The 57671-nt window shown below is 37.2% G+C and carries 59 protein-coding genes and 1 tRNA gene; 21 read left to right on the top strand and 39 right to left on the bottom strand.

Annotated elements, in window-relative coordinates:
* Nucleotides 1-7: 7 nt before the first annotated feature.
* Both HA632_RS00450 and rpsT read left to right on the top strand, forming a co-directional pair.
* A tRNA-Glu gene (locus HA632_RS00450) sits at nucleotides 8-79 on the top strand.
* Nucleotides 80-104: 25 nt separating this feature from the next.
* Nucleotides 105-356, top strand: coding sequence for a 30S ribosomal protein S20 (gene rpsT, locus HA632_RS00445; RefSeq protein ID WP_176305275.1), 252 nt, complete (start codon nucleotides 105-107; stop codon nucleotides 354-356).
* A gap of 65 nt (nucleotides 357-421) precedes the next feature.
* Here the strand turns inward: rpsT and HA632_RS00440 are convergent, their stop codons facing one another.
* Both HA632_RS00440 and HA632_RS00435 read right to left on the bottom strand, forming a co-directional pair.
* Entirely contained in the window at nucleotides 422-832 is a 411-nt protein-coding gene (locus tag HA632_RS00440) for a response regulator (protein ID WP_176305274.1), read from the bottom strand.
* Nucleotides 833-847: 15 nt separating this feature from the next.
* Complete coding sequence (locus HA632_RS00435) at nucleotides 848-2566, bottom strand: PAS domain S-box protein (protein WP_176305273.1); 1719 nt, start codon at nucleotides 2564-2566, stop codon at nucleotides 848-850.
* A 162-nt stretch (nucleotides 2567-2728) separates the two neighbouring features.
* Here HA632_RS00435 and typA point away from each other — a divergent pair, with 162 nt between their 5' ends.
* A complete protein-coding gene (gene typA / locus HA632_RS00430) occupies nucleotides 2729-4525 on the top strand; it encodes a translational GTPase TypA (RefSeq protein WP_176305272.1) in 1797 nt (598 codons plus the stop codon).
* A gap of 163 nt (nucleotides 4526-4688) precedes the next feature.
* Here the strand turns inward: typA and HA632_RS00425 are convergent, their stop codons facing one another.
* From HA632_RS00425 to HA632_RS00380, 10 genes are all read right to left on the bottom strand, one after another.
* Nucleotides 4689-5606 (bottom strand): alpha/beta hydrolase, encoded by a 918-nt coding sequence (locus tag HA632_RS00425; RefSeq protein WP_176305271.1) that lies wholly within the window; start codon nucleotides 5604-5606, stop codon nucleotides 4689-4691.
* A gap of 5 nt (nucleotides 5607-5611) precedes the next feature.
* Nucleotides 5612-10711: a T9SS type B sorting domain-containing protein gene (locus HA632_RS00420; RefSeq protein ID WP_176305270.1), complete on the bottom strand. Its 5100-nt coding sequence runs from the start codon at nucleotides 10709-10711 to the stop codon at nucleotides 5612-5614.
* Nucleotides 10712-10834: 123 nt separating this feature from the next.
* Nucleotides 10835-11671, bottom strand: a complete 837-nt coding sequence (locus tag HA632_RS00415) for an ABC transporter permease (RefSeq protein ID WP_176305269.1) — start codon at nucleotides 11669-11671, stop codon at nucleotides 10835-10837.
* Nucleotides 11672-11681: 10 nt separating this feature from the next.
* Entirely contained in the window at nucleotides 11682-12578 is an 897-nt protein-coding gene (locus HA632_RS00410; RefSeq protein ID WP_176305268.1) for an ABC transporter ATP-binding protein, read from the bottom strand.
* A 47-nt stretch (nucleotides 12579-12625) separates the two neighbouring features.
* Entirely contained in the window at nucleotides 12626-12892 is a 267-nt protein-coding gene (locus HA632_RS00405; protein WP_176305267.1) for a hypothetical protein, read from the bottom strand.
* A 165-nt stretch (nucleotides 12893-13057) separates the two neighbouring features.
* Nucleotides 13058-14905, bottom strand: coding sequence for a hypothetical protein (locus HA632_RS00400; RefSeq protein ID WP_194967088.1), 1848 nt, complete (start codon nucleotides 14903-14905; stop codon nucleotides 13058-13060).
* A 117-nt stretch (nucleotides 14906-15022) separates the two neighbouring features.
* Nucleotides 15023-16081, bottom strand: a complete 1059-nt coding sequence (locus HA632_RS00395) for a nucleoid-associated protein (protein ID WP_176305265.1) — start codon at nucleotides 16079-16081, stop codon at nucleotides 15023-15025.
* A gap of 48 nt (nucleotides 16082-16129) precedes the next feature.
* Complete coding sequence (locus HA632_RS00390) at nucleotides 16130-16489, bottom strand: four helix bundle protein (protein ID WP_176305264.1); 360 nt, start codon at nucleotides 16487-16489, stop codon at nucleotides 16130-16132.
* A 94-nt stretch (nucleotides 16490-16583) separates the two neighbouring features.
* Nucleotides 16584-17120 (bottom strand): hypothetical protein, encoded by a 537-nt coding sequence (locus tag HA632_RS00385; protein WP_176305263.1) that lies wholly within the window; start codon nucleotides 17118-17120, stop codon nucleotides 16584-16586.
* Nucleotides 17121-17240: 120 nt separating this feature from the next.
* The gene (locus HA632_RS00380; protein WP_176305262.1) at nucleotides 17241-17636 is read right to left on the bottom strand and encodes a hypothetical protein; all 396 of its coding nucleotides are present in this window, start codon (nucleotides 17634-17636) and stop codon (nucleotides 17241-17243) included.
* Nucleotides 17637-17811: 175 nt separating this feature from the next.
* On the opposite strand from HA632_RS00380, the gene HA632_RS00375 reads away from it, so the two are divergent.
* The 6 genes from HA632_RS00375 to HA632_RS00350 all read left to right on the top strand — a co-directional run bounded on the left by HA632_RS00375 (nucleotide 17812) and on the right by HA632_RS00350 (nucleotide 23668).
* On the top strand, nucleotides 17812-19965 hold the full coding sequence (locus HA632_RS00375; RefSeq protein ID WP_176305261.1) for a TonB-dependent receptor: 2154 nt from the start codon (nucleotides 17812-17814) through the stop codon (nucleotides 19963-19965).
* 144 nt (nucleotides 19966-20109) lie between these two features.
* Nucleotides 20110-20778: a hypothetical protein gene (locus HA632_RS00370; RefSeq protein ID WP_369597746.1), complete on the top strand. Its 669-nt coding sequence runs from the start codon at nucleotides 20110-20112 to the stop codon at nucleotides 20776-20778.
* An 86-nt stretch (nucleotides 20779-20864) separates the two neighbouring features.
* Nucleotides 20865-22202, top strand: a complete 1338-nt coding sequence (locus HA632_RS00365; RefSeq protein WP_176305259.1) for a 2TM domain-containing protein — start codon at nucleotides 20865-20867, stop codon at nucleotides 22200-22202.
* A gap of 2 nt (nucleotides 22203-22204) precedes the next feature.
* On the top strand, nucleotides 22205-22507 hold the full coding sequence (locus tag HA632_RS00360; protein ID WP_176305258.1) for a 2TM domain-containing protein: 303 nt from the start codon (nucleotides 22205-22207) through the stop codon (nucleotides 22505-22507).
* Nucleotides 22507-22815: a 2TM domain-containing protein gene (locus tag HA632_RS00355; RefSeq protein ID WP_176305257.1), complete on the top strand. Its 309-nt coding sequence runs from the start codon at nucleotides 22507-22509 to the stop codon at nucleotides 22813-22815. Before HA632_RS00360 ends, HA632_RS00355 begins: the two co-directional genes overlap by 1 nt.
* A gap of 97 nt (nucleotides 22816-22912) precedes the next feature.
* Nucleotides 22913-23668, top strand: coding sequence for a LytTR family DNA-binding domain-containing protein (locus tag HA632_RS00350; RefSeq protein WP_176305256.1), 756 nt, complete (start codon nucleotides 22913-22915; stop codon nucleotides 23666-23668).
* Between the two features lie 5 nt (nucleotides 23669-23673).
* Here HA632_RS00350 and HA632_RS00345 read toward each other — a convergent pair whose 3' ends face one another.
* The 3 genes from HA632_RS00345 to HA632_RS00335 form a co-directional block, all read right to left on the bottom strand.
* Nucleotides 23674-23967, bottom strand: a complete 294-nt coding sequence (locus tag HA632_RS00345) for a type II toxin-antitoxin system RelE/ParE family toxin (RefSeq protein ID WP_176305255.1) — start codon at nucleotides 23965-23967, stop codon at nucleotides 23674-23676.
* Entirely contained in the window at nucleotides 23960-24208 is a 249-nt protein-coding gene (locus tag HA632_RS00340; protein WP_176305254.1) for a type II toxin-antitoxin system ParD family antitoxin, read from the bottom strand. The genes HA632_RS00345 and HA632_RS00340 overlap by 8 nt, the downstream gene beginning before the upstream one ends.
* 81 nt (nucleotides 24209-24289) lie before the next feature.
* A complete protein-coding gene (locus tag HA632_RS00335; RefSeq protein ID WP_176305253.1) occupies nucleotides 24290-24766 on the bottom strand; it encodes a hypothetical protein in 477 nt (158 codons plus the stop codon).
* Between the two features lie 484 nt (nucleotides 24767-25250).
* Here HA632_RS00335 and HA632_RS00330 point away from each other — a divergent pair, with 484 nt between their 5' ends.
* Nucleotides 25251-25736, top strand: a complete 486-nt coding sequence (locus HA632_RS00330; RefSeq protein WP_176305252.1) for a TlpA disulfide reductase family protein — start codon at nucleotides 25251-25253, stop codon at nucleotides 25734-25736.
* Between the two features lie 7 nt (nucleotides 25737-25743).
* Nucleotides 25744-26349, top strand: coding sequence for a thioredoxin family protein (locus tag HA632_RS00325; protein WP_176305251.1), 606 nt, complete (start codon nucleotides 25744-25746; stop codon nucleotides 26347-26349).
* Nucleotides 26350-26436: 87 nt separating this feature from the next.
* Here HA632_RS00325 and HA632_RS00320 read toward each other — a convergent pair whose 3' ends face one another.
* The 7 genes from HA632_RS00320 to HA632_RS00290 form a co-directional block, all read right to left on the bottom strand.
* Entirely contained in the window at nucleotides 26437-26619 is a 183-nt protein-coding gene (locus HA632_RS00320; RefSeq protein ID WP_121313070.1) for a CsbD family protein, read from the bottom strand.
* Nucleotides 26620-26706: 87 nt separating this feature from the next.
* A complete protein-coding gene (locus HA632_RS00315; RefSeq protein WP_176305250.1) occupies nucleotides 26707-27477 on the bottom strand; it encodes a CDP-alcohol phosphatidyltransferase family protein in 771 nt (256 codons plus the stop codon).
* Between the two features lie 49 nt (nucleotides 27478-27526).
* Complete coding sequence (locus tag HA632_RS00310; protein WP_176305249.1) at nucleotides 27527-28546, bottom strand: COX15/CtaA family protein; 1020 nt, start codon at nucleotides 28544-28546, stop codon at nucleotides 27527-27529.
* Between the two features lie 27 nt (nucleotides 28547-28573).
* Complete coding sequence (locus HA632_RS00305; protein ID WP_176305248.1) at nucleotides 28574-28933, bottom strand: four helix bundle protein; 360 nt, start codon at nucleotides 28931-28933, stop codon at nucleotides 28574-28576.
* 97 nt (nucleotides 28934-29030) lie between these two features.
* Entirely contained in the window at nucleotides 29031-30452 is a 1422-nt protein-coding gene (locus HA632_RS00300; protein ID WP_176305247.1) for a CCA tRNA nucleotidyltransferase, read from the bottom strand.
* A gap of 22 nt (nucleotides 30453-30474) precedes the next feature.
* A complete protein-coding gene (locus HA632_RS00295; protein ID WP_176305246.1) occupies nucleotides 30475-30858 on the bottom strand; it encodes a GxxExxY protein in 384 nt (127 codons plus the stop codon).
* 37 nt (nucleotides 30859-30895) lie between these two features.
* Nucleotides 30896-31462: an L-threonylcarbamoyladenylate synthase gene (locus HA632_RS00290; RefSeq protein ID WP_176305245.1), complete on the bottom strand. Its 567-nt coding sequence runs from the start codon at nucleotides 31460-31462 to the stop codon at nucleotides 30896-30898.
* 78 nt (nucleotides 31463-31540) lie between these two features.
* Between HA632_RS00290 and HA632_RS00285 the strand changes: the two genes are divergently transcribed.
* Both HA632_RS00285 and HA632_RS00280 read left to right on the top strand, forming a co-directional pair.
* Entirely contained in the window at nucleotides 31541-32431 is an 891-nt protein-coding gene (locus HA632_RS00285; protein WP_176305244.1) for a lysophospholipid acyltransferase family protein, read from the top strand.
* Between the two features lie 34 nt (nucleotides 32432-32465).
* Nucleotides 32466-33281 (top strand): glycosyltransferase family 2 protein, encoded by an 816-nt coding sequence (locus tag HA632_RS00280; protein ID WP_176305243.1) that lies wholly within the window; start codon nucleotides 32466-32468, stop codon nucleotides 33279-33281.
* Here the strand turns inward: HA632_RS00280 and HA632_RS00275 are convergent.
* Genes HA632_RS00275 through HA632_RS00260 form a run of 4 tightly spaced genes read right to left on the bottom strand, consistent with a single transcriptional unit; the run spans nucleotide 33278 to nucleotide 36858 of the window.
* Nucleotides 33278-34324 carry a CDP-glycerol glycerophosphotransferase family protein gene (locus HA632_RS00275; protein WP_176305242.1) on the bottom strand — a complete coding sequence of 349 codons (1047 nt, stop codon included), beginning with the start codon at nucleotides 34322-34324 and terminating at the stop codon, nucleotides 33278-33280. The genes HA632_RS00280 and HA632_RS00275 overlap by 4 nt on opposite strands.
* 1 nt (nucleotide 34325) lies before the next feature.
* A complete protein-coding gene (locus HA632_RS00270) occupies nucleotides 34326-35006 on the bottom strand; it encodes an NTP transferase domain-containing protein (protein WP_176305241.1) in 681 nt (226 codons plus the stop codon).
* A 36-nt stretch (nucleotides 35007-35042) separates the two neighbouring features.
* Nucleotides 35043-36023: a Stealth CR1 domain-containing protein gene (locus HA632_RS00265; protein ID WP_176305240.1), complete on the bottom strand. Its 981-nt coding sequence runs from the start codon at nucleotides 36021-36023 to the stop codon at nucleotides 35043-35045.
* 19 nt (nucleotides 36024-36042) lie between these two features.
* Entirely contained in the window at nucleotides 36043-36858 is an 816-nt protein-coding gene (locus HA632_RS00260; RefSeq protein WP_176305239.1) for a 2,3,4,5-tetrahydropyridine-2,6-dicarboxylate N-succinyltransferase, read from the bottom strand.
* A 158-nt stretch (nucleotides 36859-37016) separates the two neighbouring features.
* Here HA632_RS00260 and HA632_RS00255 point away from each other — a divergent pair, with 158 nt between their 5' ends.
* The 6 genes from HA632_RS00255 to HA632_RS00230 all read left to right on the top strand — a co-directional run bounded on the left by HA632_RS00255 (nucleotide 37017) and on the right by HA632_RS00230 (nucleotide 42053).
* Entirely contained in the window at nucleotides 37017-37928 is a 912-nt protein-coding gene (locus HA632_RS00255) for a copper resistance protein NlpE N-terminal domain-containing protein (protein ID WP_176305238.1), read from the top strand.
* Nucleotides 37929-37935: 7 nt separating this feature from the next.
* The gene (gene ruvX, locus HA632_RS00250; protein WP_176305237.1) at nucleotides 37936-38352 is read left to right on the top strand and encodes a Holliday junction resolvase RuvX; all 417 of its coding nucleotides are present in this window, start codon (nucleotides 37936-37938) and stop codon (nucleotides 38350-38352) included.
* An 86-nt stretch (nucleotides 38353-38438) separates the two neighbouring features.
* Nucleotides 38439-39026: a peptide deformylase gene (gene def, locus HA632_RS00245; protein ID WP_176305236.1), complete on the top strand. Its 588-nt coding sequence runs from the start codon at nucleotides 38439-38441 to the stop codon at nucleotides 39024-39026.
* Nucleotides 39027-39083: 57 nt separating this feature from the next.
* On the top strand, nucleotides 39084-39566 hold the full coding sequence (locus HA632_RS00240) for a DUF5606 domain-containing protein (protein ID WP_176305235.1): 483 nt from the start codon (nucleotides 39084-39086) through the stop codon (nucleotides 39564-39566).
* Nucleotides 39567-39693: 127 nt separating this feature from the next.
* The gene (mazG, locus tag HA632_RS00235) at nucleotides 39694-40467 is read left to right on the top strand and encodes a nucleoside triphosphate pyrophosphohydrolase (protein ID WP_176305234.1); all 774 of its coding nucleotides are present in this window, start codon (nucleotides 39694-39696) and stop codon (nucleotides 40465-40467) included.
* 140 nt (nucleotides 40468-40607) lie between these two features.
* Nucleotides 40608-42053, top strand: coding sequence for an APC family permease (locus HA632_RS00230; protein ID WP_176305233.1), 1446 nt, complete (start codon nucleotides 40608-40610; stop codon nucleotides 42051-42053).
* Nucleotides 42054-42100: 47 nt separating this feature from the next.
* Here HA632_RS00230 and HA632_RS00225 read toward each other — a convergent pair whose 3' ends face one another.
* Genes HA632_RS00225 through rluF form a run of 6 tightly spaced genes read right to left on the bottom strand, consistent with a single transcriptional unit; the run spans nucleotide 42101 to nucleotide 47193 of the window.
* Nucleotides 42101-43306: a peptidylprolyl isomerase gene (locus tag HA632_RS00225; RefSeq protein WP_176305232.1), complete on the bottom strand. Its 1206-nt coding sequence runs from the start codon at nucleotides 43304-43306 to the stop codon at nucleotides 42101-42103.
* Between the two features lie 23 nt (nucleotides 43307-43329).
* Entirely contained in the window at nucleotides 43330-44376 is a 1047-nt protein-coding gene (locus HA632_RS00220; RefSeq protein ID WP_176305231.1) for a peptidylprolyl isomerase, read from the bottom strand.
* A 10-nt stretch (nucleotides 44377-44386) separates the two neighbouring features.
* Nucleotides 44387-44953, bottom strand: a complete 567-nt coding sequence (gene gldI, locus HA632_RS00215; protein ID WP_176305230.1) for a gliding motility-associated peptidyl-prolyl isomerase GldI — start codon at nucleotides 44951-44953, stop codon at nucleotides 44387-44389.
* A 3-nt stretch (nucleotides 44954-44956) separates the two neighbouring features.
* Nucleotides 44957-45961 (bottom strand): bifunctional oligoribonuclease/PAP phosphatase NrnA, encoded by a 1005-nt coding sequence (locus tag HA632_RS00210; protein ID WP_176305229.1) that lies wholly within the window; start codon nucleotides 45959-45961, stop codon nucleotides 44957-44959.
* Nucleotides 45962-45997: 36 nt separating this feature from the next.
* On the bottom strand, nucleotides 45998-46369 hold the full coding sequence (crcB, locus tag HA632_RS00205; protein ID WP_176305228.1) for a fluoride efflux transporter CrcB: 372 nt from the start codon (nucleotides 46367-46369) through the stop codon (nucleotides 45998-46000).
* 2 nt (nucleotides 46370-46371) lie between these two features.
* Entirely contained in the window at nucleotides 46372-47193 is an 822-nt protein-coding gene (rluF, locus tag HA632_RS00200) for a 23S rRNA pseudouridine(2604) synthase RluF (protein ID WP_176305227.1), read from the bottom strand.
* 115 nt (nucleotides 47194-47308) lie between these two features.
* Here rluF and HA632_RS00195 point away from each other — a divergent pair, with 115 nt between their 5' ends.
* Nucleotides 47309-48181 carry a cyanophycinase gene (locus HA632_RS00195; protein WP_176305226.1) on the top strand — a complete coding sequence of 291 codons (873 nt, stop codon included), beginning with the start codon at nucleotides 47309-47311 and terminating at the stop codon, nucleotides 48179-48181.
* Nucleotides 48182-48266: 85 nt separating this feature from the next.
* The gene (locus HA632_RS00190) at nucleotides 48267-49112 is read left to right on the top strand and encodes an isoaspartyl peptidase/L-asparaginase (RefSeq protein ID WP_176305225.1); all 846 of its coding nucleotides are present in this window, start codon (nucleotides 48267-48269) and stop codon (nucleotides 49110-49112) included.
* Nucleotides 49113-49179: 67 nt separating this feature from the next.
* Here HA632_RS00190 and HA632_RS00185 read toward each other — a convergent pair whose 3' ends face one another.
* From HA632_RS00185 to thrS, 7 genes are all read right to left on the bottom strand, one after another.
* Complete coding sequence (locus tag HA632_RS00185; protein WP_217902798.1) at nucleotides 49180-51789, bottom strand: zinc-dependent metalloprotease; 2610 nt, start codon at nucleotides 51787-51789, stop codon at nucleotides 49180-49182.
* 128 nt (nucleotides 51790-51917) lie between these two features.
* A complete protein-coding gene (locus HA632_RS00180; RefSeq protein ID WP_176305224.1) occupies nucleotides 51918-52325 on the bottom strand; it encodes a response regulator in 408 nt (135 codons plus the stop codon).
* 1 nt (nucleotide 52326) lies between these two features.
* Nucleotides 52327-53616 (bottom strand): PAS domain-containing sensor histidine kinase, encoded by a 1290-nt coding sequence (locus HA632_RS00175; RefSeq protein ID WP_176305223.1) that lies wholly within the window; start codon nucleotides 53614-53616, stop codon nucleotides 52327-52329.
* Nucleotides 53617-53863: 247 nt separating this feature from the next.
* Nucleotides 53864-54208: a 50S ribosomal protein L20 gene (rplT, locus tag HA632_RS00170; RefSeq protein ID WP_171222849.1), complete on the bottom strand. Its 345-nt coding sequence runs from the start codon at nucleotides 54206-54208 to the stop codon at nucleotides 53864-53866.
* 174 nt (nucleotides 54209-54382) lie between these two features.
* A complete protein-coding gene (gene rpmI / locus HA632_RS00165; protein ID WP_011921545.1) occupies nucleotides 54383-54580 on the bottom strand; it encodes a 50S ribosomal protein L35 in 198 nt (65 codons plus the stop codon).
* Between the two features lie 105 nt (nucleotides 54581-54685).
* Nucleotides 54686-55240 carry a translation initiation factor IF-3 gene (gene infC, locus HA632_RS00160; RefSeq protein WP_176305362.1) on the bottom strand — a complete coding sequence of 185 codons (555 nt, stop codon included), beginning with the start codon at nucleotides 55238-55240 and terminating at the stop codon, nucleotides 54686-54688.
* Between the two features lie 22 nt (nucleotides 55241-55262).
* On the bottom strand, nucleotides 55263-57209 hold the full coding sequence (gene thrS, locus HA632_RS00155) for a threonine--tRNA ligase (protein WP_176305222.1): 1947 nt from the start codon (nucleotides 57207-57209) through the stop codon (nucleotides 55263-55265).
* Between the last annotated feature and the right edge of the window lie 462 nt (nucleotides 57210-57671).

Raw genomic sequence — 57671 nt, 5'->3', positions numbered from 1 at the left:
GAAAGATGGCCCGTTCGTCTATCGGTTAGGACGCCAGGTTTTCATCCTGGTAAGAGGGGTTCGATTCCCCTACGGGCTACAATTTAAATAAAAGAAAAGAAAAAATGGCAAATCACAAGTCAGCTTTAAAAAGAATCAGAAGTAACGAAAAGAAAAGAGTGTTGAACAGATACCAACACAAAACGACTCGTAATGCTATCAAAGCATTAAGATTGGCTACAGATAAGTCTGAGGCTTCTGCTAAATTATCTGCTGTTATTTCTATGATTGACAAATTGGCTAAGAAAAATATCATTCACGATAATAAAGCTGCTAATTTAAAATCTAAATTAACTAAGCACGTTACTAAGTTATAATCTAACTTACAAAGTATAAAAAAAAAGCACTCAATTTTGAGTGCTTTTTTGTTTTTATAGTATTCTTAAAATTTTTGTTTTAAAATTTCAAGCATTTCTTTGGTAATAGGTTTAGAGAGAAAGTCAATCACCATCGGGTAGCTTTTGGTTTTTTCGACATCCTGCGGGTCTATAGTCGACGAAAGCACGATAAATTGGGCTTCGGTAAACAGCTCATGATATCCGTTTTGAAGGTAGTTGTCCAGAAACTCCCAGCCGTTCATTATAGGCATATTCAAATCTAAGAAGGTCAATTTAGGGTAGGGCATGGTTTGATTCTCTTTGAACAGCGGGGCTAATTCGTTAAAATAAAAAATAGCCTCTTCTCCGTTTTTGGCAGTTAATACTTCGTGGGCAAAAGCTACCCGTTCAATCACCTTTTTGCAAAGCATTAAAGTTATCGCATCGTCATCTACACAGAGTATTTTATTCAGCATGTAATCAAAAAAAGTTTAGTTGTTTTTAAATGTAATGGTAAAAGTTGTTCCTTTGCCCACTATACTCGATACGTTTATTGTTCCGCCCATGGCTTCTACTTGAGATTTCACTAAATACAATCCTAATCCTTTGCTGTCGGGATGGTTGTGGAATCGTTGGTACAAACCGAAAATTTTATCTTTATTTCTGACCAAATCAATTCCGATACCGTTATCTTTAAATGTGAGGATTAAATTATCATCAACCACTTTAGAAGAGATGTTCACACGCAATTGTTTGTTGTCAGATCTGTATTTGATAGCGTTCGTCAGTAAATTTAAAAAAATACTTTCTAAGTAAGACTTGTTGATGTTTAAAATTGTGACTTCTTCCAAATCTATTTTCAAAATGGGTTTGTGAAGCCCGATTAAAAAGCTCAATTGATTAAACACATTCTCAAAAATTTCTTTAATCAATACTTTCTCTTTTTGAATAGACGGGTTGTCTTTAATGATGACTACTTTAACCAAGTCATTAATGGTTTCATTCAAAAGATGGGTCGATTTGGTAAATCCGGCAATGATTTCTTTCAGTTCCGGATCTTCAATCTGCACTTCTTCCACCAAGTTCAATAAACCGGTTAGGTTAGACAAAGGCGCTCTCAAGTTGTGCGAAGTGATATAGGAGAATTGTTTTAAATCCTTATTGTTTTGGGTAAGCTCTCTAATGAGTTGTTCTCTTTCCTTTTCTTTGTTTTTTTCTTCGGTAACATCTCTTTGAATGGATATCCAGTGAGAATGTTCACCGTCTTTATTGGTCACCGGAATCATCGAGAAATTAATCCAAAATTCTTCACCACTTTTTTTATAACTGATGGTTTCTACGTAGCATTCTTTGTACTCTTGAATGGCTGTTTTTAATTTGTCAAATTCAAAAATATCAGATTTAGGACCAAAGAACATCACCGGAGATTTGCCAATCACTTCATCCGACTGGTAACCGGTCATGTCAGTAAAAGCCGAATTGACAAAAATGATATTCGGAATCACTTCAACAGTAGTATCTATATCAGTAATCATAACCGCATCTTTGGTTTGGGTAATTACCGTTTCTAATAGTCTAAGGCGTTGTTCTTCCTCTTTTTGCTTGGTAACATCCTGAATGGCTCCAATCATTCTGATGGGTTTGCCTTCTTTGTCCTTGACTAAAAATCCCCTGTCAAAAACATATTTGTAACTTCCGTCCGCACATTGAAAACGGTACTCGTCTTGCCACTTCTCTGTTTTTTGTTCCAAAAAAGAATAAAGTTTGACAGACATTTTCAAACTGTCTTCCGGATGAATTCTTTCAAACCACCATTTGGACGTCATACCAACGTCTTCTTTTTTATATCCAAAAACACCTTGAATTCCTTTGTTCCAAATAAAACTGTCGTCTTCAATCTTCCAATCCCAAATGGTGTCACTTGTCGCTTTGGCCACAATGTCATAGCGCTCATTTGATTCCAGAATTTCATTATTGGTTACCTGAAGTTTTTCAAAAACCGATTTGTTGTTTTCGTCATTGCGATAGAGGATGAACTTTAAAATTATCCCCGAAATAAGAATAAATATAAAGTCTCTAACATAAAAATAAATCAAAGATTTTTCAGGTGAAGTTTCGATATAATCTAAAAAAACTTGGTGACCAAGTATGGCCACAAACATTAAGATAATGATGTATGTTAATGTTATTTTATTAGAATTATTTTTCATTACTCCAAATATATAGATTTTCAAATTAGTTTTAAAATTTAGCCAAAAACTTATTAAGTTTTTTATAAACTTTCCTGCTTATTTTAATAAAGTGTAAACTAATTTGTTATTGGTTTTTTATCTGAAAATAAAGTGTACCTTTGCACCCACAAAAAAGCACACATGGAATCTATCAGAAACATTGCAATTATTGCGCACGTTGACCACGGAAAAACGACTTTGGTTGACAAAATTATGTATCACTGTCAATTATTTCGCGAAAACGAAAATACCGGTGATTTAATTCTTGACAACAACGACTTAGAGCGCGAAAGAGGAATTACGATTACTTCTAAAAACGTTTCAGTGGTTTACAAAGGAACCAAAATCAACATTATCGATACTCCGGGTCACGCCGATTTTGGTGGGGAAGTAGAAAGAGTATTGAACATGGCTGATGGTGTTTGTTTATTGGTAGATGCTTTTGAAGGACCAATGCCGCAAACGCGTTTTGTATTGCAAAAAGCCATCGACTTAGGGTTGAAACCTTGTGTGGTAATTAATAAAGTAGACAAAGAAAACTGTACTCCTGAAGAAGTACACGAAAAAGTATTCGACTTAATGTTTGAATTAGGCGCCGAAGAATGGCAGTTGGATTTCCCAACAGTTTACGGTTCTGCTAAAAATAACTGGATGTCTGACCATTGGGAAAACCAAACGTCAAACATCGAACCTTTATTGGATATGGTAGTAGCCAATGTGCCTGCTCCAAAAGTATCTGAAGGAACACCACAAATGTTGATTACCTCTTTAGATTTCTCTTCGTTCACCGGTCGTATCGCGATTGGTCGTTTGGAAAGAGGCGTTTTAAAAGAAGGGATGCCGATTTCTTTGGTAAAAAGAGATGGTAAAATCATCAAATCAAGAATTAAAGAATTACACACTTTTGAAGGGTTAGGCCGTAAAAAAGTGCAAGAAGTTATAGCAGGTGATATTTGTGCAATTGTGGGAGTGGAAGGTTTTGAAATCGGAGATACGATCGCCGACTTCGAAAATCCGGAAGCTTTGCAAACCATCGCCATCGATGAGCCAACAATGAGTATGTTGTTTACCATCAACGATTCACCATTCTTTGGTAAAGAAGGTAAATTTGTAACGTCTCGTCACATCAAAGACCGTTTGGCGAAAGAATTAGAGAAAAACCTAGCGCTAAAAGTAGGCGATACAGATTCTGCAGATAAATTCATGGTTTTCGGTCGTGGAGTATTGCACTTATCGGTTTTAATTGAAACCATGAGAAGAGAAGGTTACGAATTGCAAATCGGGCAACCACAAGTAATCATCAAAGAAATTGATGGGGTAAAATGTGAGCCAATCGAAGAATTAACCATCGACTTACCCGAGCATTTATCCGGTAGAGCGGTAGAGTTTGTTTCGGTACGTAAAGGAGAAATGCTTTCGATGGAAGGAAAAGGCGAGCGCATGATTGTGAAATTCAACATCCCGTCACGTGGTATCATCGGATTGAGAAATCAATTGTTGACCGCTACGGCCGGTGAAGCCATTATGGCACACCGTTTTATTGGTTACGAACCCTTCAAAGGAGAAATTCCGGGAAGAAACAACGGTTCATTAATCTCTATGGAAAACGGAAAAGCGATTCCTTACTCAATTGATAAATTACAAGACAGAGGTAAATTCTTTGTCGATCCAAACGAAGACATCTACGAAGGTCAAGTAATTGGCGAAAATACCCGTTCTGATGATATGACGGTAAACGTAACCAAAACGAAAAAATTATCCAACGTTCGTTCTTCAGGAGCTGATGATAAAGCCCGAATTATTCCGGCCATCAAATTCTCATTGGAAGAAGCTTTAGAGTATATTCAAAAAGATGAGTATGTAGAAGTAACACCAAAATCGTTGCGTTTGCGTAAAATCTACTTGAACGAAAACGACAGAAAACGTTTCAAAATGTAATTTTTTGAAAATACTATAAAAAGAAACCCTTTCAGTAATGAGAGGGTTTTTTGTTTTAGGAGCTAATCCGGCTATCCGTTGCAATCTTTTTGTTTTTCACCCTGAGTGCAGTCCAAGGACTTTTATTAAACAAAAAGGATTTCCACTGCTATCCGGGCTAGGGTTATTTTTGTAACAAGAACTCCAGCGGAATCTGTAATCTTTCTGCCCAAGCTTCTTCAGAATGATTTTTCCCGGGAAAGAATTTCGTAACCCAATTTTCTGTGGTAAATCCCTTTTCTTTCATAACTGCATCAGCGCTCTTCTGCAACGGCGGATACAAAGCATCCAAAGTCTGGTCGCCATAATCAAAGTAAATCCGATTGGTCTTCGGATTCGGAAGTTTTTTTCTCAAATAAGCATAAAAAGCCTCCGGAATCGGATTGTTTTCTACGGCAAAAATGCCCGGCCAATGCGTCGAGATACAAGCGGCTGCTCCAAAAACTTCGGGATATTCACAAATCGCATACATCGAAATCAAGCCGCCCATACTTGAACCGGCAATAAAAGTATTGTCTTTATCAGTCTGTGTAGAAAAAGTTTTATCAATAAAGGGCTTCAATTCGGTTACGATAAATTTCAAATAGGAGTCCGAATAGGGTTTGAAAACGTCTGTGGTTCTTCCCGCTTTTTGCAATTGAGCGGTAATCGAGTCTTTTTGTACTTTGCTCAAACGCTCATAAGGTTTCTGCGGAAAGTATTCGGGATGTCTTTTGGCAGCAATATTCCAAATGCCCACTACGATGAACTTTTTAACTTTGCCTTCAATATTTAATTTTCCGGCAACTTCATCCACTTCCCACGCTTGTTTGTTCCAAGTTGTTTCAGCATCAAAAAGCATTTGTCCGTCGTGCATGTACAAAACGGCATATTTTTCATTAGTATTATACCCATTGGGCAACCAAACATCTACATTTCGTGCGTCAATAAACTTCGACTCAAAATTTTCAAAACGCTGTACTTTACCTGTAGAAACTTTGATATTTTGCGCCTGAAGAAGTGAACAAAAAACGATCAATATTAGGGTTAGCTTACTTCTCATAAACATTATCGTTTTAATGTGAAATGTCCTTTGGCGTTCCGTCCGTCTTCAAATTCAATGGAATACCAATAATCATCAGCAGGCATTGGTCTTCCGTTGTAAGTGCCATCCCAACCCGGGCTGGTGGTTCCAATTTGTTTTAACAACTTCCCATAACGGTCAAAAATATAAATTGTTGAGCGGTAATTGTGAAGAGCACTTACGCCTTTCACATTCCAATAATCGTGGAAACCATCTCCGTTTGGCGTGAAATATTTTGGTATGCCCAATACCGGAATTAAAATTGGACCCAGTGTTCCACAGCCATTTTGGTCTCTGACATACAATTCGTGAAAACCAATCGGAACATTGTTAAAGAAATTGCTTTCTTGATAAGGTCCGTTAATATCGTCTAAGGCAAACACGTAATCTCCTAAGCCGGTTACATTGACCAAAATCGAGTTGATATCGCTCAAATCAACAACCTCAATGCCTCGAATCGAAGCAATTTCTGAACCAAGTATAGTAATATTTCTGGTTTTGGTACAATTGAAAGCATTGGTCACTTCCACACTGTAAAGTCCCGGAGTATTCACCGTTATAGTTTGATTAGTTTGTCCGGTCATGATAACGTTGTTTTCATACCATTGAAACGAATAATCACTGGCCGGCGTACCATCTAAAATCCCTGCATCAATCAAGGCTTCGGTATCGGGAAGACAAATAATAATGGTTTCTTCCTGGTCTATTTTAGGCGTTGGATTGACTACAAACGGAATGGTGGTTTCGGCATAACAATCGGTATTCGTTGGGTTTTCAACTACAACCCTTATGTTTTGGGTATTGGTTCTGAACGGATTTGGGAGTTGATTCGGATTGGTACTCGGGATAAGGACGTTGTTTTGGTCGTAATAATAAACATTCATCCCGGTTTGTGTTCCCAAAATGGTATTTAAAAAAGTGGTAGTGTCAAAGTCAAAATAGCCATCTTGGGCAATGGCAATTACTTCATCATCACAAGTGGTGGTCAAGCTATTAGGAATGGCAAAGGCTTCGGGTAAATCATCGACTATGAATTGAAGAGATACTTCGTCATAACAGGGTTGTCCACCGGTTTGTGTTGTGTTATTACTGACTCTAATTGTGATGGTTTCGGTTCCGGTAACATTATACGGATTAGTAAATGGTAAAATCTGTGTTCCGTTAGCCCTGAAATATTTTACATTGACTCCGGTTTGACCATTGACAACGGCTGCTTCAATTCCGGAAGTGTCAAAACCGTAAATCCCGTCATGGTTGTCATCACAATGGCGAATCAAATTAGCAGCGTTCACAGGATAGGCTATAGGTAAAGCTTCTACGATTACCTCAAAAGTTTTATAACCAAAGCAGGAATTGTCTATGGTACTGTCAACACGAACCCAAATGGTTTGCGCATTAGGGAAACCAATATTCCTGTAATTGGTAATATCAGCAATGGCTAAAGAGTTTCCTGAAACATCAGTTTCAGCTAAGAAATCGGCTTGGGTTTTGTAGAATTTAATGGTAACATTGGCCGGAAGGATAGCCGCTAAACTGTTTTGAATGGCTGTAAAATTAAATGGACCGGAAATACCATCGTAATCGTTATTTACGGCATCCAGATAATCGTCGCACAAATACTGATTTGGTATCACAAAGTTGGCCGGGATTTGTGTCACTGATACTGCCAAATTAATTTGAACCACTCTGAAACAACCGTTACTGTTTTCCACACGAGTATATACCACACCATTGCCCGAAGTGTAAGCCAAAGGATTTGTTATTTCAAAAGCGCTATTTTCAGTATTGGCAGCAATTGAGGTCGTGAAATAAGTAAAGGTTTCATTCAAATAATTAGCCGAAATCACATTGTTTTTTTGAGTAAGATTGAAAACCGTAATGGCATCAGTATCATCATCACATTGGATTAAGGAAATAGGTGTGGTCACTACCGGCAGCGCATAAGTCGTTAAAATACCAGCAGCTGAATACAAACCACAACTATTACCGTTTTTGTTCAAAAATACGCGGTATTGGTAACCCGCCATTGTAGGCGAAACATTGGAAACGGTTAGCAAAACGGTTGTTACACCCGAATAGATTGCATTATTGGTAAGATTGGTCCAATTGGTTCCGCCATCAGTAGATAATTGCCATTGATAACTGTCAACCGGTACAGAAGTTACGGTAAAAGTTGCCGATTGTAATTCACAAGTAGTTACATTAACCGGTTGGACAGAAATTGAAATAGGCGCTCCGATAATATAATTACCATTTGGAATTCCGTAGCCGCTACTGCTGTATAACAATCCATTCGAATCAGTTGAATTTGGAAGATCTCCAAGGATTCCATCTCCATTTGGATCCAGATAACCGGCTTCAATGACATCAAAACATAAGTCATTATCACTGTCTAACTCAATGTAATTGTAAATGCCATCAGCGTCAGTATCTGCTATTGAATAGTTTAGAATTCCACTGTCTGGGGTTGTCTCCAAAGTATTTGCCAATCCATTTGTGCCAAAATTAGCACCGTCAATTATTCCGTTATTGTCAGAATCTAATGCATTACTATTAGACTCATCTAAATCATGAATTCCATCGTTGTCGGAATCTAAATCGAGATAATTAAAAACACCATCGTTATCTGTGTCGGCTGGCGTTAGTCCATTTCCAAAAACATCATCGATCCCATCTTGATTGGAATCTGTATTGGAAAGTGCAACTACGTTTTGTCCTTGACTTTCAATCAAATCCGGGATGGTGTCGTTGTCGCTGTCATAGTCATTTTGGTCAGGAATACCATCGTTGTCTGAGTCTAACGGAACACAAGTGGCCATTAATCGCATAGTGACTCTACTGGAATTGGTGTCGACTAAGTTGATATTACTCACCGTAATGGCGTCGATTAAATTACCTCTAACCGAAAAAGTTCCTGTTCCGGGGGCTAAGGAAATGCTGCTGTTCAATCGAAAGCGAATTTCAAAAGAGGAATATTCGGTGATTCCACTTTCAAAAATCCCATCGTAATTGGTATCTACCAAAACTTGGTTGTTGGGGTTTAAAATGGTCAGGGTTTTATTGATTGGACAAGTGACTCTTATTTCTGTAGAAGCGGTGAACAAATCATTGGGCAAAGCGGTTGAAGCATATTCTAAAGACAAACTTATAGGATTGTTCCAAGCGGTGGTATAACTGATGCTGTTTTGCTTTCCGCTGGTAGCTTCGGTTACAAAATTACCATTAACGTCACCAACAATAGGTGTTGCAGAAGGCGTTCCTGTACCGGTTGTAGCAACTGTACCCACAAATGAATTGGTATAATTACCCACAGCAACAGTACCAATAGTAGTGTTGGTTAAATTGATATTTTGATTTCCGTAAGATTCGTTACAATTGGTGATTCCGTCGTTATCGTTGTCTAGGTCAATATTACTATTTGTACCATCGTTGTCGGTGTCAATAGGACAAGAACTAACCGGAATTTCATTTGAATTTATCGGTTGGGAACAATTTGAAATCGTTGCCGATACATAATAGTAACCCGGTCCAAGCGTTGAAGGAGTATAACTGCTATTGGTGGCACCTGGAATTACACTTCCGTTAAAATACCATTGAAATGTATCAAACGGACTCAAGGTGTTTACAGACAAACTCGTATTGGGAATACAACTTGCAAGCGTTGGGTCTAATTGGTTAAAGGAAATCTCGGGTTCAAAAGTAAAACCCGAATAAAAGCCTCCAAAGGTAGCCGCACCACTGGTACCATAGGCTGCCAAATACAACTCTTCGGTTGAGAAAACAGAAACATCACCTGTTAAACCTGTAATGATATAGGTTTCATAATCGGTATTTCCAACGACATTGGTTGGTCCAATAACAGAAGCCGTTTGGGATAAATTGGCCAAAGTATAGTTTACACCATCGATAATAAAATTTAAAGCGGCACCGGTTTTGGTCACTATAGTAACTCTTCCGGTAAACTGTCGGTTGCCCACGAAATTAATGGATGGAATATTATCAATGATTCTTGGAGTCTGACAACTTAAAGGTGGAACAAAAAACATTTCTTGATTTCTTTGGTCAGTAGCACTATTGTCTCCAATGGTTTGATAGGCAAAAACTTTTTGGCTGGTGCTGATATACAAATTGCCGTTAGCATCAAAATTTGAACCGTCAAAAACCACATAATCTCCTGCATTTATAGTAGTAGAAGGTGTTGTCGATCCGCTCAAATAGATTTCGGTATTGTCTACATCAGCTACCAACAAAACGGTTTCAACCATGTCAATACCGGTACTTTTTATAAAAATGTATTCGTTATTGTTGATGCGTTCTGCCGGAACTATTTGGTCGAATCCTAAATCTAAATTGCCTGGTGCATTACTTCCTCCAAATGAACCACAGTTCAATGCAATGGGCTTATCTGAAGTAACCAATGAACCGATTAATCCATCTCGATTTGCGTTGAGCGGTCCTTGAACAGCCATTACATAACTTTCCCCACTGTTTAAAACGATGCTGAAAGGAGTGTTTCCGTTGGAGCTGTTGATAGGCTGAACACCGGCTCTGATATCGCTGAAATTTACAGTGGTATTGTTTTCAGAAGCTAAAACTGAGATAAAAGTGTTGTGAATATTAACGTAGTTGGTTACAGCAAGATTTGTAATGGCGCCAATTCTGAATCGATTACCTAACGAAGCTTTACCTTTTGAAACCAACTCTCCGGCTTGATTTCCCGAACCTGCAGTTACACGAGCTGAAACATAAATCAAGTCATCGGCTTCAACGATGTAGCCTTTATTGTTAAATACATTATTGACCATGCCGGCATCAACATGCAATTGGGTATCATTACCAAAACCAACATTATAAATGTAAGGTGTGCTTCTTGAAACGGTACCGGTGATAACGCTTCCGCCTAATTCAATAATTCTGAAATTAATCGGATTGATATTGGGAGTAGAAATGTATAAAAATTGATCTTCAGAAGTAACACTACTCGACCCTGAAAGCGGTGGAATGTAATGCGTTTTACTAAATTGTGAGAAACAATTTATAGTAGAGAAAGCAATAAATAATAAAAAAAATAATTTCTTTTTCATTTGCTAAAATTAACAAATAAAAAAGAAAACATAAAAAGAAGTTTTCTATTTATGTTTTCTTTAAGAATTGATTATTTACGCTGCGCTCCAAACAGTTTGGTTTCGCCTCGTGTGAAGATTGAATTATAAATCTCGTTTTTTGATTATTTTGTATGAAGAGTAAATAAAGATGGCGCTCCAAACCAAAACGATTAGCAAAGAAGAAAAATGGACATCATAATCCTTTACATTATTTTCTCCCACTGCCGTTTGTATGTTTTTGATGACGCTCAATCGAGTGAACGGTTCTATCACAAGATTGCTCATGGATTCTAAAGGCATAAAGGCATAAACTTGGTCTACCATTGGGTTTCGGTCAAATATTTCAAACTTTAAAATGCCATAAGAGATTTTTTCAATTAAAAACCAAATGAACAAAAATCCGATGGCAAAAGCGGAACGTTTGATCAAGACGCCTAAGAACAAACAGAAGGAGAAAAAACCAACGAGTTTGACAAAATAGGCCAATAGATATTCCATATCAGAAAAGACAATCCCCAATTCGGTATAAGAAGAAAAACTAAATCCTAAAATTAATGACATTACGAAAATAAAAGCAGTTGAGCCAAAGGCAAAGAGCAAAACAGTAAGAAACTTGGAAAGGATGAACTCTTTTTTGCTCATACCGTCAATCAGGTTTTGTTTTAAAGTCCCGTAACTGTATTCATTGGCCATCATCGAAACAATAACCACTGCTAAAAAGAACTTCAACAAGGAGGCAATCCAAGAGTTAAAATGCCAAATAAAAGGGAAGTTAAAAATACCCATTTCGGCGAAATGAATTTTAAAAGTGCCAATATCAAACTTGATAGAAGCTATTAAGGCAATAAATGAAAGGATGACAAAATATCCAATGGTCAAAACTTTACTGGCGCGATTTTTCCAGATTTTTTGTAATTCTATAGCGAGTAATCTTTTCATAATCGTGCGTTTATTGTTTGGTTAAGGCTAAAAATTGTTCTTCTAAACTCAGTTTTTTCAAGACCAAATGATTCAAACAAATGCCTTGGTCAAATAAATATCGGTTCAATTGCGCCGCCTCGACAATGCTTTTGAAATGGGCAATTACTTTGCCTTCAACTTCCGAAGTTTTCTTGATTTCGGGATGTAGGTTTAAAGCTTGCATAAGTTTTGGGTTGTCATTGGCCTGAAGTTCAAAATAACCTTCATGCGCAATCATACCGTCAACAGTTCCGTTGTATAAAATTTCACCATAACGTAAAACCAAGACATGACTACAAACTTTTTCGACTTCGTCTAATAAGTGAGAAGCCAAAAGAATCGTTGTGCCTTGTGAGGCAATCAATCGTATAATATCTCTGATTTGGTGAATTCCCTGCGGATCCAAACCGTTGGTGGGTTCGTCTAAAATTAAAATTTCAGGGTCGTTTAAAAGTGCGGAAGCTATGGCCAAACGCTGTTTCATTCCCAGGGAAAAGGTTTTGAATTTGCTGTCTTTTCTGTCCATTAGCCCAACGATTTCCAATTTTTCGTTGACTTTTTCATAATTGATGCCTTTGATTTTACAAACCAATTCCAGGTTTTCTTTGGCCGTCATGTAAGGGTAAAAATTGGGACGCTCAATAATAGCACCTACTTTTTTCAAAGCTTCATGGGTTTGCATGGCGCCGTCAAACCAACTGTAGTCTCCGGAGGTTTTGTTGACCACATTCAATACGATGCCTAAAGTAGTTGATTTTCCACTACCATTCGGACCGAGAATGCCGTAAACATTGCCTTTGTGTATTTCGAGAGAAACGTCTTTTACCGCATGGATTTTGCCGTAACGTTTGTTGAGTTTGTTAATTGAAAGAATAGTTGATTCCAATGGTCAGTTTTTTTGGTTTAGGGTATGACGATTGAAACTTTGATTTGTTACTGCTCTTTTTTGGGAAAGTAGAATTTAGTGATAAACTGTTTTTTCAGATTCAAATAAAAAAGCGTTTCATTGATGTCTTTGAGTTTGGAAGTCAGTGTTATTTTTTGACCTCTGCTGTCATTGGTAGCTTGCATCTTGCAAACTTCACATTGGTATTCACTAAAATGAATATTGATTTTTTTGGTTTCTACAAAGCGATGTCCAAGGATGGAACAGCGATAACTTTTATTGACCATTCCTTGAGTTAAGTAGTTTAGTTTCATAGGACAAGGTTTTAATCCGTTACGCTCCATACCATTTGACGCGCTTCGGGTTTAGTTAGGTATAGTAAACTTATTGTTTTGACGTTAAAGTGCAAAAAATAGTCGTCAAAATACATTATATTGTATTTTTATAAAGATATAAACTTACAAATAACTGATAAAAAATTATTTGTAGGGAACAATCATTGGTTGGCCAATTTGGAAATCAGGTAGGGCTAAGTCGTTGTTTTTGAAAGAGTTTGTTTTGTAAACATTATCTCCTTCAAACGGAATAGAAGGATAATAAGAGAAAGAAATTTGAAAACTGTTGAATACCAAATAATCGTTATTGATCAATACGCCCAAACTGAATTTAGAATACAATCGGCCATCGAGAAATTTGTCCGCTTCATTGCCTAAAAATCCGAAAGTCATGTTGTAAAACGGACTAAAGTGAAAGCCATGCCAATTGCCCGGTGCATAGGTTTGGGTTTGCAATGCCATAGAAAACTTTCGGAGACCATTGATGGAAGGATTGTTAAATCCGATTATTCCATTGTCATCTGACAGAAGTACTCGATCTCTGCTCACCGGTGCTCTATGATTTCCAATGACTAATTTGGGTTTGATAAACTGCCTTATTTTCCAATTGCCTAAGTATTGTAGGTTGGTAAAATAATTCCCTTCAACTTTAAAAGTGGTTTCTTCTGTGCAACCATTGTTGAAAAAGCTTCCCCATTCGGTATTTAAGCTTAAGTAACCAAAAGGAAAATAATCACCATAAGCAAATCGGGCGCCAAAATAGCTTCTGCTGATGTCATTTTTATCTTGGAATCCTCCGGTAATCGAATAGATTTGTCCATAAGGGATATCTTCAATAATCCCAAAGTTGAATAAATATTTGTCTTCGGCAAACTTTCGGGTATTCAAACCGATAGTAGCTAAATACAATTTCTCAGAAGCAAAAAATCTTTCCGGGTCATAAGTCAAAGTGGGCATTTCGCGATAGTCAACATTTTTATAGCCAATGGTCGTTACCAAGTTGGTCGTTCGGTAATCCTCATCTCTTCCTTTAAAAATTTTAAACGAATGACCTAACCAATAATCTTGTGTTTCCAGTTTGAACCGATGGTTTTCATAATCAATGTTATTAAGGGATAATGAATCAACATAAAATCGATTTTCAAAATAAGCACCACCCGCCAATCGGGTTAAAGGAGAGAAAAATTGACGTTCAATACGAGCGCTTTTGGTCGTGTTGTTGTTGATTGAGTTCTCATAAGTGAAGACCGTATTGATAAACGTATTTTTAATGTTATTGATGGAGTATTGGCCTAAATAAGCATTTTTTCTGGTGTCAAATTGTTTGGTAAAATCGTTTCTGAATTCATGACCAAGGCCTAAAAAGTTTCGTTCTGTCAACTCAAAATTCCCACTGGAACTCGACAAACTTCCGGTTGGGATTAAGCTCCATGAATCTAAAACGCGGACAGAAATGTCAACAGAATCTTTACTGCCCTGAATTTCTATAGGTTTGATGATGACACTTCGGGTGTAACGTTGGCGTCGAATTAAACGCTCCGATTCTTTGACAATAAGCGAATCTAAAGGCTGGTTTTTTTTGAAAAGCAGTTGGTTTCTAATGGTCCAGGTTTTAGATTTAAGGTGAAGTTTGTTTCCGAACTTTTCAAATCCTTTTTCGGGAACGTCTTTGTAATTATCCACAGCATATCCAAAAGGATCTAAGGTTTCGATGTTGATGTTCCGGATGATTTTGCCTTCGTTACGGTCAAAAGATTTTTTGATTAAAAACCGCTTTCTTTTGGCACTTGCTGCTGTTGTTTTTGGTTTTCGGTTGGATTTGAATAATAGTTTGTAGATGAATTTATTGAACTTACTTTTCTTAGACAATTTTTCAATGTTCTTGTACACTATGGTCGAGTCATTACCACTATGGGTTTCTTTTTGCTGCGCGGATAAGTTTTGGCAACAAAAAAGGAGCAGTAGGAAGTATAGATAATGCTTTGAGGACATGCTTGTTTATTAACTAATTCTGAAAGATATAAAATTAATCATCAGATAAAAAAAATCCCCAATTCTTTTAACAATTGAGGATTTGAGATTTTTTCGTCTAACCACGTGAACTCGGTGTTAACTTTTTTGTTCTTTATTGAAATAAACCAAGTAGTAATACATTTGTTTTTCTTCGTCCCAGCCTTTTTCCACAAACTTTTCGGCACTTTCAGGGTTGATGAAATCGAGTTTGATTTGGATGTTGGTGTCCAAATTAATCACATTCTTAATCGATTTTCTGGCATCAGTCACGGCTGCGTTGGCAATCGGGAAATTGGTAATGTCTTCGATACTGTATTTTTCACCTTTGTCAACCTTGTAGTTTTTAAACTCCGGAATCAAATCAGGATTGTCTAACACTTCGTTCAAGAATTTGCTTTCTTCAAATTCGTCATTTTTGGCAAAATAATTTACAGAACGGTTCATAAACATCACTTCTTCTTTCTTGTCTTCTGCGGGTAAAACCACGTCTTTGGCAAAGCCTTGACAGAATTTCAAGTACTTTTTAGTATAGAAATTTTCATCCTGAAAAGCATCTACCGAAAGGAAATGCTCCAACCAATAACGCGCGTCATAACGGTTGCTGTCGACGGTTAGAATTTTGTAGCCTTCTTCCTTTTTGTAATTGAAAATCAAACAGCCCTTGTCTAGTTTGTTCAAATTGATTCCCTGTTGCAAAATCATTTCCAAAGTAGTGCCTTTTTCCTCAAACTGCATAAAATCGGATTTGATTTCACTTTTGAAAACACCAATGGCGTCTACTACATTATTATCGATAGAAACATTGGTCAAATAAGCCACATACACTTCACCGTTTTTGATGTGCGGATGATTGGATTGCTCAAACAAGTGTTTGGTGATTTTTTTAGATACTTCATGCGTATCATTTGGATTGGTGAAAATCTCTGTTGCCAAATTGAACATGTCGTTGTATTCCAAATCGACGTCATGGGCAAACTGAAAATAATTTTCCTCTTTCTCACGGAAAGGTTTAAAGAAATATTCCTTCAAAAGCGGCACAATTTCATCGTTCAACCCATAAGGTTGGTCTGAAAGAAAAATGGCTTCGTTACGGCTTTTGTTTCCAACACGGTGGATGGATAAGGACTCGATGTGGGCGTTGAATAGGTTGATCATTTTTGGTTCTAAGGTTCTAAGGTACTCAGGTGCTGAGGTTCTAAGGTTTTAGTCTCGTTCTTTAATTTTGTTGATGAAGGAAACTAACATTCTTTCTAATTCTCGGCTGTCTTCGTATATCTTGTTAAATTCTTGTTCGGTTAAGTATTCAATGTTTTTTCCGATTTCTAATTGTGTTTGCAATTCAAATAATGAAGCAATTGAAACGTTCAAAAATCTCAGGTATTCTTTATTGCTGTCTCTTCCAAAGCCTTCGGCTATATTACTTGAAATCGATATGGCACTTCGTCTTATTTGTGCTGTTAATCCAAAAATTTCCTCTTTGGGGAAGTTCTTTGTTGTAAAGTAAATGTTGGTAGTTAGTATCATGGACTTTTGCCATACTTGAAGATTTCTAAAGTTGCTCATTTTGTAAAGATTTTAAATTTAATTAAAAATAATAAAAATCTTATAAATAAAAACCTTAGCGCCTCAGAACCTTAGTTCCTCAGTACCTCAAAAACTAATTCCAATTCTCTTCAAATCCAAAATCCTCAAAGCTGTCATCACCACCAAACATATCCAAATCGTCATCGTCTAAATCATCTTCAAATTCGGAGTAGAAGTCTTCGTTTTCGGCTTCAAATTCTTTTTCAGGAGCTACATTAGGCAATTCGCCGTGAGAAAATAGCAAGTTGGGATAAATGACGCCGGTTTCGGCTTCTTCTACTGCGGCCAATTCTACTAAGAATGTCCACATATTGATGAAGTCGTATACGTAAATGATTTTGGTTTGGTCTTCGCCTAATAATTGGTTCAAAGGATAATCACTCATGATTTTCATTTCACCCGGAACATCGCCCGAATCAAACATCGGAATCTCTTCTTCTTGGTTCCATTGGTCATCACAAGTGTAAAAGGAAGCAACTTCCAAACCGTCAAAACCAAAAGCATTAACAATGGCGTTGTGCAAATCTTCTAAGGTGTCTTCATCCTGAATCGCAATGTCTCTGAAAACATCTTCTTCGGCATCGAGAATGGCTCTGAATTTATAAATCATAATCGTAATTTTTATAAGCGCACAAAGGTAAATTTAATTTGCAATATTTGATTTAGTGAAAGCGATTTGTTGAAAACTATTTGCATCAAAAAACCCGACGCTGAGGTCGGGCTTTTTTAATTATTTCTTTTCGGTTTGACACAAACCGACAATTTTGTGGAATGTATCGTGAAGTGATGCTAAAGCTTTCTTTATTTCTTCGTCTCCGGCTTTTCTTTGCACCAGATCATTTACTTTTTTGGTTTCTTTTTTCAAAACTACTATCGACTCTATGAGCTTTGGAGTGCGGTATTCTTCCGGCATATTTTCAACAGCTAAGGCTTCTGCTCGTTCGACCAATAGTTCAGAATTCAATTTGATTGGATTTAAGTTTCCTTCTTCAGAAGAATGAAATGATTTGGAAATTACTTCATGGTACGCTTTAATTTCAGGCCATCTTTCAGAAATTGTTTGGGCCGATGCGCTGTTAATGGCAAAGAAAGCCGCAATGGCCAATAGTGATTTTATAATTTTCATTGTCTTAGTGATTTTTGGTAATGCAATGCTACTGATTTTTATTTGTATTTTTTTGTTAAAGATATTTTTTTTTTGATAATGATTTACAATTCATCCACTCAAAATTACAATTCGGTAAACATAAATTCTCCAGTTGCATGATTTGTTGCAAGTTTGCTTCATCAAAACAAAACCCATGAAGAAGATTTACACCTTAATCCTTTTTTTAGTTGCTTGTGTAAGCAATGCCCAACAAATCGTTTCCGGAACTGTATTGGATGAAAAAAGCAAACCTATCGCCGGTGCCAATGTTTTTATCGATGGCACTTACGACGGCAGTTCGTCTGATGAGAATGGGAACTTTAAATTCACTACCACTGCCAAAGGCAATCAAATTTTAGTGATTAGTTTCTTAACGTATGAAACATTAAAAGCACCAATTGACATTGCCACTTGCCAAAACAAATTGTTCAAACTGAAAGAAAGCGTCAACTCACTCGATGCTGTTATCGTAACTGCCGGAACTTTTGACGCCGGGGAAAAAGCCAGGGTTTCGGTTTTGAAACCATTAGATATAGTAACCACTGCCGGTGCGATGGGTGATATTGTTTCGGCTTTGCAAACCTTACCCGGAACCCAAACCGTAGGCGAAGACGGAAGATTGTTCGTTCGCGGTGGCGAAGCCGATGAAACCCAAACGTTTGTAGATGGTATTCGCGTAGCACAACCTTATGGCGCCACAACGGCGAATGTGCCAACTCGCGGTAGATTTTCTCCGTTTTTGTTCAGTGGAATGTCGTTCTCTACCGGTGGATATTCTGCCGAATATGGCGAAGCGTTGTCGAGTGTTTTATTGCTAAATACCCAAGACGAAGCCGTTGAAGAGAAAACCGATATTTCTTTGATGACCGTTGGTTTAGGTTTAGCCAATACCCAAAAATGGAAAAACAATTCCTTAAGTTTTAATACGGCTTATATCAATTTGGCTCCCTATCAAAAGGTATTTCCGCAACGCGCCGATTGGAACAAACCTTTTCAATCGCTTTCGGGTGAAGCGGTTTACCGACACAGTTTTACCAGTGGAATTTTCAAGTTATACGCCGCTTTTGAAGCTTCTCAATTCGACATTAACAGTGAATCTATCAATAATCCGGATAAAATCCGAGTGGATTTAGACAATAACAATTTTTATTTGAATTCCTCTTACAAAGGCAATTTTGGTTCGCAATGGCAGTTGTTTACCGGTTTGAGCTATGGTTACAGCCAAAATAAAATCGGTATTGATTTAGATAAGGTGGCCAACTCAGAACATTCGTCTCATTTCAAATTGAAACTAAAAAAATCCTTTTCAGAAAGAGTGAAGTTGTCTTTTGGCGGGGATTATTTTATCACAAAATTCGACGAAGATTTCAAACCCTACGAAGGCAATACTTTTAACAGCAGTTACGATGCCAACATTGCGGCTTTCTTTACCGAAGCGGATATTTTCTTCTCTAAAAATTTTGCGGTAAAATTAGGCGCAAGATTATCCAACAATGATTTATTAGCCGAAACCGTAGTGGCTCCGAGAGCTTCCTTGGCCTATAAAGTTTCCAAGAATGGTCAGTTTTCTTTTGCCTACGGTAGTTTTACCCAAGCGCCAAGACAGGATTATTTGAAGTATGCCGATTATTTGGATAGCGAAAAGGCACAGCATTATATTTTGAACTACCAATACAGCAAAGACCGAAGAACATTCCGCGCTGAAGCTTACTTTAAAGACTATTCCGATTTGGTGAAATACGACACAGATGCGGCTCAATTTGATACCGATTTCAACAATACCGGTTCGGGTTATGCCAAAGGGTTAGACATTTTTTGGAGAGACAATAAGACCGTTAAAAATGTAGAATACTGGGTTTCTTATTCGTTTATCGATACCCAAAGAAACTATAAAAATTATACAGCAGAGGTAACCCCAAGCTTTGTAGCCAATCATAGTCTAAGTGTCGTAAGCAAATGGTGGATTAACAAACTGAAATCACAATTGAGTATTACCAATTCCTTCACCACCGGAAGACCTTATAACAATCCGAATGAATCCGAATTTATGAACGGCAAAACCAAAGGCTATAACAATTTGAGTTTGGGTTGGGCGTATTTAATGTCGCAACAAAAGATTTTGTACTTTTCAGTATCGAATGTATTGGGAACTCAAAATGTTTTTGGCTACGAATATGCCAACTCGCCCAACTCAGAAGGCGTTTACAACCGAAGAGCCATTCGACCAACGGCTGACCAGTTTTTCTTTGTGGGTTTCTTTTGGACCATTAGTGAGAATAAGAAGGAGAATCAGTTGGATAATTTGTAGAGTTACAAAGTGGCAGAGTCGCAAAGTAACAAAGTCAAAATACTTTGCAACTATGGAACTTTGCAACTTAAAGAAAACAATTCATCCTCAAAAATCAACAGTTCAGTAAGTATAAGTTTTACAGCAATCAAAACCGAGATACTTTTGGACTATAAAATAACAAGAGTTTTAATCATCAATACATTAAAAGACATGACAAAAATTATCACTACAATCGCTTTTTTCGTTTGCTCTTTATTATCGGCGCAAACACAATATGAACAAGGTATGGCCAAATCACTCGGACTTTGGGGTGAAGGAAAAGCACAGGAAGCTTCGGATTTGATGGAACGCATTGCTGCTGCAGAAAAAAACAATTGGTTACCCAATTATTATGTAGCTTTGATTAATACAACAGAAGCTTTTAATCCGGCGAATAAAGCCAAAGTAGTTGCTTTGTTGGAAAAAGCACAAAATGCCCAAGATGCAGCTACCATGATTAGCTTAAATAATCCGGAACTGATGGTAATGCAAGCCATGATTTATACCGCTTGGATTGTTCAGGATCCTATGGTAAACGGGATGAAATATTCTCCAAAAGTGACAGAATTGTATACCAAAGCCAAAATCATTGCTCCGGAAAATCCAAGAGTAGTATATTGCAAAGCCGAATTTGAAATCAACAGCGCACCATGGACCGGAGCCGATGTGAAAAAATTGTGTCAAGATTTGCAAAGTGCCATTCCGTTGTTTGAAAAATTCCAACCCGAAACGCCTTTTCATCCCAAATGGGGATCAGACAGAGCCAAAGAAGCTTTGAAAAATTGTAAATAAATAAAAAGGCACTAAGGCACTAAGGTTCTAGGTAAAAACCTCAGTACCTCAGTATCTTAGTGCCTCAGAACCTAAAAAAGAAAGTAATGAAACAATTGATAAAAGAAATCCCGAGAGCTATCATCATCTCCATCAGTATCTTTTTGGTGTTGTTGTTAATCAGACTGATTACAGGAAACCAAGTGGCTTTTGATTATGCTTTATTGGTTAACTTTGGGTACAACATGTTGTACGGATTTTCGTTGTACTTTGCCAATGCTGCTATTTTTATTTATTTGGATCAAGTTTTTAAGGCTGACCGGTTTACCCCAAAACGCATTTTGATTGGCTTTGTGTCTTCTTTTCTGATTTCCATCGGTGTGATTTTTTTGCTGCGCATTTTTGAGGATGTAATGGTTGAGGGCACTTCGTTTAGTGACTTTTTAAGTCAAGAGCAAATGTCGAATTATTTGGTAGCGGTGATTATCACATTTATAGTGACTTTGGCTTTTCATGCGTTTTATTTTTACAAAGCTTACGCCGAAAACAAAGTCAAAGAGCAAAAGGTTATTGCCGGAACGGCCTCGGCACAGTTCGAAAGTTTGAAGAACCAAATCGACCCGCATTTTTTGTTCAACAGTCTCAATGTATTGAGTTCGTTAATAGAAGAAAACCCCGATAATGCTCAAAAGTTCACCACTTCTTTGTCAAAAATATACCGCTATGTTTTGGAACAGAAAGACAAGGAGTTGGTTTCAGTTGCGGAAGAACTGGCTTTCGCCAAAACGTATATGAATTTGCTTAAAATGCGTTTCGAAAACAGCATCAGTTACGAATTGCCCACTGAGTATGATAATCCCGAAGCTAAAGTGGTGCCTTTGTCGTTGCAACTTTTACTGGAAAACACCATCAAACACAATGTAGCAAGCGAGCAAAAACCGCTACACATCAAAATTTATATTGAAAACAATTACTTAATCGTTGAGAATAATTTACAGAAGAAAGAAGTCTTGCAAGACCGCAAAGGCGTTGGCTTGCAAAACATAGTCAACCGTTATGGATTGATTTCAGAGCGCAAAGTCTTGGTCGATCAAACCGAGACAGCTTTCAAAGTAAAAATTCCCATTTTAACCAAACAAATAGTTCTCATGGAAACACAAAATATTTACAACGAGAATATGGCTTACATGAAAGCCAAAGAACGAGTAGAAAAACTCAAAGGATTTTACGGTAATTTAATTTCTTACTGCTGTGTGATTCCGTTTTTAATTTTTATCAATTTAAAAACCGGCGGTTTTCAATGGTTTTGGTTCCCCATGTTGGGTTGGGGAATGGGATTGACTTTCCATGCCTTAGAAACCTTTGGCTACGGAAAAAGTTGGGAAGAACGTAAAATCAGAGAAATTTTGAATAAAGAAAATAGTCAGCATAACAAATGGAGTTAATCATGGAAACAAATAATAACGACTTCGAAAGATACCAACGCGCCAAAAAACAAGTGGAGCAAATCAAAGGTTTTTACAGTCACTTGGCTTCTTATATCTTAGTCATGGCGATTTTAATTTTTATCAATTTAAAATATACCCCGCAATACCTTTGGTTTTTTTGGTCGATGATGGGTTGGGGAATTGGTTTGTTTTTTCACGCGATGAAAGTGTTCAATTGGCTTCCGTTTTTTAATCAAGAATGGGAAGAAAAAAAGATTAGAGAATACATGGACGAAGAAAATAAAAGAAATAAATTTGAATAATGATGGAAAATATTGACGAAATCAAATACCAGGAAGCGGTAAAAAGAGTGAAGCGAATCAAAGGTTTCTATAGTCACGCTGCGGTTTACGTGGTGATTAACATCATCTTGCTGGTTGTAAACACTAAAAATTCCTCCGAAGGTTTTTTTCATTTGAAGAACTTCATCACGCCTTTATTTTGGGGAATCGGTTTGGCCGCGCACGGATTTTCTGTTTTTGTACCCACGATGATTTTGGGCAAAAATTGGGAAGATAAAAAGATTAAAGAGTTGATGGAGAAGGAGAAGAATAATAATAAATGGGAATAAAAATAGGTGGTAAGGCACTGAGGTACTAAGGTTTTAAGTAAAAAGACCTCAGAACCTCAGAACCTCAGAACCTTAGAACCTCAGAACCTTAAGAAAAATGAATATTATCATTATTGAAGACGAAAAACCCGCTGCCAGATTGCTCCAACGCAAAGTGGAGAAATTGGGTTTACAGGTTAATACACTTTTACATTCTGTAGAAGAAGCGATTCATTGGTTCAATTCAAATCCGCATCCTGATTTGATTTTTTTGGACATCCAATTGTCAGACGGTTTGTCGTTTGAGATTTTTGAGACAATCGACATCAAGAGTGCGGTGATTTTCACTACAGCTTATGACGAATATGCGTTGCGTGCCTTCAAACTGAATAGCATCGATTATTTATTGAAACCAATTGACGAAGACGATTTGGAAACCGCGGTTAATAAATTCAAAGCGAGAAACATAGCGGCGCCGAATCTTTCCTTGGATTTCGAAATGATTAAAAAAATGTTGGTTAACCCAATCGACAGAGTGTATAAAAAGCGCTTCACCATCAAAATGGGTCAGCAATTGAAGATGATTAATATTGAAGAAGTCGAATGTTTTTACAGCGAAAACAAAGGCACTTATTTGCACACTTCAGACAACCGCGATTACTTGCTCGATAACACTTTAGAACAACTCGAAACCGAACTTGACCCGGCATCCTTTTACCGCGTTTCGCGCAAATTCATCATCCCGTTGAAAGCGATAAAAGAAATTCAACTCCATAGCAATTCCAGACTCAAAGTGATTTTACCCACATACAAAGACGATGAGGTTATAGTGGCACGAGAAAGGGTGAATGATTTTAAGGAGTGGTTGGGGTAGGTGTTTTAAAGGTGGTTTTTTAGATCCATCATACCGTGTAAAATTCTAACCACTTCGATTTCATTTTCAGTTATTATTCTGTAAAAAATTAGGTGTTCTCCGGTTTTAAAGCCTAATATGTTTTTTTCAACGACTTCGTATGATTTACCTTGATTGGGTTTGTTGGCTAATTCTTGGCAAGAATCAATGAGTAATGAGTAATAAATAACCGCTTGGTTTTCAGACCAAGTTTCTACCGTATAATGCCAAATAGCTCCTAAATCTTCAACGGCTTTGTTGGTTAAGTAAAACTTAGCCATTCTTTTTTGTTGACTTCATTGTTTCTAAATGCTTTTTCGGATCAAAGTCGACAGCGCGACCGCTATCAATTCCTTCACGGATAGCATTGCGCAAAACGATTACGCGATTTTCTTCTTCTTCCAAAAGACGAAGTCCGGCACGTACAACTTCACTAGCGTTGCTAAAACGACCTTTTGAAATCGTTGTTTCAATAAAACTTTCGAAATGATTGCCTAATGATATTGAAGTGTTTTTTCCCATGATTATCTCAATTTTAAGTAAAGTTACCAAAATTTGGTAATCAAACCATTTTTTTTATGGAAAGTTTTGAGGAAGAAGTTTTTATTTGCAGGATATAAATCCTTCATTACAATACTTAACAATATTATGATTGTTATCAAAAAATAAGTAATAAAGATAACCGCCTTCTTTTTCCTCAGATTTAATAGCTACAAAATATCCATTATCCAGTTTTAAAGCTTGATAAACAAATATTTTTATTTTTTGTTTTCTTTCTCTCTTAAGTTTTAGATTTATAATTTCTTGAGAATTATTTTCAATTTTGACAACTTTGTCATTTGATTTAAAACCATTTTCGAGGATGAACTTGAATTCATAATCAGTAAAACATTCTCCATAGGAAAATAATCCTGAGGTATCAGATTGTGTATAACCGTCAAATTTAATTTTACCAATTTTTGGATAATCATTCATTACCACATTCTTGATAAAATAATCAAAAGCCATTTGCTCAATTTTTTGCTGAGAATATGAAATTTGAGATATTATAAAGATCAGCGTGAAAATTAAACTTTTCATTTTTGGTAAATAGGTTTTTCAAATTTACTCATAACTCGAATATCCGCAACTCTCATCACAAATACTCTCAGCTAAAATACAAAACATTCTGCAAAGTCCTACAATTTCCATCCGAAGCACAATCTTGCCACTCCGAAGGCTGTTTCTTTCAGTCAGAAATGTTTTCTTGGTTGTCCGAAGCTTGTTATTGTATGTCCGAAAAGCATTCTTGTCTGTTCGAAGCTCGTTTGCTGGCTGCGAGGCCTAGGAAATGCTCAAAAGTTGATTTTTGGACTATTTTTCCTTTTTGTCATTCCGTCTCGTCTTTTTAGACGATAGAGGAATCTCATAATGGTTTGAAAGATTTGATTTTTCGTTCCTCAAAATGACAAAAAGAAAGTGTAAGCGGTTGCGTAACTACTTTATGTTAAAGTTGGTAAAATTTTGTTAAGTACATTCCATTCCAAACCGTAACTCATTAACTTCGTTACACTTAATTTTTCTGATGAAGTTACTTTACTCAATATCAATCTTTTTCATCCTGACCTTTGCCAGTAATGCTTTGGCACAAATAACCGTTTATGAAAAGTTTGCCGACTTTGAAAAAGTTGTAATCAAAGAAGACCAAACTACTTATGTGATAAATTTTTGGGCGACTTGGTGCGCACCGTGTATCAAAGAGTTACCTTATTTTGAGCAACTTCACAAGGAGAATAAAAAGGTAAAAGTACTATTGGTCAGTCTCGACAGCAGAAAAGATCTCGAGAAAAAGCTTATCCCTTTTGTAGAAAGAAAAAAAATCTCCGCTGAGGTTTTGCTGCTAAGCGACAAAGATTACAATTCATGGCTTTCTAAAATCGACAAAGACTGGTCGGGTGCCATTCCGGCCACATTACTCATACAAGGTAAAAAGCATTTATTCGCCGAGCGCGAATTTGAAAATTTTACCGAACTCAACGAATACGTAAACTCATTTATCAATCTTAATTAAGTACAATATGAAAGTTTTACCTTTTTTAATTCTATTCTTCAGCAGTTTGTTTGTAGGAGAAAGTGTGGTTTCCAATGGTTACCAACCTGGTGACAAAGCCGCTGATTTCAAACTGAAATCCGTTGATGGCAAAATGTACAGCATGGCCGATTACAAAGACGCCAAAGGTTTTATTGTGGTTTTTACTTGTAACACTTGTCCGTTTGCGGTGAAATATGAAGACCGAATTAATGATTTGGCCAAGAAATACAAAAAACAAGGTTATGTGCTTTTGGCCATCAATCCAAATGATCCTGCAGTACAACCGGCCGATACTTACGAGTTAATGAAAGAAAAGGCCAAAGACAAAAAGTTTGCTTTTCCTTATTTAGTAGATGAAGGGCAACAGGTTTATCCGCAATATGGCGCTACGAAAACACCGCACGTGTTTTTGTTAGACAAAAATTTGGTGGTAAAATACATTGGCGCTATCGATGATAATTCAGACGATGCTTCAGCAGTAAAAGAAAAATATCTGGAAAACGCCATCGCCGCCTTGGAAAAAGGAAGTGAACCTTCACCTTCTCTCACCAAAGCCATTGGTTGTTCGATAAAAGCCAAGAAAAAAGTATAAAGAAAAAGTCCCGATTCTATCGGGACTTTTTTATTGGAAAAACTCATTGATGCAGCCTTTCCGAATACAATCAAAGCATCACTTAATTCAATCAAACAACGCTTTAATTTCTTTTTCAGTCTTTCCTATCTTTTCTTGCAATCTTCCCCACATTTCTTGTTCTTTGCCTTCATCATAAAGCAAATCATCATCGGTTAAGTCGGCATATTTTTGCTTCAGTTTTCCTTTTAGCTGTTCCCAATTTCCTTCAATCTCTTTTGAATTCGGCATGATTTATAGTTTTAAAATTACAGACTATAAATTTCGGCAATTAGTTGGAAGTTGTTGTTATGCAATTATATCTCAAGATTGCATAATTCACACTATGCATTTTTTTCGAATGCCAATGAAGGCAAAGATTAGCAAAGTATAAGCTATGAAAAAGGGCACAATCAATTCAATCCAGCCCATCGGTAACATCACGGCGATAATCAACAATTGAAAGCCTAATCCGTATAACGAAAGCAAGGTCATAAACCAATTGGGAAAAGTTTTGACTTTGTAAGCCTCTGAATCCAGAGCGTGGATGATTTTATCAAAAGTGCCGTAGACCATTTGGTAAATACCAAATAAGATATTGACTGATTTTTGGGTTTCTCCCGGCAAGGCTTTAGGAGTTTTGTATTCAAAAATTTTACTCGTACTATCGCCGCCAACCGATTTATTTCTCAAGATGACATAATAATAGTTATACAAAGTGCCTTGCAATTGGAGCCCAATAAAAGCTAGGATTGTATACCAAATCGAGGTTTGAGAAACATAACAAATGGCCATCAGAAACATAAAGTTCAAGACAATATCAAACACACTGTCTAAATACCTGCCGGAATACGAAGGCGTATTTTTCAACCGGGCCAATTCACCATCGGCAGCATCAATTCCTGATTTTAGCAAAATGAAAAATCCGGCAAGTAAATAATGTTGTTCCAAAATGCAATAAATCGCAATCAATCCGGAAAACCCAAATAGTAAGGTGACATGAATAGGCGTGAAGCGGGAATCTTTTAATTGATTAGCAAAAAATCTACCGAATGATCTTCCGTAATCCGATAAATCCAGAAATTTATCCTGGGCGGCAAGTTTAGACATTTAAGTTAGTAAACAAGGTAACTGCGACAATATAGTCAGGGCAAGCGTATTATTTTGACAAGCGATGCAAAGTATAAGTCATCGCTGTCAATAAGAAGAACGCTACCACTTGATGTGTCAATCCCAACCAAAGAGGAACTGCATACAACAAAGTGAGAACGCCTAAAGCAAATTGTACAAACACCAATACAACCAAGGCATTCAAACCCTTTTGTTGTTGGGCCGAAAGTGTATATTTTTTGCTTTTGAAATACAAAAATAGAATCAATCCAACTACGACATAAGCCATCGTTCGGTGTACGAATTGAACACCGCTTTTCCCTTCGGTGAAACGCAGTAACCAACTGTCTTTTTCCAAAGCAATACTGTCGTGGAAAAACTGTCCGTCACTCATGAGCGGCCAATGGTTATGCACTAATCCGGCGTTTAAACCGGCCACAAAACCCCCGTAAATGATTTGGACAACCAAGAAAAACAGGGTAATTCGTGCCAATTTTTTCAAAGGTAAAATCACTTCTTTTCTTTCCGGATAAATCAAATCCAAAGCGACCCAAAGTGTGTACGCAAAAGTGATGAAGGCAAAAGTCAAGTGCAACGCCAATCGAAAATGACTCACATCCGGATTGTCAACCAAACCGCTTTTTACCATAAACCAACCAAAGAAACCTTGCAAAGCGCCCATTCCGAGTAGGATGAAGCACTTGTTTAAAGTGGCTTTGTCGATTCTTTTTTTAATTAAAAAGTACACAAACGGAATGATAAATACCAAACCGATAATGCGTCCGATAAAACGGTGGAACCATTCCCAGAAATAAATGAATTTGTAATCATCCAACTGAAAATCGTTGTGAATATTGATTTTTTGATATTCAGGGAACTTCTTGTATTCTTCAAAAGCCTGAATCCATTTCTCTTCACTCATCGGTGGAAAAGTATCGGTAACCAAATGCCAGTCGGTCATTGATAAACCCGAGTTCGTTAAGCGGGTAATTCCGCCAACTACGACCATAATAAACACTAAAACACAACCGGAAAGTAGCCAATAAATGACTGATTTGTCTCGTTTCATAAGTTACAAAGTTACAAAGTTGCAGAGTTATAAAGTACCATTCACTTTATTGATGAATGCAGTTAACATTCGTTCCAATTCTCTGCTGTCTTCATATAATTGATTAAATTTTTCTTCTGTTAAATATTCTAAATTATAGGCTATTTCTACTTGAGTTTGAAATTCAAAAAGAGATCCTAACGATATATTTAAAAAACGTCTGTAATCTTTATTAGTTCCTCTTCCATATCCTTCCGAAATATTACTTGGAATTGAAATACTACATCTTCTGATTTGGGATGTCAATCCAAATTGTTCCTCTTTAGGGAAATTTGATGAAGTAGAATAGCATTTTGTTACCAGAGCCATTGCTTTTTGCCATATCAATAAATCTCTAAATGTTTTCATTTTTTTAATAAGTTTCAAAGTTACTAAGTTTCAAAGTTGCAGCGTTTAATTTTAATCAAGATACACTTTTAATGTACTTTGCTACTTTGTCACTCTGCTACTTTGCCACTTTCTTCAACCCCATTTTCTCCGCTTTAGCCAAAACAAAATCGTAGGCAGCTTGATATTCATTCGGGATTTCTCCTTCGAGTATCGCTTCTTTTACCGCTTCTTTTAATACTCCAATTTCTCTTGACGGCTGCAAATTGAATATGGTCATAATTTCTTCTCCGGAAATTGGCGGTTGGAAATTACGCACATGATCGCGTTCTTCTACCTCAATAATTTTTCGGCGAACGATATCGAAATTGTTGTGGTATTTTTTGAATTTCGTCGGATTCTTGGTTGTGATATCCGCTTCGCACAGCGTCATCAAATTGTCTACGTCTTCTCCGGCATCAAACACCAATCTGCGTACGGCCGAATCGGTTACGATATCTTCTGACAATACGATTGGTCTTGAACTCAGCATTACCATTTTTTGCACAAATTTCATTTTTTGGTTCAATGGCATGTGCAATCTTTCAAAGATTTTCTTCACCATTTTGCCGCCTAAGAATTCATGTCCGTGGAAAGTCCATCCTTGTTTTTTATTGAAACGTTTTGTAGGTGCTTTGCCAATATCGTGCAACAATGCTGCCCAGCGCAACCAAACATCGTCGGTATTCGGACAAATATTATCTACCACTTCCAAAGTGTGATAGAAGTTGTTTTTATGGGTATGACCTTCGATTTCTTCTACGTTATTGAGTGCGGTCAATTCGGGTAAAATAATCTCTAGTAAGCCGGTTTTGTATAAATGTAAAAAACCAATAGACGGTTTCGGCGTTTCAAGAATTTTGTTCAATTCGTCTACAATTCTTTCGCCCGAAATGATTTTGATGCGGTCTTTGTTATCGGCAATCGCCTGCAAAGATTTTTCTTCAATGGTGAAGTTCAATTGTGTCGCAAAACGAATGGCTCTCATCATCCGCAACGGATCATCAGAATACGTAATGTCCGGATTTAAAGGCGTTTTGATGAGTTTGTTTTTCATGTCGGTCAAACCATCAAACGGATCAACCAATTCACCGTAATTATTAGGATTCAAAGAAAAAGCCAAGGCATTTATGGTAAAATCACGACGGTTTTGGTCGTCTTCAAGTGTACCGTTTTCCACCAAAGGATTTCGGCTGTCTTGGGTGTAACTTTCTTTTCTGGCACCCACAAATTCGATGTCGATTTCTTTGTAACGCAACATGGCCGTACCATAGTTTTTGAAAACCTGTACTTTGGGTTTGTTGGGTAACAATTGGGAAACTTTCAGCGCCAAATCAATCCCGGAACCCACGGCTACGATGTCAATGTCTTTTTTGAAATCGCGTTGCAATAAATAGTCACGCACAAATCCGCCGATTACGTAGCTTTCAAGATTGAGTTCTTGCGAAGCTTTTGAAATGATTTCGAAGATTTTATTGTCTAATGCTTTTGTGTAATTCATAGTTTTACCGCAAATTCGCAAATTATTTTTTTGAATTTATTATGCGTTTGTATTCTAAAGATATTAAATTGAAATTAGCAAGAATAGCCAACTGATTTCCAGAAATTTTTAAATAGTTCAGACACTGATTATAATGGGCGCTATTAAAGCATTCAACTGTTTTTATTTCCAAAATGATTTCTCCATGACCCACAAAATCTGCATAAAATTTATGTTTTAGTGTTGTACTTTTATGAGCAACAGAAAACTCTTTTTCTCTTTCATAAGGAATATTTTGTTGCTGAAACTCATATTCAACAGCATCTTTATAAACAATTTCAGAAAAACCTTTACCAAGATTTTTATGCACTTCATAAAGTATTCCAACTATTGAATAACTTTCATCCTTGTATAAATAATCATCCATTTTAGTTAAAAAGTAATTTGCGAATTTGCGGTCAAAACTATTTTCTGATGATTTTCACCTGACTATCACTCGTAAGTTTGATAATCGTTGATGGTTTGTCACAAATTTTTTCGTGGTGCAAATTTACTACATAGTCTACACCATTTATAATTTCGGGGCTAATTTCTTTAAAAGATTTTGGCGTAAACATTCCCGAAATATTTGCTGAGGTAGAAACCAAAGGTTTTTTCATGCGTTCCATTAATTTGAAACAAAACGGTTCTTTGACGATACGCACGCCAAGGGTTTTGTCTTCTGCAATTACATTAGTGGCTACATTTCTTGGATTGTCAAGGATTAAGGTCGTTGGTTTTTCGGATAAATCCAATATTTGCCAAGCGACTTCGGGTATGTCTTTGAAAACATTATACATCATTTTTTCGCCATTCATCAATACGATCATGCTTTTGGTTTCTTCTCGTTGTTTTAAGGCGTAGATTTTTTGTATGGCTTCTGCATTGGTCGCATCACAACCGATTCCCCAAACCGTATCGGTCGGATATAGGATGATACCGCCATTTTGGATAACTTCAAAAGCTTTGTGTACTTCTTCGTTGAGATTCATTTTTACAAAATTTTTGTAAAGATAATGTAAATCACAAGAATTCAGTTTTGGTTATCTTTGCCGAAAAAAAGAGAAAAAATGCAACTGGTACTTTTTTTAATTCTATATCCGATTCTGTATTTAATTTCGATATTGCCTTTTAGGTTACTGTATCTTTTTTCAGATTTTGTTTTTGTTTTGGTTTACTATGTTTTCGGTTACAGAAAAAAAGTGGTTAGAGCCAACATCGCTTTGGCATTGCCACATTTAGCGGAAAAGGAAAGAAGGCGTATTGAAAAAGAATCCTATCGTCACTTGTGCGATATGTTTTTGGAAATGATTAAAACGATGACTATTTCGGTTAAGGATATTGAGCGCCGATTTGTCTTCAAGAATTTAGAGGTTTATCAGGATTTGGAAAAAAAGGGCAAGAGTGTGGCTTTGATGTGTGCGCATTATGCCAGTTATGAATGGGTGATTTCAATAAATTCAAGATCAAACTTTATTGGGTACGCCATTTATAAAAGAATCAACAATAAGTATTTTGACGATTTGGTAAAAAAGATACGCTCGCGTTTCAAGGCCCAATTAATCACTACTAAACAAGCCGTTATTACTATTGAAAGCAATGAATCTGCAGGGATTAAAGGACTTTACGGATTTGCCAGCGACCAGTCGCCGCAGGTGAAGAGAAAAACCTATTGGAGTACTTTTATGGGCATAGAAGTTCCGGTACATACCGGTGCCGAGATGCTCGCCAAACGCTTTGATATGACTATGGTTTTTTTGAAAGTGGAAAAAGTAAAAAGAGGTTTTTATGAAGCCCATTTTGAATTGTTATCCGATAATGTAAAAACCATTCCCGATTATCAAATCACAGAAACATTTTTGAGAAAAGTAGAAAATCAAATTTTGGAAGCGCCCGAATTTTATCTTTGGACACACAAAAGATGGAAGCACAAAGGCAAAAACAAATTGGTCAACAAATGATTACTTACAATTTTATTTTAGTATTATTGTAATAATGAAATTATCAGTAATCATCACCACTTACAATGCTGAAGAATGGCTTCACAAAGTTCTTGTAGGGTATAGTGTTCAAACTACCGATGATTTTGAAATTGTGATAGCGGATGATGGTTCTACGCCAAAAGTCAAAGAAGTTTTGGCTTTGTTTTCGACTAAGTTTAAACATCCCATTACCCATGTGTGGCACGAAGATTTGGGCTTTCGAAAGTCTGAAATTCTCAATAAAGCCATTCTCAAAACCAACGCCGATTATTTACTGTTTACCGATGGCGATTGCATCCCGCGGAAAGATTTTGTTTCGGTTCATTTAAAATACCGTGAAGAAGGTTGTTTTCTTTCAGGAGGTTATTTTAAATTACCCATGAACCTATCCAAAGCCATTACCGATGAGGATATTATCAAGCAAAATTGTTTTAGTGTTTTATGGTTGAAAAAGCAAGGTTTGCATTTGAGTTTCAAGGCTTCAAAGCTAACGCAAAATAGCTATTTTGCTTCATTTATGAATTGGTTGACGCCCACAAAACGAACTTTCAACGGGCACAATACTTCTTGTTATAAAAGCGATATTATAGCCGTAAACGGCTTCAATGAAGACATGCAGTATGGTGGTTTAGATCGCGAAGTTGGGGAACGCATGTTTAACAACGGTTTGATTTCAAAACAAATCAGGTACTCAGCAGTGTGTGTGCATTTAGACCACGCACGTGGTTATTACAGCCAAGAAGGTTGGGATAAAAATTTGGCAATTAGGGCTTATAACAAAAAGCACCATATCATAAAAGTCAAAAACGGCATTGAAAAGTTGTCTTAGCTTTTTGTTGGTTTTCCAAAAAGTGAATGCATTTTCATTCTTCTGAACAGCGATATCTTTCTTTTTTGAGGCACGCCATTTTCCAAACAGTATTTTTTTACTGCTTCTACCATTCTTTCTGCCGATTTGCCGTCTATGTACGGATGGTATTGGTTAAAAATTTCTTTTCTGTTTTTGGCAAATGGATCTTGGTTTAGGTTATTTTCAACCAAAGAAATTAGCTGATGGTAATCGGAACTATTGTCCCAAAGAATGTTTTCGGAGATGTTTCTGAAGGTCACTACGGGTTTGTCCAAAAGCAAAAATTCATAAATTACGGAGGAAGTATCACTGATGAGCAAGTCAGCCATCAATAAAAACTTGATGATGTTTTTTTCGGATTCAAAGACAATATTAGGTGTTTCTTCGGCTAGTTTTTTATACGTGTCCAACCAATCGACATTCATCAAAGGATGGAATTTTAGCAACACTAAATAATCAGGATTTTTAACCAAAGCTTTTAGTTCTTCCACCAAAAATGGCGCAGAAGTCAGTTTGGGAGAAAATGTTGGCGCATACAAGAGTATTTTTTTCGCCCCGTGTTTTTGCAAAAGATTTTGCTTTTCAGTATCGTATTTGTGAAAATCGGTACCGTAAATATCGAGTTTGGGCCAACCGGTTTCAATTACTTCAAAATCGCGGTATTTGTTTTTAAACTCGAGGAATTTTTGGGTAAAATACGGTCCTTGAGTTAAGTACAAATCAAAATAATGGCGTATTCTGAAATGGCCTTTCTTCTCTCCGGCCAGTCCGTGAAAAATCTGAACTTTTACGCCTCTTAAATAATGAGGAACTTCATTGCCGGGCACAAAAATAGCATCGCTTTGAAACGCTTCTAAATCGGCTATCTCAGTAGTGTGATTTTCATGGGTAAACGGAAAATCTGCCAATATTTTTTTGTTGACATACCAGAGGTATTCGTCTCCATTAAGTGCCAAATAGTTTTTAATGGGTTCAAGAATTCCGAACGAATAATTGTTTTGGCAAAAAAGGATGCATTTCATTTTAGAGCATTTTGTTTACATTCTCCAAATCTTCCACAAAGTCAATTTCCATACAATTGTAGGCAGAAATATCAACAGCTGTGATTTTTATTCCGTCTTTTTCGATAGCCAATTCCAAACCTCTTTCAAAGTAATCGTTGTCATCGCACTCTTCCAATCGGTTGATGAAGTGTTGGATGTCTTTGGAGGCAATAAAATTGATGCCTACCGCTTCTCCGAGTCCATTTTTAACGGTTTTTGACAGTTCGTGTATGTAACCATCTTTTAAAGTATATTTCACTTCTTCTTCAGCTACTTTGCTGGTATTTACCGCTACAAAAGAAGTTTTTGATTTTATATAGGGTTGAAGTATGTCTAAAATTTGTCGGTCAAAAACCACATCACCATTAAACCACATCACCGATTTGTCGCGATTTTTGCGCAAGGCTTGCAGTAAACTTTTTGAGGTATTGGTACGGTCAAAAAACGGATTGTAGATGTATGTCAGTTCAGGAAAACGTTCCATGATTAAATCCTTTTTGAAACCAACAACCACATTGATATCATCAATATTAAACTTGGAAGCGATGTTCTCGGTTTGGTATTCCATGATGCTTTTACCATTTTTTAATGGTGTTAACGGCTTTGGAAACGGATTTCCTAATCTTGACCCAATTCCGGCGGCTAGAATGATTATTTTCATCTTTTTACTTTGTCTTTGGTTGATGCTGTTTTTTAATTAGCTATTTAATTTTTTATGAATCCAGTTTAAAACATAGGTCTGCATGCTCTTGCTTCCTAATTCCAGACTTTGCAGGCAAACAAACAATTTTTGCTTGTTCCAATCAAACCAAAATAATTTGAATAAAGTTGGAATGGTTTTATAAGTTCTGAAATACGTCAATTGAAAATCGGTTTTCAAAACATAGGTTTTATTCTTAATTTCCAAATGGTTTGAAAGCGATGAAATGATAAACTGATTGTTGTGTCTGAATTTGTGTTTGATATTATTAAGCAGCAATTCGGGATTTTGGGCGAAAAAATGGTCCAAAGTCGATTTCCTCACCGAAACGGGAGTGTGGTCTCTTCTTACATACTTCTTTTTAAATCCGGCAATTTGGGCACTTTTTTGTTGTAAAGCTTTGTAACCTACATTGGTTTTTAAATTCTTATTAAAGTATTTGTTGTAGGTCTTACGAAACCAACTATTTCGGTAAAAATAATCCCAACGACCTCTGATTACCGGTAAGCCATTAATAAAAAAATCTTCCGGTTTGGTTGCTCTCATCAGCAAAGTGTCATCATTAAAGATGATAAACTGTTCGGCAAGTTCCGGAATTCGGTATAAGGCAGTTATGATGGAACACGAATTAAAGGTAGGTAAGCAATTTTCAAAGTCTTTGAAAATCACCGTGTGGTCTACTAATTTTAAATGGATGTTACTTTTTTCCGCCTTTTCTTTTAATGCTTCAAAGGATTTGGGTTGCTGACTATCGGTTACCAAAAAAATTGTCCCGATAAAAGGCGCAAATTTTATAATGGATTCAATAGTCAAATCAATCTCATCGATTGAATTATATCGCTTGCTACTGATTTTGTTCTCCCAATCAATTTTCTTTTCTAAATGAGCGTTGATTTTATCTCTCCATACCGAATCACTGCCATCTACCCAAGTGATTACAGCATCAATAGCATTAGTATTTTTTATTTCAACACTCATTTCGATTGTGATTTCTTAATTAAACCGCTACGTCGTATTCTCTCAACGCATTGTTAAGTGAGGTTTTCAAATCGGTTGAAGGTTTGCGAGTACCAATAATTAACGCACAAGGCACTTGATAATCGCCAGCCGCAAAAGACTTCGTATAACTTCCGGGAATCACAACAGAACGCGCCGGAACAAATCCTTTATATTCAATTGGTTCACTTCCGGTAACGTCGATGATTTTGGTAGAAGCAGTCAAACAAACATTGGCTCCAAGTACGGCTTCTTTTCCAACATGAACACCTTCCACCACAATACATCTTGAACCGATAAAAGCACCGTCTTCAATAATAACCGGAGCCGCTTGTAAAGGTTCTAAAACACCACCAATACCAACACCGCCGGAAAGGTGAACGTCTTTCCCGATTTGGGCACAACTACCAACAGTCGCCCAAGTATCTACCATCGTTCCTTCGTCTACATAAGCACCGATATTTACATAACTTGGCATCAAGATTACGCCTTTAGAAATGTAGGCACCGTAACGGGCTGTTGCCGGTGGTACAACGCGGATGCCTTTTTCGGCATAACCGGTTTTGAGCAACATTTTATCGTGGTATTCAAAAATTCCGGCTTCCCAAGTTTCCATTTTTTGAATAGGGAAATACATCACTACGGCTTTTTTTACCCATTCGTTTACTTGCCAACCATTGGCTGTTGGTTCAGCAACGCGCAGAGTTCCGGCGTCTAATAAAGCGATAACTTCTCTAATGGCTGTTGTAGTCGTTTCTTCTTGTAATAAAGCGCGGTTGTCCCAAGCTTTTTCAATCGTATTTTGTAGTGTTGTCATGTTTTTTGAATTTGGAACAAAGATAGTTTCATTTTTAGAAAGTAACAAAGCATTTATTCGTTGGGTTACAGTATCAAAAAAATGTTAAATTAACACTAGTAGTTAGTAGAATAAGTAAGTTTGTCTTGACCAATTTAACATTACAACTCTCTAAACATATGAAGGCAAAACTTTTACTTTTTACACTATTGCTGCTCTTTTTTATAAGCTGTCAGAAGCAAACTACCGATAGCAGTATTGCGACTAAAGATTCTATTGCAAAGGTTGATTCAATGAACAATATTGCGGCCCATAATGCTAAAAATTCACTGGATTACATTGGAACCTATAAAGGGATTTTGCCATGTGCCGATTGTGAAGGATTGGAAACCGTGATTTGTATCAATGAAAATAACACCTACAATATCAAAACCCAATACCAAGGCAAAGGTGAAAAAGTATTCGAACAAAAAGGGACTTTTTCTTGGAACAAAGAAGGAAATACGATTGTTTTAGCCGATGTAAAGAATGGTCCTAATCAATATTTTGTGGGTGAAAATACCTTGACCCAATTGGACTTGTCGGGAAAAAAAATCACCGGCGATTTAGCCACGGCTTATATTTTGGCCAAACAACCTGCGGAGAATTCTGAAATTGAAACCACTTCTGAACCCAAAAAGACAGTGGATTTAAACAATAGAATTGAATCTCAAACGGTAATCAAAAAAGTCAATCCGGCCATTGGCAAAGCGACTTTGGCAGAAACCAAATGGAAGTTGATTACTTTAAACGGAAAAGTGGTGACCCAAAAAGGGAAGAAAGACTATTTTCTTAAACTAAATTCAGAAGACGGAAAGTTCAGCGCTTATGCCGGTTGTAATTCAATAATGGGAAGTTATGTGATGCCATCGGCTTTTGGTTTGTCATTTTCCAACATGGCCATGACTAAAATGGCTTGTCCCGAAATGGTTATAGAAAACCTTTTTTCAAAAGCATTAGAGGAAACAGACCGATACACTATCAAAGATAATATTCTGAAGCTCCACAAAGGGAAAATAGCAATTTTGGCTACCTTTGAACCCATTAAATAACAAAAGCATGCCAAGAATTCTCGCCATCGATTATGGAATGAAACGAACCGGAATAGCTGTCACCGACGAGTTGCAAATTATTGCTTCAGGCTTGACAACCATTCCTTCGGAAACAGCGATTACATTTCTTAAGGATTATTTTTCCAAAGAAAACGTGGCGAAAGTGTTGATTGGCGAACCCAAACAAATGAACGGTCAACCTTCTGAAAGCACACCGGTTATAGAAAAGTTTGTGGCTAATTTTGTTACTGCTTTTCCCGAAATGAAAATCGAAAGAGTGGACGAGCGTTTTACTTCCAAAATGGCTTTTCAAACGATGATTGACAGCGGCTTGTCAAAGAAGCAAAGACAAAACAAAGGTTTGGTAGACGAAATAGCCGCTACGATTTTGCTGCAAGATTATCTGACACGTAAAATGATTTAATTTTGTTACTTTTGCTCCGTTAAAATTAGAAACAAGAATTCAGGTTTTCAAAACCTCAATTCTCAATTCCAAAATCTAAAATTATAATGATTATTCCAATTTACGGATATGGTGAACCTGTTTTAAGACAAGTTGGTGCTGAAATTACACCCGATTATCCTAATTTAAAAGAGATTATCGCCAATATGTATGACACCATGTACAATGCTTATGGTGTGGGTTTGGCTGCGCCACAAGTGGGCATGGCGATTCGATTGTTTGTAATCGATACCGAACCGTTCAGCGATAGTGATGATTTGTCTAAAGAAGAACAAGCGCAGTTGAAAAACTTCAAAAGAACTTTTATCAATGCGAAAATGTTAAAAGAAGAAGGCGAAGAATGGGGTTTTAACGAAGGTTGTTTGAGCATTCCGGACGTGCGCGAAGATGTTTATCGCCATGAGCGAATCACGATTGAATATTGCGACGAAGATTTTAATAAAAAAACGGAAGTGTTTGACGGATTGATTGCCCGTGTAATCCAGCATGAGTACGATCACATTGAAGGTGTTTTGTTTACCGATAAAATTTCGACCTTAAAAAAGACACTCATCAAAAAGAAATTGCAAAACATCATGGACGGCAAAGCTTTCCCTGATTACCGAATGAAATTTGCCAATAAAAAAGGCAGATAATTAACATTTCTGAAATAAACATTTAAATATATTTGTGCCCTAAATTAAATTAAGACAATGAACGTAGAGAAAATATTAGCTATTGCCGGAAAACCGGGTTTATTCGAATTGAAATTGCAAACTCGTTCCGGGTTTTTAGCAGAATCACTTTTAGACGGAAAAAAAATCACCGTGGGAATGAGAAGTAATGTGAGTTTGCTTTCAGAAATTTCGATGTATACTTACAGCGAAGAAAAACCGTTGGCCGATATTATGAGAGCGATTGCGGTCAAAGAAAATGAAGGTCAGGCCATTTCTCACAAAGAAGACAATGCAAAGCTAATTGCTTACTTCAAAGAAATTCTTCCGGATTATGATGAAGACAGGGTTTATCCTTCAGACATCAAAAAAGTATTGAACTGGTATAATATTCTTCAGGCTAAAGGTTTGGTTTCTAAAGAAGAGCCAAAAGTAGAAAACGCTGAAGCCATCAAAGAAGAAGTGGTGGAAGAAGTAAAGGCCAAAAAAGCACCCAAAAAAGCGGCTAAGAAAGAAGAATAGTTAATTACTTCTTTATAAATACAAATCCTATTGTTGAATTTCAATGATAGGATTTTCTATTTTTACATTATAGGCAAAAAGTCTTAAACAACAACTTGAAACTTTAAACCTGAAACAAAAAACGAAAATGAACACACGCCAACAACAACTTGAAGCTTTCGGTCGATTACTTGATATTATGGACGATTTGCGTGAAAAATGTCCGTGGGACAAAAAGCAAACCCTCGAAAGTTTACGTCACCTAACCATTGAAGAAACTTATGAATTGGGCGACGCTATTCTCGATAATGACTTGCAGGAAATCAAAAAAGAGTTGGGCGACCTGTTATTGCACATTGTTTTTTATGCCAAAATCGGAAGCGAGACCAATGATTTTGATATAGCTGATGTAGCGAACAGCATTTGTGACAAATTAATTGACCGTCATCCGCATATTTATGGCGATATAGTCGTAGCCGATGAAGAAGAAGTAAAGCAAAACTGGGAAAAACTCAAACTCAAGGAAGGCAAAAAATCAGTACTCGAAGGCGTGCCGAAAAGTTTACCTGCGCTGGTTAAAGCCAGCCGAATTCAAGACAAAGTCAAAGGCGTTGGTTTTGATTGGGAAGAACCGCATCAAGTTTGGGACAAAGTGCAAGAAGAGTTAAATGAACTCCAAGTTGAGGTAAAATCCGGAAATCAAGATAAAATTGAAGCCGAATTCGGTGACGTTCTGTTTTCCATGATAAACTATGCCAGATTCCTAAAAGTCAATCCTGAAGACGCTTTGGAACGCACCAACAAAAAATTCATGAAGCGATTCATGTATCTCGAAAGCAAAGCCGGCGAGTTAGGGAAACCTCTAATGGATATGACTTTGGCAGAAATGGATGTTTTTTGGGAAGAGGCGAAGAAGTTATAGCTGGCCAATTGTACTTCCAACATCCCATTTCTAACATTCAGCACCGAATATTTCACGCCTGACCTTTACTTTTAACATCCATTATCTTTTTAACTATATTTGGAAAATTATCAACCAACCATTAACTATAAACCACAAAGATGACTGAAAAACACGAATTAAAACGTTCCTTAGGCTTGCTCAACGCCACCAGTATAGTTGCCGGATCCATGATAGGTTCCGGTATTTTTATTGTAACAGCTGCTATGGCACGTGATGTGGGTTCGGCCGCTTGGTTATTGGTAATTTGGCTGGTTACCGGATTATTGACCATGTCAGCCGCTTTGAGTTACGGAGAATTAGCAGGCATGATGCCTAATGCCGGCGGGCAATTTGTATACATCCAACGGGCTTATGGAAAACTAGCCTCGTTTCTTTATGGCTGGACAGTTTTTACCGTGATTCAAACGGGAACTATTGCAGCAGTTGCCGTGGCTTTTGCCAATTATACGGCGGTTTTCTTTCCGGTTTTAGAGACTAAACTTTTTACCATAGGCGAGAGTTATGCTTTTACCAATAAGCAAGTATTGGCCATGGCGAGTATATTGTTGTTGACTTATATCAATACCAAAGGCATTAAAACAGGAAAGACAATACAGTTGATGTTTACCTTGGCCAAACTGACGGCACTCTTTGCTTTGATAATTTTAGGTTTGTATGTTGGAATGAAAACCAATGTCTTATCCGATAATTTCACCAATATGTGGGAAGCGTCCAAAACGGTTTTGAATCCGGATGGCTCGATTACGATAACGCAATTGACCGGAATGGCTTTGTTGGGTGCGATGGGTGCAACGATTATCAACTCTTTATTTTCAAGTGATGCTTGGAACAATGTGACTTTTATAGCAGGCGAGATTAAAGAACCCAAAAAGAACATTCCCCGAAGTTTGTTTTTAGGAACCTTAATTGTGACCATTATTTACATCATGGCAAATATTGCCTATTTGGCTTTGTTGCCCATGAAAGGAACTCCCGATGCTACGACTGTTTTAGACAATGGAATTATGTTTGCGGCTCAAGATAGAGTAGGTGCAGCCGCAGCCAATATGATCCTCGGAAATATTGGTGTATTTGTCATGGCAGGATTGATTATGGTGTCTACTTTTGGCTGTAACAGCGGTTTGGTTTTGGCTGGCGGAAGGGTTTTTTATGCGATGTCAAAAGACGGTTTGTTCTTTAAAAAAGCGGGTGAGTTAAATGACAATGACGTTCCTGAAAGAGCGCTTTGGTTCCAATGTTTTTGGGCTTGTTTGCTTTGTATATCCGGAAAATACGGCGATTTGTTGACCTATGCTACATTTGCGTCATTGCTCTTTTACATTTTAACCATCTATGGTATATTCATCTTAAGAAAGAAAGAACCCAATGCTGAAAGACCTTATAAAGCTTTTGGTTATCCAATCATCCCAGCTTTATACATTATCTTGACGGCTGCTATTTGTGTGGCATTATTGATATACGATACCGTTAACACAGGATTAGGTTTGGTCATTGTGGCCTTAGGAATTCCGGTCTATTATTTGTTTATGAATAAAAAAGAATAAAAAAAGAGTCCCGATTGGGACTCTTTTTTTATGGAAGAAATAATTCTTTATTGTTTAGTTGCAGGAGCAGTTTCCAGCATTTCAACTTCAAAAATGATGTTGGAGTTGGGTGGAATCACATTACCGGCACCTCTTTCTCCGTAACCTAATTTAGCGGGAATAAATAAAATAGCTTTGTCTCCAAAGTTCATAAAACTCAATCCTTCAATGAATCCGGCTATTAAACCGTCTTTTTTACCATACTGGAAAGGAAACGGTTGGTAACCATTTTGTTTGGCTCTGTTTTCATCAAACTTACCGCATTCTTTATTAACGGCTTCGTAGCTGCTGTCAAATAGCGTTCCGTCTTCTAAATAACCGGCATAATGGATAAAAACATTGGTTCCGTCAGCAGGTTTTTTACCGGTTCCGGTTTGGATAATTTTGTATTTCAAACCTGAAGTGGTTTCAGTAGCAGTTGCTTTAGTTTCGGATAAATATTTGGCTTTTGCAGCAAAAACCGGTCCGTATTTCGCTTGGTGCTCGGCTTGTCTCTGGGCTTCAGCTTCAGCTTGTTTTCTTTTGTTTTCAGCAGCAATGGCGGCTTCTTTAGCTTCATCAGTGGCTTTGTTAGCCATGTAATCGGCAAAAATCTTTGGCGCATCAAATTTTTTGGCCTCAGCACCTTTTCGGGTGATGGTTATGCTTTTAATTAAATCATCTTGTTTGATAGCATTAACCACCTCTTGTCCTTTGATTACAAAACCAAAAACGGTGTGTTTGTTGTCTAGCCAAGGGGTTTCTTTGTGAGTAATAAAAAATTGTGAACCATTGGTTTTTGGCCCGGAGTTAGCCATTGAAAGTACACCCGGACGATTGTGTTTTAAATCGGATACAAACTCGTCTTTGAAAGCATAACCCGGTCCGCCCGAACCATTTCCGGCAGGATCTCCGCCTTGGATCATAAAATCGGCAATCACGCGGTGAAACTTCAATCCGTTAAAAAATGGTTTTCCTTTCAAGTTAGCATCAGTTACTGAAGCATTTGTTCCTTCGACTAAGGCCACAAAATTGGCTACGGTTACCGGTGTTTTTTTGTACTCTAATTGTAATAGAATTTTACCTTTATCCGTGTCGATTTCGGCAAAAATTCCTTCAGTAGCGTTTGAAGCAGCCGGTACAGCTTTGGCAGCGACCGGTTTTTTCTTGGTTTGTGCTATGCTGCTTGTCAATCCAATCACAAGCAAGCAAAGAATACTTAATTTTATTTTCATGATTTTAATTTATTTGTTGGTTTTTATTTATCTAAAAGTTCAATTTCGAAAATGATATTGGTGTTAGGTGGAATTACATTTCCGGCGCCTTGTTCTCCATATCCTAAATTCGAAGGGATAAAAAGAACTGCTTTTTCACCAATTTTCAATTTTCCAACGCCTTCCACAAATCCCGGAATTAATTGGTTTTGACCGCCAAAGGTATAAGCGATTTTAGTGTAACCGCCTTGCATAGCTCTTTGTTCATCAAACTTACCGAATTGTTTGGCTACTTCCGGTTCACTGGTATCAAAAAGCGTTCCGTCTTCTAAGAATCCTGAATATTTGATTTTTGAAGTAGTGCCTGGTTTCGGGCTGTCAGCCGAACAGGCTTGGGTGACTTTATACGCCAAACCGGAAGGCAATTTGTTAGCTGTTTTTTTAAGCTTTTTAAAATAAGCTGCTTTTTGCTCTTTGGAAGTTTTATTTTTTTTGAAATATTCAGAAAACACTTTTAAGGCATCAAATTTTTTGACATCTTCTCCTTTTCGGATAATGTTTACTTCAGTCATTTCGTCGTTTACCGCTATTGAATCCACTAATTTTATTCCTTCAACCACACGGCCGAAAACACTGTAACCGCCATCTAATTGTGGGGTTGGTTTTTGGGTGATGTAGAATTGACAACCGTTAGTATCCGGCCCCGAATTGGCCATGGCAAGTATACCGGCTTTGTCATGTTTCAAATCACTGATTTCATTTTTAAAAATATATCCCGGGTCACCGGAACCATTGCCGTATGGATCACCACCTTGAATTACGAATCCTTTTTCAACTCGGTGAAAAACGGTGCCGTTATAGAATGGTTTTCCTTTTAAATCCTCTATAACATAAGGATTGTTTCCTTCGGCTAATGTCACAAAGTTAGCCACTGTGATAGGCGCTTTTTTATAGTCGAGTTCAACAATAATATTTCCTTTTGAAGTGATAATTTCGGCGTATAAACCATCTTTTAAGTTTTTGTGTTCGTTCTTACAAGCGCTTACCATTACGGATAAAGCCAATAAAAAAAGACCTATAGTTCTGTTCATTTTAGAGAGATTAGTTTTCGGTTTTTAATTTAGTTTCGGGTTTAAAATCATTTAAAGTTACGGTACAAATCAAAGGTTCATTAGAGCCAATTCGCTTATTGTCGCCATGATAACCGTAGGCCATGTGTGATGGAAAAAGAAAAGTTACTTTCTCGTTTTTGCGCATCAATTTGATGCCATGGCGCAATCCTATCATGATGTTTTGTTTGTCGACAACGTAAGTTTGCGGACGCAACTCCACTTCCGAGTAGACTACATTGCCTTTTAAGTCCTTGATTTCGTAATCAAAATTAGCCACATCTCCTTTTTTAGGGCGAAGTGTATCGGTTTCGTTTTTGCTTTCATAATGGTACCAATAACCTTTTTTAGAAGCAATGTATTTGATCTGCGGATTGCTCTTGATGATGGAATCAATTTTAGCTTCTTCACCGGCAATCAGTTTTTTGTTGCGCTCAACAGATTCTTTCATAAAAGTACCCGAAGAACGTGATACGGGCATACGAGCTTGTTGTTGTTTACAACTTATCATTGTAACAAAAACGATTAGCAAAGCAGCAATTTTGGTGGTATTTTTCATGTGCTAAATTTTTATTTTTGAAATTAAATTTTCAAATTTTTTGAGGGTTTCTTTCATACTTTCATAAGACTTTCCTCCGGCCGCATTGATGTGTCCGCCTCCATTGAAATGGTCTCTCGCAAATTGATTGACATCAAAATTGCCCTGTGAACGGAACGAGATTTTGATGATATTCTCATCTCTATGTTCGATAAAAATTGCCGCAAAATGTATGCCTTTAATGGTCAAGCCATAATTCACTATTCCTTCTGTATCACCTTTTTCATAGTGAAACTCGTCTAACTCCTTTTGACTAAGAGTGATATAAGAAGTTTTGTGTTCAGGGAAGACTTTCATGTTTTGTAAAGCCCTGCCCAAAAGTTGCAAACGATTATAAGAATTATTGTCAAAAATCTGGTTGTGAATATCACTGTTGTCAATACCTAAGTCGATTAAATCAGCTACAATTCTGTGTGTTGTACCAGTTGTGGAAGGAAAGCGAAACGAACCCGAATCAGTTGTAATTCCGGTATAGATACAAGTGGCTATGGTTTTATCGATTAAATTTTTATGTCCCAAAAACGTGATAAAATTATAAATCATCTCGCAAGTTGAACCAAAAATTGTATCAGAATAAGTATACGTAGCATAATTGTCCGGCTTTTGATGGTGGTCAATCATAATCATCGGAACGGTTACTTTATTCAACACTTGTTCCATTTCTCCGGTTCTATGCAGAGCATTGAAATCTAAAGTAAAAACTATTTCGGCTTCCTGAATAATTTGGGTACAATTGGGCTTGTCATTTTCATAAATCAAAACCTTTTCTGAACTTGGTAACCAAGCCAAGAAATTAGGAAAGTCATTTGGGGCAATTACAACGGCTTGATGATTCAATTTCAGAAGAAAATGATACAAGGCCAAGGTCGATCCCATAGCATCTCCATCAGGACTTCGGTGTGGAATAATCGCAATTTTTTTTGGCGTAGCCAATAATTGTTGGATGGCAAAAATGTCTTCTTTTTTCATAGAGGGCGAAGTTACATTTTTTTCAGGAAATGGGAATTATTTGGATACAAAAAGTCCGAACCAAACCGCAAAAAGGCCGAGTAAAATGCTCAAACCAATATAGCCAAAAGCCAAAAGGGAATGATGGTTTTGGAACAGATTATAATTTTCTATACCAAAGGTAGAGAAAGTCGTGTAGCCACCACAGAATCCGGTGATTAAAAACCACTTCAAATTGCTGTCGGTCAACTGGTTTTTTTCTAAAATACCGATAAACAATCCAATCAAAAAACAGCCCAGTATATTGGCCAAGAAAGTTGCTAAAGGAAAGTGATTTGACCAAAATTTAGCCACCAAAACCGAGGTCAGATAGCGCAAAACACTTCCAATGGCACCGCCTAAAGCTATGTATAAAATGGTCTTAAGCATCCTTATTTTGAATTAGGGTTTTTTCTGATTCGAATGGTTGAATTTTTTCTTCCCTCTTCCGGTTTCCGATTTCCGGCTTGTGTAGTTTTGGGTAAACTTGCTTCTTCGGTTTTGCTCGAAGGTTCGATGAGTTCGTTCAATTGTTTGATTTCGGTATCAGTCAGTTCTCGGTAGCGGCCAACATGAACATCTAAGGAAATGTTGATGATGCGCGTTCTTTTCAGTGCTGTTACTTCATAGCCCAAATATTCACACATTCTGCGGATTTGACGGTTCAAACCTTGGGTCAAAATGATTTTGAATATGTATTTGCTAATTTGTTCCACTTTGCATTTTCGGGTAACAGTGTCCAAAATCGGGATGCCATTGCCCATGCGTTCGATAAATCGGTCGGTGATTGGTCGATTCACCGTTACGATGTATTCTTTTTCGTGGTTGTTTCGTGCGCGCAGTATTTTATTGACAATATCACCGTCATTGGTCATAAAAATCAAGCCTTCACTGGCTTTGTCTAAACGGCCAATCGGGAAAATTCGCTTGGGATAATTGATGTAATCTACGATGTTGTCGCGTACATTTTGGTTGGTGGTACATTCAATGCCAACCGGTTTGTAGAAAGCCAAATAGATCGGTTTTTCGGTTTTTTCACGGATTAATTTGCCGTCAACCCTTATTTCGTCTTCTGCCGAAACTTTGGTGCCCAATTCGGGGACTTTTCCGTTGATGGTGATTCGGCCTTGTTCCAATAGTTTATCGGCTTCGCGACGCGAACAAAAACCACTTTCAGACAAGAATTTATTGATACGGGTTTGATTGACTTCCATACCGCAAATATAATACAATTTCAGAATACTGTTTCTTGATAAGTCCGTTGATAAATTGGCTTCAAAAATCGTAAAAAAGGTTGGTAAGTTTTAAGTTTTTCCTATTTTTACGGGCATGAATATACAAGGCAAACTTATAATAATTGGCGGTGCGGTTGACAAAGGAAGTTTTACTGAAACCGATTTAGACAAAAGCGCTTCCCAGAATTTGAATTTCTTTGAAGAAGGTATTTTAAAGCGCATCATCAAGGAATCTAAAAACAAAGAGCAATCTAGAATTGAAGTCATTACTACGGCTTCAAAAATCCCCAGAGAAATTGGTCCTGAATATGTAAAAGCCTTCAATTATTTAGGCGCCAATAACGTAGATGTATTGCATATTGAAAGAAGAGAGCAAGCTTCTGAAGCAGAGGTTTTGGAACGTTTGAAAGCAGCTGATGTGGTAATGTTTACCGGTGGTGACCAATTGCGTTTGACCTCAATCTTGGGCGGAACACCCTTTGACGATATCCTGATTAACAAATACAGAAACGAAGATTTTGTTTATGCAGGAACTTCTGCCGGTGCGGCAGCGGCTTCCAATAATATGATTTACCAAGGCAGCAGTCATGAAGCTTTGTTAAAAGGAGAAGTTAAAATCACTTCCGGTTTGGGATTGATTGACGATGTAATAATTGACACACACTTTGTACAAAGAGGTCGTATCGGGCGTTTGTTTCAAGCGGTAGTCGGTAACCCGAAAGTATTGGGAATTGGTCTCGGAGAAGACACCGGTCTTTTAATTACTAACGGTCGTCAAATGGAAGCCTTAGGTTCGGGATTGGTGATTTTGGTGGACGGAAGAGAAATCAAGGACACTAATTTAACCCAAGTCGAATTGGGACAACCCATTTCCATCAACCATTTGGTGACGCATGTAATGAGCAAAAGCGATACTTTCGATTTGGATACTTTTAAAATGACGATTAAGTCCTCACAATATGTTTAGAGTATTAGACTGCTTAGATTGTTAGATTTTTTAGAAAGTCAACTATCTAAGCCGTCTAAAATGTCTAACAATCTAATAATCTAACATGACTAAAATTATCATCCACGGTGGATTTTTCTCAGAATCTTCTACCAACCATGAAACCAAAGTAGCTAAACAACAAGCTTTGTTGCGGATTGCTAAGGAATCTTATGCCTATTTGCAAAGTCATTCAGCTTTGGAAACAGTTGTTTATGCGGTTTCACTTTTGGAAGATGATGAACTGTTTAATGCCGGAATTGGTTCCCAAATTCAGAGTGATGGCAAAATCAGAATGAGTGCTTCTTTGATGGATGGTTCAACGATGAAAATGAGTGGTGTGATTAACATTGAAGAAGTTAAAAATCCGGTGCAAGTTGCACAAGTTTTGTTGGATTTTGACGATAAAGTTTTGGGCGGAAGCGGGGCAACTAACTTCGCACGCCAACACGGATTTGAAAAATTCTCTACCGAGATTCCACAACGCAGGGCAGAGTATGAAGCCAAATTGGCTGCCGCCGGAAAGGGAACTGTGGGTTGTGTAGCTTTGGATGCTGAAGGGAAAATAGCAGTGGCTACTTCTACCGGAGGAAAAGGTTTTGAAATCCCGGGTAGAATTTCTGATTCGGCTACAGTGGCCGGAAATTATGCCAACGCTTTTTGTGGTGTGAGTTTAACCGGAGTAGGCGAAGACATTGTCAGCGGTGCTGTAGCGGCAAAGATTGTGACTCGTGTTACGGATGGCTTTACTTTGGGGCAAGCTTTTGAAAAAACTTTCGAGGAGTTAAAGCCGTTTGATGGATTTGCCGGTGCGATTGCTATTGATAACAAAGGAAATATATTCCACCAAGATTCGCATCCGAGTATGGTGTTTGCTAGTTTTGACGGTGTGAATGAAGAAGTTTTTAATTAATCTTTTTGAAGATAAAATAAAAAAATCCCAACCTTACAGTTGGGATTTTTTGTTTGTAGTGCTTAGTTTATTTTATAGCTAAAGCATTATCAATTAAGAAAGTGATGTAATTTCTGTGGGCTCGGGTGCTTTCGTCTAAAGAAGAAGCTGTGGCCAACATCAATTTGATTTTCTTCAATGTTTGACGCGCTGCTGCTCTTGAAATGTCATCGTGTCTGTTTCTTGGATTGTTTACATCGGCAATTTCAATCACTTCTTTTACAAAATAGGTTTGTAAATATTGACGGTGCATGTTTACCTTTCCAACCAAATCTGCTTTGAAAACGCCATTGGTTAAGTCAGTCATCACTTCAGCAACAGTATAAGTATTGCCATACAAACTAGTGTTGGAAATTCTTTGTAAAGTTGTTGGGTGAAGAATGTGACCCAAAGTAGCATCGGTTTGAATTGATTGATAAACACTGTTTAATTTAGGGTCTTCTGTTGAAGAGAAGAAACTAAATCCGCGTCTTTGCATTTGTAAATAAGGATACAGCGAAGCGTCGGCATCAAAAGCATTTGGTGCTAATACATATTTGTTCAAAACTTCAATCGCTCTTTTTTGTTGCGCTTTTGTAACCGGAGTGAATGGTTTTACAGTAGTGTTTTGTCCCACAAAACTTCTGTCAACATAAACACCACCAACATATCGACTTACCACGGCAGCCATATTTCTTCTTTGCCCGTTAAGCATGTTGAATCGGTTTCTTAACTCAGCGTAGCTTTCTCCGTTTTTACTGTATTTTGCTTTTAATTTAGTCATAACATTGTTAACTATTTTAAAGCGTTCTTCAGCGTTCCCAATGGCATCGCTACTCAAATCATTTACCATTACTCTAGGGTCGATGGCTTTTCCGGGTGATCTCATGTCGTCAGCATCATTTCCGAAAGCCAAATTTGGATCTGTACTTCTGCTAAGAATTTTTTGCAATTCGGCTTCTTCTGATTTTTCGTCGAATTCTTTGTAGCCAAATTCAATAGCCCACAAATCATAAGGACCCGGTTTTGTAGTGTAGAAATTTCCTTGTTTGGTTTTGTCCAAAGAAAGGTTGATGGCCGGATAATCCATTACAGAACCAATTAAACCGATTTTTTCGGTGATAGCGGTATTGTGTAAATCGGCCGGACTCAACATTTGGCTTGACTTCATATTGTGGTTTAATCCTAAGGTGTGACCCATTTCGTGTAAAACCAAATAGTATAAGAATTCTTTGTGTGCTCTGGAAATTGTTTTCGGATCTTCTGAATTTACTTCAGCAAATGTGGCACCCATTAAAAATTGACTTTTTAATTCATTAGCCAATGTACAAGCTGTACCGTCTTTGTGGAAATGAGTACTTAAATTATCACTAAAGCCTTCATTTTTAAACGAAAACAATTCATCCATGGTTGGAGTACTGCTTCCTGAATACCATTCGATAGTGATGTCAGAGCCTAAAATTTGTCCTGTTCTCGGATTGGCAAAGCTTGGTCCGATAGCGCCATAGCTTGGGTAAGCAGAGGAAACCCAACGAATCACATTGTAACGAACATCTCCTGCATCCCAATCGGCATCATCGGGTTGAATTTTCATCACCACTGCATTCTTGAAACCAGCTTTTTCAAAAGCTTCGTTCCATTTGTTTCCGGCTTCCATCACTGTTTGTCTGTATTCCAACGGTGTAGTATTTTCAATCCACCAAACGATTGGCTCAACCGGTTCGCTGATGGCAGCAGTCGGATCTTTTTTGGTCAAATACCAACGATTGATAATGTCTTTGTAAGGCGTTGCTTTTACACTGGTCAAATCGGTTATGGTTTGGCCGAAATACCCAATACGAGAATCATCTCTGCGGGGTTTGAAATTATTGACCGGCATTTCAAGGAAAGTATGTTGCATGCGAACGCGAACATAACGCGGATCAGTAATGTGTTCACCACCACCATTTAAAGGAGCCGGATTGTCGTAAGCCAAATCAACCGTAACATCAGTATTGTTTGGATAAGAGCGAATGCTGTGGTATTTTGATTTAGCAGCATTGAAATTTCCTAAATTAAAGACAGCTCCTGGGGGAATTCCCGGAGGCATAATTGGTTTTACCGGATCTAATTTTTCGCTTAAGAACAAACCGTCTGCAGCAATTAAATATCCGGTGCTGTCTTTGGCAACAATCTTTTCAGCTAAAAAGATGGCCTCGGCGATATCAGTTCCTTCAGTTTTACTCACCGGATTTTTTTTGTCATAATAGAAATTGGTGTTGACCAAACCAAATTCGATTTTGTCGTTGGCTTTTTTGATATTAAAAATATTAGTAGCCCTGTGCATACTTTGGTTCAGACCTAAAGTAGTTGGTCCGCTCATGGAGTAACTTTGGTAAATGAACTCTTTGTCTAATTGTTCTTTTTTGATGTAAAGCTGAATGTTACCGGTTACCGTATCTTGGTAAATGGTAAACAAACCTTCTGTCTTTTTGCTGCTTTTTACTTTATCAGCGATAGAAAGTTTTGCCGGTTTTTTTTCTTTGACAGAATCTTTTTTTACTTCAGTTTTTTCTTTTCTGTTCCTTTTTTTCTTTTCCGATTTATCTTGTGCGAAAGTCGTACCACAAGAGATTATACACATTAAAGTGAATAATAGTGAGAGTCGTAGTTTGTTCATTTTTTTATTTAAGATTGATGTTAATTTGTTGTTTTAAGCTTACCAAAATAGTATTAATTTGTGTGAAAATTTTAGATTTAGGTTTTTTTTAACTTGTGTTGCGGTTATAGTATTTGGTTTTAAAAGCGTCAGCTGTTAGAGATTTTTTTAATGATTTCTATAAATTTTTCTTTGGCCAATGGTTTTACAATGAAATCAGTGATGTCGCTATAATCTTTTGATTTCTGATAGTCAAAAGGAGATATAGAGGAAGTGATGACATAAAGATTAACTTTTTTACACAATTTGGGTTTTAATCGAATGTATTCATCCAAGAAGCCCCAACCGTCGAGATATGGCATGTTCAAATCCAGAAAAATTACTTTGGGTAAAAGAGATTCGTTTTCTGCCACTTCGGTCAAGAAATTCATTGCTTCTCTACCATTGGCGAAAATATTGATCTGCTCTGCCAATTCCGATTCCTCAATGATTTTTTTGATGATATAGGTGAAAATCTCGTCATCATCTACTAACATTATATTGTTGCGTGATATCATATTATTGGTTAATAAGTTCAACAAAAAAAGTACTTCCTACATCCGGAGTGCTTTCAGCCCATATATTACCGCCTAAGGCTACAACTTGCGATTTAGTTAGAAAAAGGCCAAATCCTTTTGCAGAAGGATGATTGTGAAAAACCTTTCGGATTTTAAATATATTGTCTTTGTTTTTGGTTAGGTCAATTCCCAGGCCATTATCGCTAACACTGATTGTTAGTTTGTCTTCAATTTTTTTAGAAGCTATTTTGATGATGGGTTTTCGTTCAGGAGAAGAATATTTCAGCGAATTGCTCACTAGATTATGCAATATACTTTTCATGTAGTTTATCGGATAAAAAGCAGTTGTGGCTGCTTCAAAATCCATTTCTATGGTAGCTTCTGTTTTGTTGATTTCTCCCTGTAATCCCTCGATGATGTTCATAGTGCAACTTTTTAAATCTATCAATTCTGAGGGAACTTCGGTATCTTGACTTATTTGAATTGACTCTACCAATTCATCAAAAGTTTCATTCAGGTTTTTGGTTGCTTTGTGTAATTTTTCCAATAGAATACTATTTTCATCATTTGCTGAATTTTCAGCTACCATTTCTGCCAACATAGAGATGTTAACCAATGGCGCTCTTAAGTTGTGCGATATAATGTTACAGAAATCTTCGAGTTGTTTTTTTTGTGTGGTTAATATGGAAATGTTTTTCTTTATCGTTTCATTGGCTTCCTTCAAATGATTTGTGCGTTCGTCTACTTTTTGTTCAAGTTGGTTGTTCATTTTTTGAATCTCGTGGGAACGTTTGACGATTTCGATTTTCATTTCTTCTAAACGATCAAGCAATTCCGAAGATTGTATGGCGTTTTGATTTTTTTCGTCTTCTAATTTTATGAAATCAGTAACATCTTCAGCTTTATGAATAATATATAAAACTGTTCCGTTTTCATCAAGTACAGGTTTATTTACAGGGCTCCAATACCTTACTTCAAAACTACCGTCCGGTTTACGAATATCATATTTTTGGACAGCCATAGTATGAGGAACTTTGTTTTTGATCACAAAGCGCAGTGAATTTCTAAGATTTGCAACCCCATCGGCAGTTCCGTCTTGTGGATTGTCGGGAAAAACATCAAATAATTTTTCACCTATAATTTTGTCATGCTGGGTCATGGTTGCCTGAGCATAAGATTTACTCACTTCAATTATGGTAAAATCGATGCTGATAATGAGGTATAACCCTTGTAAATTTTCAAATAATTTTTGATAATCAATTTTTTTTAAGTTGTCTATCTTTTCGTCCATAAAATTGCCCAATTAATTGAAATATTCCAAATTCGGTGTACTGATGGTATTCCTTATGTTCAAGGATTGAGGCTAATCAAAGTTAAGCAATTTGTAGTAAAACACGATTTTAAAATTGGAATTATCTATATATTTCTTACTAAGAACTTACCATGAAAGTTGGTTGCTATTTGATATAACAAAAAAATCCCAGTTATAACTGGGATTTTTATTTGTAAGTAAGTTAAATCGAGGTTGTACAAACGTTTTACTTCACTTTTTTCACGATAGCTTTAAAAGCTTCCGGGTGATTCATTGCTAAATCAGCTAATACTTTACGGTTCAATTCGATTCCGTTTTTCTTAACCAATCCGATGAATTGTGAATAACTCATTCCTTCCAATCTGGCTCCAGCGTTGATACGTTGAATCCATAACGAACGGAAGTTTCTTTTGTTTTGCTTTCTGTCGCGGTAAGCATAAAGCATCGCTTTTTCTACTGCGTTTTTGGCAACTGTCCAAACGTTTTTACGTCTACCAAAGAAACCTTTGGCTTGCTTCATTATCTTTTTTCTTCTTGCTCTTTTAGCAACTGAATTTACTGATCTTGGCATAATTTTTCTGTTTTTTTGTAGCAGGCGTCCCGAATTGAATCAAGGGAACTTTAAAGCCATACTCCAAGGTTATTTAAATAATTTTTTAACCTAAAGAATTTAAGAGTTGTTGGTTGTCGGTTGTTGGTTGTCGGTTTTAAATCCATCAACTATCAACTTTCAACAATCAACTATTTAGATAATTCTTAATTGTTGTTTGATACTTTTCTCATCTGTTTTGTGAACCAATGCAGAGTGAGTTAAAGCCAATTTACGCTTTTTAGATTTTTTAGTCAAAATGTGACTTTTAAAAGCGTGTTTTCTCTTGATTTTTCCAGAGCCAGTTACTTTGAATCGCTTCTTAGCACTGGATTTTGTTTTCATTTTAGGCATCTTTTCCTAGTTTATTTAATTTAACTTACTTACTTTACTATTAGTGAATAGCCAAAAGTCATTAGCCATTAGTTTTATAACTATTGACTCATGCCCATGGGCTAATTACTTTCCTTTCTTTTTCGGAGCAATGAACATAATCATTCTCTTTCCTTCTAATACCGGCATGGCTTCCACTTTGCCGAATTCTTCCAAATCCTGTGCTAAACGCAACAATAAGATTTGACCTTGTTCTTTATAAATAATAGAACGTCCTTTAAAGAATACAAAAGCCTTTAGTTTTGATCCTTCTTTTAAGAATTTTTCAGCATTCTTTCTTTTAAATTCATAGTCATGCTCATCTGTTTGAGGTCCGAAACGAATCTCTTTTACAGTTATCTGCGTTGACTTTGCTTTTAACTCTTTGTCACGCTTTTTTTGCTGATAAATGAATTTTCCATAATCCATTAATTTACAAACCGGAGGATCTGCGTTAGGAGAAATCTCAACCAAATCCACTTCAAATTGTTCAGCTAATCGAAGCGCTTCGGAAAGTTTAAAAACTCCCGGCTCAATATTTTCACCTACTAATCGAACTTCAGACACTCCACGAATCAACTCATTGATTCGGTGTGCCGCTTTTTTCTCTTCTCTAGGTTGGTAACCTCTGTTGTTTCTAATTGCTATGGCTCTATAATTTTAGTTAAACTTCAAATGTTTTTAATGTTTTGGCAATTTCTTCGTTTACAATTCTGGCAAATTCCTCAATGGTAACCGTAATATTGCCTTTTCCTTCTTGACCGTGACGACGAACTGAGATGGTTCCGTTTTTCTCTTCTTCCTCACCAACAATCAGCATAAACGGCATTTTTTGCACTTCAGCCTCTCGGATTTTCTTTCCAATCGTCTCGTTGCGGTTGTCAATTAGGGCGCGAATTTCGTGATTTTCTAGCAATTCTAAAACTTTTTTCGCATAATTTTCATATTTCTCACTCAAAGACAAGATAATAGCTTGCTCCGGCATCAACCAAAGCGGGAAATTTCCAGCCGTATGTTCCAGTAAAATAGCGATAAAGCGTTCCATTGATCCAAAAGGCGCTCGGTGAATCATTACCGGTCGGTGTAATTTGTCATCGGCTCCTTTGTAAGTCAATTCAAATCGCTCGGGCAAATTGTAATCTACCTGAATCGTTCCCAACTGCCATTGTCTGCCCAAAGCATCTTTTACCATGAAATCCAATTTCGGACCATAGAAGGCTGCTTCGCCACTTTCAATTACATAATTCAATCCTTTGTCGCTGGCAGCATTGATAATGGCTTGCTCTGCTTTTTCCCAATTTTCAACACTTCCGATGTATTTGTCCGGATTGTCTAAATCGCGAACCGAAACTTGAGCAGTAAAGTTTTCAAAACCTAACGAACCAAATACATACAATACCAAGTCGATTACTTTTTTGAACTCTGAATCCAATTGATCCGGTGTACAGAAAATATGCGCGTCGTCTTGAGTAAACCCACGAACGCGAGTCAAACCGTGCAATTCGCCTGATTGCTCATAGCGGTAAACGGTTCCGAATTCGGCATAACGCTTCGGCAAATCTTTGTACGACCAAGGTTTGTTGTTGTAAATCTCGCAGTGGTGCGGACAGTTCATTGGTTTTAACAAGAACTCTTCGCCTTCTGCAGGTGTGTGTATAGGTTGGAAACTATCAGCGCCATATTTAGCATAGTGACCCGAAGTGACATACAATTCTTTTTGCCCGATATGTGGCGTTACTACTTGTTCGTAACCTGCTTTTTTCTGCGCTTTTTTCAAAAACTGTTCTAATCTGTCTCTCAAAGCGGCGCCTTTTGGCAACCACAATGGCAAACCTTGACCCACTTTTTGTGAGAACGCAAACAATTCTAATTCTTTCCCCAGTTTTCTGTGGTCTCTGCGTTTCGCTTCTTCCAACAGTTCCAAGTAATCCGTCAAGTCTTTTTGCTTAGGGAACGAAATGCCGTAAACGCGTGTCAACTGCTTGTTTTTCTCATCGCCACGCCAATAAGCACCGGCAACGCTCATGATTTTCATCGCTTTGATGATTCCGGTATTCGGAATGTGACCGCCGCGACACAAATCAAAGAAGTTGGCGTGATCACAAAACGTAATCGTTCCGTCTTCTAAATTCGAAATCAATTCGGTTTTGTACTCGTTGTTTTTATAAATTTCCAAAGCTTCTGCTTTAGAAACGGCTCTCATTTTAAATTCGTGTTTCTCTCTTGAAATTTCCAATACACGGTCTTCAATGGCTTTAAAGTCGGCATCGGTGATTTTCTTATCGCCAAAGTCTACATCGTAATAAAACCCATTGTCAATCGCAGGACCAAGCGTTAATTTGATGCCTGGGAATTTTTCTTCCAACACTTGCGCCATTACGTGCGAAGTCGAATGCCAAAAAGCTTTTTTACCGGCTGCGTCATTCCATGTATACAATATAAGAGAACCGTCGGTCGTTAATGGTGTTTCTGTTTCAATAGTGGTACCATTAAAGGAGGCCGAAATCACGTTTCGCGCTAATCCTTCACTGATGCTTCTCGCAACATCCATTGGAGTTGAATTCTGCCCAAACTCCTTAACCGAACCGTCAGGTAGTGTAATCTTTATCATTCCTAAAATTTTATGGACTGCAAATATAGGAGATTAACAAAACACATACAATATATATACTATAATATAGGAAAGATTTATTAGAAGCACATTCATAGTAGTTCTCAGAAAGCGTCGTCCCGCTATCCGCGCTACCTGCCTGCCTATCGTCAGCCAGGGTAGCCGGCTCCTATCGGGGCTAAATGAGTGCTTTTTGTGTTTTTAGGAAACCCTTAAGAACAAATTATCGACGAACTGCATTTGTAAAAAACGCAGAATCAATGGATTAAAAAAAAGATAAAAAAAGGGTAATTTTTATTTGGAATTGGAGGATTTTAGTTTTTATATTTGCACCCCGCAAGAGAGGGATTGTTCATTGATAAACTGTAAAACGAGGAATTTAAAATAAATTCAAAAATAATTTTAAAAAGCCTTGTTAGTTTAAAAAGAATAGTTACTTTTGCACCCGCTTTGAGACACAAG

Origin of the sequence: Flavobacterium sp. J49, assembly GCF_011742145.1 — a bacterium.
Taxonomy (GTDB): Bacteria; Bacteroidota; Bacteroidia; order Flavobacteriales; family Flavobacteriaceae; genus Flavobacterium.
This window is presented reverse-complemented; position numbering and strand designations above follow the sequence as displayed.

Coding starts and splice junctions, on each gene's coding strand:
- rpsT (WP_176305275.1), top strand. CDS start 105: ATGGCAAATCACAAGTCAGCTTTAAAAAGAATCAGAAGTAACGAAAAG.
- HA632_RS00440 (WP_176305274.1), bottom strand. CDS start 832: ATGCTGAATAAAATACTCTGTGTAGATGACGATGCGATAACTTTAATG.
- HA632_RS00435 (WP_176305273.1), bottom strand. CDS start 2,566: ATGAAAAATAATTCTAATAAAATAACATTAACATACATCATTATCTTA.
- typA (WP_176305272.1), top strand. CDS start 2,729: ATGGAATCTATCAGAAACATTGCAATTATTGCGCACGTTGACCACGGA.
- HA632_RS00425 (WP_176305271.1), bottom strand. CDS start 5,606: ATGAGAAGTAAGCTAACCCTAATATTGATCGTTTTTTGTTCACTTCTT.
- HA632_RS00420 (WP_176305270.1), bottom strand. CDS start 10,711: ATGAAAAAGAAATTATTTTTTTTATTATTTATTGCTTTCTCTACTATA.
- HA632_RS00415 (WP_176305269.1), bottom strand. CDS start 11,671: ATGAAAAGATTACTCGCTATAGAATTACAAAAAATCTGGAAAAATCGC.
- HA632_RS00405 (WP_176305267.1), bottom strand. CDS start 12,892: ATGAAACTAAACTACTTAACTCAAGGAATGGTCAATAAAAGTTATCGC.
- HA632_RS00400 (WP_194967088.1), bottom strand. CDS start 14,905: ATGTCCTCAAAGCATTATCTATACTTCCTACTGCTCCTTTTTTGTTGC.
- HA632_RS00395 (WP_176305265.1), bottom strand. CDS start 16,081: ATGATCAACCTATTCAACGCCCACATCGAGTCCTTATCCATCCACCGT.
- HA632_RS00390 (WP_176305264.1), bottom strand. CDS start 16,489: ATGAGCAACTTTAGAAATCTTCAAGTATGGCAAAAGTCCATGATACTA.
- HA632_RS00385 (WP_176305263.1), bottom strand. CDS start 17,120: ATGATTTATAAATTCAGAGCCATTCTCGATGCCGAAGAAGATGTTTTC.
- HA632_RS00380 (WP_176305262.1), bottom strand. CDS start 17,636: ATGAAAATTATAAAATCACTATTGGCCATTGCGGCTTTCTTTGCCATT.
- HA632_RS00375 (WP_176305261.1), top strand. CDS start 17,812: ATGAAGAAGATTTACACCTTAATCCTTTTTTTAGTTGCTTGTGTAAGC.
- HA632_RS00365 (WP_176305259.1), top strand. CDS start 20,865: ATGAAACAATTGATAAAAGAAATCCCGAGAGCTATCATCATCTCCATC.
- HA632_RS00360 (WP_176305258.1), top strand. CDS start 22,205: ATGGAAACAAATAATAACGACTTCGAAAGATACCAACGCGCCAAAAAA.
- HA632_RS00355 (WP_176305257.1), top strand. CDS start 22,507: ATGATGGAAAATATTGACGAAATCAAATACCAGGAAGCGGTAAAAAGA.
- HA632_RS00350 (WP_176305256.1), top strand. CDS start 22,913: ATGAATATTATCATTATTGAAGACGAAAAACCCGCTGCCAGATTGCTC.
- HA632_RS00345 (WP_176305255.1), bottom strand. CDS start 23,967: ATGGCTAAGTTTTACTTAACCAACAAAGCCGTTGAAGATTTAGGAGCT.
- HA632_RS00340 (WP_176305254.1), bottom strand. CDS start 24,208: ATGGGAAAAAACACTTCAATATCATTAGGCAATCATTTCGAAAGTTTT.
- HA632_RS00335 (WP_176305253.1), bottom strand. CDS start 24,766: ATGAAAAGTTTAATTTTCACGCTGATCTTTATAATATCTCAAATTTCA.
- HA632_RS00330 (WP_176305252.1), top strand. CDS start 25,251: ATGAAGTTACTTTACTCAATATCAATCTTTTTCATCCTGACCTTTGCC.
- HA632_RS00325 (WP_176305251.1), top strand. CDS start 25,744: ATGAAAGTTTTACCTTTTTTAATTCTATTCTTCAGCAGTTTGTTTGTA.
- HA632_RS00320 (WP_121313070.1), bottom strand. CDS start 26,619: ATGCCGAATTCAAAAGAGATTGAAGGAAATTGGGAACAGCTAAAAGGA.
- HA632_RS00315 (WP_176305250.1), bottom strand. CDS start 27,477: ATGTCTAAACTTGCCGCCCAGGATAAATTTCTGGATTTATCGGATTAC.
- HA632_RS00310 (WP_176305249.1), bottom strand. CDS start 28,546: ATGAAACGAGACAAATCAGTCATTTATTGGCTACTTTCCGGTTGTGTT.
- HA632_RS00305 (WP_176305248.1), bottom strand. CDS start 28,933: ATGAAAACATTTAGAGATTTATTGATATGGCAAAAAGCAATGGCTCTG.
- HA632_RS00300 (WP_176305247.1), bottom strand. CDS start 30,452: ATGAATTACACAAAAGCATTAGACAATAAAATCTTCGAAATCATTTCA.
- HA632_RS00295 (WP_176305246.1), bottom strand. CDS start 30,858: ATGGATGATTATTTATACAAGGATGAAAGTTATTCAATAGTTGGAATA.
- HA632_RS00290 (WP_176305245.1), bottom strand. CDS start 31,462: ATGAATCTCAACGAAGAAGTACACAAAGCTTTTGAAGTTATCCAAAAT.
- HA632_RS00285 (WP_176305244.1), top strand. CDS start 31,541: ATGCAACTGGTACTTTTTTTAATTCTATATCCGATTCTGTATTTAATT.
- HA632_RS00280 (WP_176305243.1), top strand. CDS start 32,466: ATGAAATTATCAGTAATCATCACCACTTACAATGCTGAAGAATGGCTT.
- HA632_RS00275 (WP_176305242.1), bottom strand. CDS start 34,324: ATGAAATGCATCCTTTTTTGCCAAAACAATTATTCGTTCGGAATTCTT.
- HA632_RS00270 (WP_176305241.1), bottom strand. CDS start 35,006: ATGAAAATAATCATTCTAGCCGCCGGAATTGGGTCAAGATTAGGAAAT.
- HA632_RS00265 (WP_176305240.1), bottom strand. CDS start 36,023: ATGAGTGTTGAAATAAAAAATACTAATGCTATTGATGCTGTAATCACT.
- HA632_RS00260 (WP_176305239.1), bottom strand. CDS start 36,858: ATGACAACACTACAAAATACGATTGAAAAAGCTTGGGACAACCGCGCT.
- HA632_RS00255 (WP_176305238.1), top strand. CDS start 37,017: ATGAAGGCAAAACTTTTACTTTTTACACTATTGCTGCTCTTTTTTATA.
- ruvX (WP_176305237.1), top strand. CDS start 37,936: ATGCCAAGAATTCTCGCCATCGATTATGGAATGAAACGAACCGGAATA.
- def (WP_176305236.1), top strand. CDS start 38,439: ATGATTATTCCAATTTACGGATATGGTGAACCTGTTTTAAGACAAGTT.
- HA632_RS00240 (WP_176305235.1), top strand. CDS start 39,084: ATGAACGTAGAGAAAATATTAGCTATTGCCGGAAAACCGGGTTTATTC.
- mazG (WP_176305234.1), top strand. CDS start 39,694: ATGAACACACGCCAACAACAACTTGAAGCTTTCGGTCGATTACTTGAT.
- HA632_RS00230 (WP_176305233.1), top strand. CDS start 40,608: ATGACTGAAAAACACGAATTAAAACGTTCCTTAGGCTTGCTCAACGCC.
- HA632_RS00225 (WP_176305232.1), bottom strand. CDS start 43,306: ATGAAAATAAAATTAAGTATTCTTTGCTTGCTTGTGATTGGATTGACA.
- HA632_RS00220 (WP_176305231.1), bottom strand. CDS start 44,376: ATGAACAGAACTATAGGTCTTTTTTTATTGGCTTTATCCGTAATGGTA.
- gldI (WP_176305230.1), bottom strand. CDS start 44,953: ATGAAAAATACCACCAAAATTGCTGCTTTGCTAATCGTTTTTGTTACA.
- HA632_RS00210 (WP_176305229.1), bottom strand. CDS start 45,961: ATGAAAAAAGAAGACATTTTTGCCATCCAACAATTATTGGCTACGCCA.
- crcB (WP_176305228.1), bottom strand. CDS start 46,369: ATGCTTAAGACCATTTTATACATAGCTTTAGGCGGTGCCATTGGAAGT.
- rluF (WP_176305227.1), bottom strand. CDS start 47,193: ATGGAAGTCAATCAAACCCGTATCAATAAATTCTTGTCTGAAAGTGGT.
- HA632_RS00195 (WP_176305226.1), top strand. CDS start 47,309: ATGAATATACAAGGCAAACTTATAATAATTGGCGGTGCGGTTGACAAA.
- HA632_RS00190 (WP_176305225.1), top strand. CDS start 48,267: ATGACTAAAATTATCATCCACGGTGGATTTTTCTCAGAATCTTCTACC.
- HA632_RS00185 (WP_217902798.1), bottom strand. CDS start 51,789: ATGAACAAACTACGACTCTCACTATTATTCACTTTAATGTGTATAATC.
- HA632_RS00180 (WP_176305224.1), bottom strand. CDS start 52,325: ATGATATCACGCAACAATATAATGTTAGTAGATGATGACGAGATTTTC.
- HA632_RS00175 (WP_176305223.1), bottom strand. CDS start 53,616: ATGGACGAAAAGATAGACAACTTAAAAAAAATTGATTATCAAAAATTA.
- rplT (WP_171222849.1), bottom strand. CDS start 54,208: ATGCCAAGATCAGTAAATTCAGTTGCTAAAAGAGCAAGAAGAAAAAAG.
- rpmI (WP_011921545.1), bottom strand. CDS start 54,580: ATGCCTAAAATGAAAACAAAATCCAGTGCTAAGAAGCGATTCAAAGTA.
- thrS (WP_176305222.1), bottom strand. CDS start 57,209: ATGATAAAGATTACACTACCTGACGGTTCGGTTAAGGAGTTTGGGCAG.